Annotated in this window: 42 protein-coding genes, 9 tRNA genes, 1 rRNA gene and 2 pseudogenes (1 of these 54 running past the window's edge); 21 read left to right on the top strand and 33 right to left on the bottom strand. The window is 49.9% G+C overall.

What is annotated here, in order from left to right; all coding sequences use genetic code 11:
• The 3 genes from AC6R1A_RS17455 to AC6R1A_RS17465 form a co-directional block, all read right to left on the bottom strand.
• Positions 1–1,420: ribosomal RNA gene (locus AC6R1A_RS17455) — 16S ribosomal RNA — on the bottom strand; the annotation flags it as partial.
• Between the two features lie 507 nt (positions 1,421–1,927).
• Entirely contained in the window at positions 1,928–3,187 is a 1,260-nt protein-coding gene (locus AC6R1A_RS17460; RefSeq protein ID WP_500633030.1) for a cyclic di-GMP phosphodiesterase, read from the bottom strand.
• Positions 3,188–3,333: 146 nt separating this feature from the next.
• Positions 3,334–3,738: a VOC family protein gene (locus tag AC6R1A_RS17465; protein WP_334555126.1), complete on the bottom strand. Its 405-nt coding sequence runs from the start codon at positions 3,736–3,738 to the stop codon at positions 3,334–3,336.
• A 266-nt stretch (positions 3,739–4,004) separates the two neighbouring features.
• Here AC6R1A_RS17465 and ahpC point away from each other — a divergent pair, with 266 nt between their 5' ends.
• The 6 genes and pseudogenes from ahpC to AC6R1A_RS17495 all read left to right on the top strand — a co-directional run.
• Entirely contained in the window at positions 4,005–4,562 is a 558-nt protein-coding gene (gene ahpC / locus AC6R1A_RS17470) for an alkyl hydroperoxide reductase subunit C (protein WP_334555125.1), read from the top strand.
• Between the two features lie 154 nt (positions 4,563–4,716).
• Positions 4,717–6,285 carry an alkyl hydroperoxide reductase subunit F gene (ahpF, locus tag AC6R1A_RS17475; protein WP_500633031.1) on the top strand — a complete coding sequence of 523 codons (1,569 nt, stop codon included), beginning with the start codon at positions 4,717–4,719 and terminating at the stop codon, positions 6,283–6,285.
• Between the two features lie 1,183 nt (positions 6,286–7,468).
• On the top strand, positions 7,469–8,050 hold the full coding sequence (locus AC6R1A_RS17480; protein ID WP_500646213.1) for a methyl-accepting chemotaxis protein: 582 nt from the start codon (positions 7,469–7,471) through the stop codon (positions 8,048–8,050).
• Positions 8,050–8,469, top strand: coding sequence for a hypothetical protein (locus AC6R1A_RS17485; protein ID WP_500631236.1), 420 nt, complete (start codon positions 8,050–8,052; stop codon positions 8,467–8,469). The genes AC6R1A_RS17480 and AC6R1A_RS17485 overlap by 1 nt, the downstream gene beginning before the upstream one ends.
• A gap of 77 nt (positions 8,470–8,546) precedes the next feature.
• Positions 8,547–9,323, top strand: a pseudogene (locus AC6R1A_RS17490) (PAS domain-containing protein); the annotation flags it as partial.
• A 102-nt stretch (positions 9,324–9,425) separates the two neighbouring features.
• Positions 9,426–9,848, top strand: a pseudogene (locus AC6R1A_RS17495) (methyl-accepting chemotaxis protein); the annotation flags it as partial.
• A 127-nt stretch (positions 9,849–9,975) separates the two neighbouring features.
• On the opposite strand, the gene AC6R1A_RS17500 reads toward AC6R1A_RS17495, so the two are convergent.
• A tRNA-Leu gene (locus AC6R1A_RS17500) sits at positions 9,976–10,060 on the bottom strand.
• Between the two features lie 191 nt (positions 10,061–10,251).
• On the opposite strand from AC6R1A_RS17500, the gene AC6R1A_RS17505 reads away from it, so the two are divergent.
• A complete protein-coding gene (locus AC6R1A_RS17505; RefSeq protein WP_334555102.1) occupies positions 10,252–10,728 on the top strand; it encodes an RDD family protein in 477 nt (158 codons plus the stop codon).
• Positions 10,729–10,815: 87 nt separating this feature from the next.
• On the opposite strand, the gene luxS is transcribed toward AC6R1A_RS17505, so the two are convergent.
• From luxS to pncC, 22 genes are all read right to left on the bottom strand, one after another.
• Positions 10,816–11,334: an S-ribosylhomocysteine lyase gene (gene luxS, locus AC6R1A_RS17510; RefSeq protein WP_334555101.1), complete on the bottom strand. Its 519-nt coding sequence runs from the start codon at positions 11,332–11,334 to the stop codon at positions 10,816–10,818.
• 129 nt (positions 11,335–11,463) lie between these two features.
• Positions 11,464–13,041, bottom strand: coding sequence for a glutamate--cysteine ligase (gshA, locus tag AC6R1A_RS17515; protein ID WP_500633033.1), 1,578 nt, complete (start codon positions 13,039–13,041; stop codon positions 11,464–11,466).
• A 51-nt stretch (positions 13,042–13,092) separates the two neighbouring features.
• The gene (locus AC6R1A_RS17520) at positions 13,093–15,951 is read right to left on the bottom strand and encodes a M16 family metallopeptidase (RefSeq protein WP_500633034.1); all 2,859 of its coding nucleotides are present in this window, start codon (positions 15,949–15,951) and stop codon (positions 13,093–13,095) included.
• 8 nt (positions 15,952–15,959) lie between these two features.
• Positions 15,960–16,421, bottom strand: coding sequence for a YqaA family protein (locus AC6R1A_RS17525; protein ID WP_500633035.1), 462 nt, complete (start codon positions 16,419–16,421; stop codon positions 15,960–15,962).
• Positions 16,415–17,365, bottom strand: coding sequence for an NADP-dependent oxidoreductase (locus AC6R1A_RS17530; protein WP_500633036.1), 951 nt, complete (start codon positions 17,363–17,365; stop codon positions 16,415–16,417). Before AC6R1A_RS17530 ends, AC6R1A_RS17525 begins: the two co-directional genes overlap by 7 nt.
• Positions 17,366–17,482: 117 nt before the next feature.
• On the bottom strand, positions 17,483–18,613 hold the full coding sequence (locus AC6R1A_RS17535) for a sodium ion-translocating decarboxylase subunit beta (RefSeq protein WP_500631231.1): 1,131 nt from the start codon (positions 18,611–18,613) through the stop codon (positions 17,483–17,485).
• A gap of 9 nt (positions 18,614–18,622) precedes the next feature.
• Positions 18,623–20,398 (bottom strand): sodium-extruding oxaloacetate decarboxylase subunit alpha, encoded by a 1,776-nt coding sequence (gene oadA, locus AC6R1A_RS17540; protein WP_500633037.1) that lies wholly within the window; start codon positions 20,396–20,398, stop codon positions 18,623–18,625.
• 31 nt (positions 20,399–20,429) lie between these two features.
• Complete coding sequence (locus AC6R1A_RS17545; protein ID WP_334555094.1) at positions 20,430–20,687, bottom strand: oxaloacetate decarboxylase subunit gamma; 258 nt, start codon at positions 20,685–20,687, stop codon at positions 20,430–20,432.
• 452 nt (positions 20,688–21,139) lie between these two features.
• Positions 21,140–21,216 (bottom strand) — tRNA-Arg (locus tag AC6R1A_RS17550).
• A 71-nt stretch (positions 21,217–21,287) separates the two neighbouring features.
• Positions 21,288–21,364 (bottom strand) — tRNA-Arg (locus AC6R1A_RS17555).
• Positions 21,365–21,415: 51 nt separating this feature from the next.
• Positions 21,416–21,492 (bottom strand) — tRNA-Arg (locus AC6R1A_RS17560).
• A gap of 70 nt (positions 21,493–21,562) precedes the next feature.
• Positions 21,563–21,640: transfer RNA gene (locus tag AC6R1A_RS17565), tRNA-Arg, on the bottom strand.
• Between the two features lie 50 nt (positions 21,641–21,690).
• Positions 21,691–21,767: transfer RNA gene (locus tag AC6R1A_RS17570), tRNA-Arg, on the bottom strand.
• Between the two features lie 84 nt (positions 21,768–21,851).
• Positions 21,852–21,944, bottom strand: a tRNA-Ser gene (locus tag AC6R1A_RS17575).
• A gap of 24 nt (positions 21,945–21,968) precedes the next feature.
• A tRNA-Arg gene (locus AC6R1A_RS17580) sits at positions 21,969–22,045 on the bottom strand.
• Positions 22,046–22,110: 65 nt separating this feature from the next.
• Positions 22,111–22,203: transfer RNA gene (locus AC6R1A_RS17585), tRNA-Ser, on the bottom strand.
• Between the two features lie 181 nt (positions 22,204–22,384).
• Complete coding sequence (csrA, locus tag AC6R1A_RS17590) at positions 22,385–22,582, bottom strand: carbon storage regulator CsrA (RefSeq protein ID WP_009847619.1); 198 nt, start codon at positions 22,580–22,582, stop codon at positions 22,385–22,387.
• 92 nt (positions 22,583–22,674) lie between these two features.
• The gene (locus AC6R1A_RS17595; RefSeq protein WP_500633971.1) at positions 22,675–23,862 is read right to left on the bottom strand and encodes an aspartate kinase; all 1,188 of its coding nucleotides are present in this window, start codon (positions 23,860–23,862) and stop codon (positions 22,675–22,677) included.
• A gap of 193 nt (positions 23,863–24,055) precedes the next feature.
• The gene (gene alaS / locus AC6R1A_RS17600) at positions 24,056–26,638 is read right to left on the bottom strand and encodes an alanine--tRNA ligase (protein ID WP_500633970.1); all 2,583 of its coding nucleotides are present in this window, start codon (positions 26,636–26,638) and stop codon (positions 24,056–24,058) included.
• 133 nt (positions 26,639–26,771) lie between these two features.
• Positions 26,772–27,236, bottom strand: coding sequence for a recombination regulator RecX (gene recX / locus AC6R1A_RS17605; protein WP_500633969.1), 465 nt, complete (start codon positions 27,234–27,236; stop codon positions 26,772–26,774).
• 170 nt (positions 27,237–27,406) lie between these two features.
• Positions 27,407–28,453 carry a recombinase RecA gene (gene recA / locus AC6R1A_RS17610; protein WP_334568429.1) on the bottom strand — a complete coding sequence of 349 codons (1,047 nt, stop codon included), beginning with the start codon at positions 28,451–28,453 and terminating at the stop codon, positions 27,407–27,409.
• Between the two features lie 180 nt (positions 28,454–28,633).
• Positions 28,634–29,134, bottom strand: a complete 501-nt coding sequence (gene pncC, locus AC6R1A_RS17615) for a nicotinamide-nucleotide amidase (RefSeq protein WP_500633968.1) — start codon at positions 29,132–29,134, stop codon at positions 28,634–28,636.
• A 72-nt stretch (positions 29,135–29,206) separates the two neighbouring features.
• On the opposite strand from pncC, the gene mutS reads away from it, so the two are divergent.
• The gene (gene mutS, locus AC6R1A_RS17620; RefSeq protein WP_500633967.1) at positions 29,207–31,771 is read left to right on the top strand and encodes a DNA mismatch repair protein MutS; all 2,565 of its coding nucleotides are present in this window, start codon (positions 29,207–29,209) and stop codon (positions 31,769–31,771) included.
• 93 nt (positions 31,772–31,864) lie between these two features.
• Here the strand turns inward: mutS and lptG are convergent, their stop codons facing one another.
• Positions 31,865–32,935: an LPS export ABC transporter permease LptG gene (lptG, locus tag AC6R1A_RS17625; protein WP_500633966.1), complete on the bottom strand. Its 1,071-nt coding sequence runs from the start codon at positions 32,933–32,935 to the stop codon at positions 31,865–31,867.
• 3 nt (positions 32,936–32,938) lie between these two features.
• On the bottom strand, positions 32,939–34,045 hold the full coding sequence (gene lptF / locus AC6R1A_RS17630) for an LPS export ABC transporter permease LptF (protein WP_500627074.1): 1,107 nt from the start codon (positions 34,043–34,045) through the stop codon (positions 32,939–32,941).
• 191 nt (positions 34,046–34,236) lie between these two features.
• Between lptF and pepA the strand changes: the two genes are divergently transcribed.
• The 4 genes from pepA (at position 34,237) to AC6R1A_RS17650 (ending at position 40,177) form a co-directional block, all read left to right on the top strand.
• A complete protein-coding gene (pepA, locus tag AC6R1A_RS17635; protein ID WP_334555072.1) occupies positions 34,237–35,745 on the top strand; it encodes a leucyl aminopeptidase in 1,509 nt (502 codons plus the stop codon).
• A 60-nt stretch (positions 35,746–35,805) separates the two neighbouring features.
• Positions 35,806–36,255 (top strand): DNA polymerase III subunit chi, encoded by a 450-nt coding sequence (locus AC6R1A_RS17640; protein ID WP_500633965.1) that lies wholly within the window; start codon positions 35,806–35,808, stop codon positions 36,253–36,255.
• A 171-nt stretch (positions 36,256–36,426) separates the two neighbouring features.
• Entirely contained in the window at positions 36,427–39,300 is a 2,874-nt protein-coding gene (locus tag AC6R1A_RS17645; protein WP_500633964.1) for a valine--tRNA ligase, read from the top strand.
• A 163-nt stretch (positions 39,301–39,463) separates the two neighbouring features.
• Complete coding sequence (locus tag AC6R1A_RS17650; protein WP_500633972.1) at positions 39,464–40,177, top strand: substrate-binding periplasmic protein; 714 nt, start codon at positions 39,464–39,466, stop codon at positions 40,175–40,177.
• 1 nt (position 40,178) lies between these two features.
• Here AC6R1A_RS17650 and AC6R1A_RS17655 read toward each other — a convergent pair whose 3' ends face one another.
• Positions 40,179–41,138, bottom strand: a complete 960-nt coding sequence (locus tag AC6R1A_RS17655; protein WP_500633963.1) for a D-2-hydroxyacid dehydrogenase — start codon at positions 41,136–41,138, stop codon at positions 40,179–40,181.
• 35 nt (positions 41,139–41,173) lie between these two features.
• The gene (locus tag AC6R1A_RS17660; protein ID WP_500633962.1) at positions 41,174–41,911 is read right to left on the bottom strand and encodes an RluA family pseudouridine synthase; all 738 of its coding nucleotides are present in this window, start codon (positions 41,909–41,911) and stop codon (positions 41,174–41,176) included.
• A gap of 216 nt (positions 41,912–42,127) precedes the next feature.
• Here AC6R1A_RS17660 and AC6R1A_RS17665 point away from each other — a divergent pair, with 216 nt between their 5' ends.
• Positions 42,128–43,399: an NRAMP family divalent metal transporter gene (locus AC6R1A_RS17665; RefSeq protein ID WP_500633961.1), complete on the top strand. Its 1,272-nt coding sequence runs from the start codon at positions 42,128–42,130 to the stop codon at positions 43,397–43,399.
• Positions 43,400–43,486: 87 nt separating this feature from the next.
• Here the strand turns inward: AC6R1A_RS17665 and rapA are convergent, their stop codons facing one another.
• Positions 43,487–46,396 carry an RNA polymerase-associated protein RapA gene (rapA, locus tag AC6R1A_RS17670; RefSeq protein WP_500633960.1) on the bottom strand — a complete coding sequence of 970 codons (2,910 nt, stop codon included), beginning with the start codon at positions 46,394–46,396 and terminating at the stop codon, positions 43,487–43,489.
• A 663-nt stretch (positions 46,397–47,059) separates the two neighbouring features.
• Between rapA and AC6R1A_RS17675 the strand changes: the two genes are divergently transcribed.
• From AC6R1A_RS17675 to AC6R1A_RS17695, 5 genes are all read left to right on the top strand, one after another.
• Positions 47,060–48,436: a PhoH family protein gene (locus AC6R1A_RS17675; protein ID WP_500627080.1), complete on the top strand. Its 1,377-nt coding sequence runs from the start codon at positions 47,060–47,062 to the stop codon at positions 48,434–48,436.
• Positions 48,437–48,601: 165 nt separating this feature from the next.
• Positions 48,602–49,606: an ornithine carbamoyltransferase gene (locus AC6R1A_RS17680; RefSeq protein ID WP_500633959.1), complete on the top strand. Its 1,005-nt coding sequence runs from the start codon at positions 48,602–48,604 to the stop codon at positions 49,604–49,606.
• A 289-nt stretch (positions 49,607–49,895) separates the two neighbouring features.
• Positions 49,896–50,825, top strand: coding sequence for an aspartate carbamoyltransferase (pyrB, locus tag AC6R1A_RS17685; RefSeq protein WP_487901764.1), 930 nt, complete (start codon positions 49,896–49,898; stop codon positions 50,823–50,825).
• An 18-nt stretch (positions 50,826–50,843) separates the two neighbouring features.
• On the top strand, positions 50,844–51,305 hold the full coding sequence (gene pyrI, locus AC6R1A_RS17690) for an aspartate carbamoyltransferase regulatory subunit (protein ID WP_500633958.1): 462 nt from the start codon (positions 50,844–50,846) through the stop codon (positions 51,303–51,305).
• Positions 51,306–51,508: 203 nt separating this feature from the next.
• Positions 51,509–51,898 (top strand): RidA family protein, encoded by a 390-nt coding sequence (locus AC6R1A_RS17695; protein ID WP_500627084.1) that lies wholly within the window; start codon positions 51,509–51,511, stop codon positions 51,896–51,898.
• Between the two features lie 171 nt (positions 51,899–52,069).
• Here the strand turns inward: AC6R1A_RS17695 and AC6R1A_RS17700 are convergent, their stop codons facing one another.
• Both AC6R1A_RS17700 and mdh read right to left on the bottom strand, forming a co-directional pair.
• Positions 52,070–52,246, bottom strand: coding sequence for a hypothetical protein (locus AC6R1A_RS17700; protein WP_487901766.1), 177 nt, complete (start codon positions 52,244–52,246; stop codon positions 52,070–52,072).
• Positions 52,247–52,362: 116 nt separating this feature from the next.
• Entirely contained in the window at positions 52,363–53,295 is a 933-nt protein-coding gene (gene mdh, locus AC6R1A_RS17705) for a malate dehydrogenase (protein ID WP_334555058.1), read from the bottom strand.
• 331 nt (positions 53,296–53,626) lie between these two features.
• Between mdh and argR the strand changes: the two genes are divergently transcribed.
• From argR to AC6R1A_RS17720, 3 genes are all read left to right on the top strand, one after another.
• Complete coding sequence (gene argR / locus AC6R1A_RS17710; protein ID WP_334555057.1) at positions 53,627–54,097, top strand: transcriptional regulator ArgR; 471 nt, start codon at positions 53,627–53,629, stop codon at positions 54,095–54,097.
• 335 nt (positions 54,098–54,432) lie between these two features.
• Complete coding sequence (locus tag AC6R1A_RS17715; protein ID WP_334555056.1) at positions 54,433–55,401, top strand: TAXI family TRAP transporter solute-binding subunit; 969 nt, start codon at positions 54,433–54,435, stop codon at positions 55,399–55,401.
• Positions 55,402–55,736: 335 nt separating this feature from the next.
• Positions 55,737–57,671, top strand: partial view of a TRAP transporter permease gene (locus tag AC6R1A_RS17720; RefSeq protein WP_500633957.1) — the 5' portion only. The gene runs 645 nt beyond the window's last position; 1,935 of the gene's 2,580 nt are visible here — the first part of the coding sequence; the start codon lies at positions 55,737–55,739; its stop codon lies off the right edge, out of view.

The raw sequence follows: 57,671 nt of genomic DNA on the forward strand, positions 1-57,671 counted from the left end.
TGTGACGGGCGGTGTGTACAAGGCCCGGGAACGTATTCACCGTGGCATTCTGATCCACGATTACTAGCGATTCCGACTTCATGGAGTCGAGTTGCAGACTCCAATCCGGACTACGACGCACTTTTTGGGATTCGCTTACTCTCGCAAGTTCGCCGCCCTCTGTATGCGCCATTGTAGCACGTGTGTAGCCCTACTCGTAAGGGCCATGATGACTTGACGTCGTCCCCACCTTCCTCCGGTTTATCACCGGCAGTCTCCCTGGAGTTCCCACCCGAAGTGCTGGCAAACAAGGATAAGGGTTGCGCTCGTTGCGGGACTTAACCCAACATTTCACAACACGAGCTGACGACAGCCATGCAGCACCTGTCTTACAGTTCCCGAAGGCACCAAAGCATCTCTGCTAAGTTCTGTAGATGTCAAGAGTAGGTAAGGTTCTTCGCGTTGCATCGAATTAAACCACATGCTCCACCGCTTGTGCGGGCCCCCGTCAATTCATTTGAGTTTTAATCTTGCGACCGTACTCCCCAGGCGGTCTACTTAACGCGTTAGCTCCGAAAGCCACGGCTCAAGGCCACAACCTCCAAGTAGACATCGTTTACGGCGTGGACTACCAGGGTATCTAATCCTGTTTGCTCCCCACGCTTTCGCATCTGAGTGTCAGTATCTGTCCAGGGGGCCGCCTTCGCCACTGGTATTCCTTCAGATATCTACGCATTTCACCGCTACACCTGAAATTCTACCCCCCTCTACAGTACTCTAGTCTGCCAGTTTCAAATGCAATTCCGAGGTTGAGCCCCGGGCTTTCACATCTGACTTAACAAACCACCTGCATGCGCTTTACGCCCAGTAATTCCGATTAACGCTCGCACCCTCCGTATTACCGCGGCTGCTGGCACGGAGTTAGCCGGTGCTTCTTCTGCAGCTAACGTCAAACAAGCACGCTATTAACGTACCTGCCTTCCTCACTGCTGAAAGTACTTTACAACCCGAAGGCCTTCTTCATACACGCGGCATGGCTGCATCAGGCTTGCGCCCATTGTGCAATATTCCCCACTGCTGCCTCCCGTAGGAGTCTGGACCGTGTCTCAGTTCCAGTGTGGCTGATCATCCTCTCAGACCAGCTAGGGATCGTCGCCTTGGTGAGCCCTTACCTCACCAACTAGCTAATCCCACCTGGGCATATCCTGACGCGAGAGGCCCGAAGGTCCCCCTCTTTGGCTCGAAAGCATTATGCGGTATTAGCCATCGTTTCCAATGGTTATCCCCCACATCAGGGCAATTTCCCAGGCATTACTCACCCGTCCGCCGCTCGACGCCCTTAACGTTCCCCGAAGGTTCAGTTAAGTCGTTTCCGCTCGACTTGCATGTGTTAGGCCTGCCGCCAGCGTTCAATCTGAGCCATGATCAAACTCTTCAATTTAAAGTTTTGTTGGCTCAATGAATACTGAACATTACATAAAGTAATGTTTGAATTGACTGTGCTGAGTCCGAAGACTCAATGTTCACTTCGTATCATTGAAACCTAATTTGAAACCGCTCTTTATTAAGAGAAATTTCTAATTGGATTATCATTAACGAGTGCCCACACAGATTGATAGGTTTATTTTGTTAAAGAGCTGTGCTTTTCAAGAAACTTCCTCTCAAAGCGGAGGTGCATTCTAGCGAGTTAATTTGAAGAGTCAAACACTTTTCAAATTTATTTTCTCAAGAAACTTTTACCTCTCTTAACACTGCTGAAGCCTTGTGGCGTCTGCCGTGTCAATGGAAGCGCATTATAGGGAGCAACAGAAATAGCGCAAGCGAAAAAAGCCTTTTTTTTATCAAAAAACGCCTGACCGACTACTTTTCGAGCAGGCGCTATTTTATACCTAGTTTACGCGCACACTATCCTAAGCATATACACAAATGCCTGTGGATAACTCAACCTCTAACTGTCTGAATCAAAGAAGTATGAAATGCGTGAGCGTGGGTTTAAGTACTCTTTTACTTTATCTGGCAGCTTAGCAGGCAAAATTGCATTCACTATTTTCAGTTCTTTCTCCGCTAAATCGAGAATCGGGGCTTGAGTCCTTGGCACAGAAGGGTCGTACATCAGCACATTCGGGTAGAGAATATTGCGCGCGTTGACTGAAATGACCAAACCAACCATGTTGTTGGACAGTTGGACAACGGTACCGGGTGGGTAGACGCCCATAAACTTGATTAAAATGCCGAGGTTTTCGTTGCTATAGAGATGCTTGCAGTTTTTATAAAGGTGAGACAGCGCAACATAAGGGATCTTTTGTTCTGCTTCTATATTGCAGTGACAGAGATTGTCATACGCATTCGCCACCGACACTATTTGCGTCATCATATCTATCTCTTCTTCTTTTAACCCTTGAGGGTATCCAGAACCATCATTCAGTTCATGATGTTGAGTAATGACCGTTTTAGCATTTTCCGGAAAGCTCTCTATTTTATCGGCCAAGTCAAAACCATACTTGGTGTGCAGTTTGAGGTAGTTTTTCTCTGGCTCCGTCAAGGCCGTCTTTTTGCGGACTATTGCCGTTGGGATTTTAACTTTTCCCATATCATGGAATAGCGCAGCAAACGCCACTTCTTTTATCTTGTCTGCATTGAGCTTTTTAGCCTTGGCAATCATCATCGCGATAACCGCAACATTGAGGGAGTGAAAATAGATGTCCTCAAATTCACTCTTACCGTTCATCAGGTGCAACGTCACGTTGTCATCGCTAAGCAATTTGTCGACCACATCGCTGACTAACTCCGATGCCTCATCAATGGCTTGTTCTGGTCGGCTGCGAATTTTATTCATCACCGCTCGCATCTTTGACAACGATCGTTCGAACTCTTTTTCACACTGGATCACTCGGCGTCGATAGGCATTGAGCTTTTCTATTTGCTCTTGTTTCTGCTGCCAGAGTTTTTCTGCCTCACTATCAACGCCGGAGTGGTCATTGTCGGCCTCTTCTTCGGGTTGCGCTTTCTGCGGTGGCAGTGGTTCAACATCACTTTGCGCTGGATTGATATAGACGTGCTTAATTCCCAAGTGACGAATGAGTCGCACTTGCTCTTCGTCTTTTATCTTGAAGCTATTCAATAAGAAAGGGTGCTCATTCCATTTGAGCGGCAGTCGAATGTGCAATCCGGGTTGGAGACGATCAACGGTAATTTTGATGCTAGCCACGACGTTTATACAACTGAATCATTTTGATAACCCAATAATCTTAGATGAATTAGGTGGCGATTTCATCACAAAAAGCCACCCTACCTGACCAACTCATCAATAGACGTGAGCAACGGATTACTGACGCGACATGACACCTCAGCAGATTAGACTAGATTGCAGTGCAGCATCCAACGGATGCCAAACTGATCTTCCACTTTACCAAAGCGTGCTCCCCAAAATGTGTCGGCCAAAGGCATCATCACGCGACCTTGCGTCGCGAGCTTATCGAACAGCCTCGCTTGTAAGTCGAGATCGTCAAGCACAATGGATAAGGCGATGGTGTTTCCGCTCAGCTCTTTCGCCACCACACCATCAGAGAGCATCAATTTATTGCCCATGATGTCAATTTCTGCGTGCATGATCCAATGAGGCTCCGCCCCCTCAATGACCTGTGGTGAATCTTTGAAATATTGCACTGATGTGACATCTGCCTCAAAACTGTCACGATAAAAATGGAGCGCCTCGGCACATCTTCCAGCGAAAAAAAGATACGGTGTGATTTGATACATTGTCTGACTTCCTGTTGTTTTCTTTAAAAGATAGCTGACAATTCACTAACTCGCGGATAAAGCGAAGAAAAATTCCACCGCTCTTATCTTGCGCACAAAGCGCCGACTCGAACCACACTGCGTTAGACGAGGCCTTGTTCATTTTTAATAGGATTCCCCTATCAATAAGATAGCTACAAGCAATTTTATTTAGTCTATGGGGGATGAGAATATACTTTCCGAAAGCAAGAACTGCTCACCCAAAACATTCTGAGGAAAGTAAAGATATGATTAACACTAAGATCAAACCATTCAAAGCGACCGCATTCAAACAAGGTGAATTTGTTGAAGTCACAGAGCAAGACGTTCTGGGTAAATGGGCGGTATTCTTCTTCTACCCAGCAGACTTCACCTTCGTATGTCCAACTGAACTTGGTGACCTAGCAGACCACTACGAAGAGCTTCAAAAGCGCGGCGTAGAAGTTTACTCAGTCTCTACTGATACACACTTTACTCATAAAGCATGGCACGATAGCTCAGACACTATTGGCAAAATCAACTACTACATGCTTGGCGACCAAACTGGCAACATCACCAACAACTTCGGTGTTATGCGTGAAGGTCAAGGTCTTGCAGACCGCGCAACATTCCTGATCGACCCAGAAGGTACGATTCAAGCGATGGAAATCACTGCTGAAGGTATCGGCCGTGACGCAGAAGACCTACTTCGCAAAGTAAAAGCCGCTCAGTACGTCGCTGCTCACCCAGGCGAAGTTTGCCCAGCGAAATGGAAAGAAGGTGAAGAAACACTGGCACCATCTCTAGACCTAGTTGGCAAAATCTAATCTCACTGAGATTGTTGTTCCTCCCCTATTAGGAACCTAATTAAGAGAGCATTCTGGGTCTGATACCTGACGACCTTCTACCCGGTTTGCTCTCTTCCCAACCTGTTTTTATCCAGAGTAACCACTCTTTTGTTTATTTAAGGTAAGTACCACCATGCTAGACCAAGCGATTCAACAACAACTCAAACAATACCTCGCCAATGTAAAAGAAGAGGTTCGTCTAGTGGTTAGCCTAGATGAAAGCAAAGCCGCCAATGACATCCTCGCCTTGGCCAATCAAATCGCTGAGATGAGCGATCTGATCAGTGTTGAACGAGATGATAATGCCAGCGCACGCAAACCTGTGATGGCTGTGACCAACCCGGCCAAAGGTACGTCATTGCGCTTTGCCGGCTTGCCAATGGGACATGAATTCACGTCTCTCGTTTTGGCGCTGCTGCACTCTGGCGGTCACCCAATCAAGCTTGAGCCTGAGGTGATTGAGCAAATCGCCGCATTAGACAAAGATCTTGATGTCGAAATTTTTATTTCACTCTCGTGTCAAAACTGTCCAGACGTGGTTCAAGCGTTCAACATGATGGCGGCGATCAACCCGAAAGTGAACGCGACCATGATCGATGGCGCACTCTTCCAAGATGAAGTGAAACAACGTGACATCATGGCCGTACCGAGTGTCTTCGTTAACGGCGAGCTATTCGGTCAAGGCCGCATGTCTCTGACTGAAATTCTTAACAAAGTGGATGATGGCGCAAGCGAGAAAGCCGCGAAAGCTCTGAGCGAAAAAGACCCATACGATGTCTTAGTTGTCGGTGGTGGCCCTGGTGGTAGTGCTGCGGCTCTTTATGCGGCGCGTAAAGGGATTCGCACTGGTGTTGTCGCTAAACGCTTTGGCGGTCAAGTTATGGACACCATGGCGATCGAAAACTTCATTTCAGTGAAACGTACTGAAGGTCCAAAACTGGCGACTGATCTTGCTGAGCACTTAAAAGAGTACGATGTGGACGTCGTAACAGAACAGCAAGCAGAAAAGCTGATGGGCGCAGCGCACACAGAAGATGGTCTGATTCATATCCAACTTGAGAGTGGCGCAACTCTGAAGAGTAAGAGTGTCATTCTAAGCCCAGGTGCACGTTGGCGTGAAATGAACGTTCCGGGTGAGCAAGACTACCGCAACAAAGGCGTTGCCTACTGCCCACACTGTGACGGCCCACTGTTCAAAGGTAAGAAGACTGCCGTTATCGGTGGTGGTAACTCAGGTATTGAAGCCGCTATCGACCTTGCCGGTATTGTTGAGCATGTGACAGTGTTGGAGTTTGCGGATGTCCTTCGCGCCGACCAAGTCTTGATCAACAAGGCGAACTCGATGCCTAACATCGACATTATTACCATGGCACAAACCACAGAAGTGATGGGTGATGGGAAACGTGTCACGAGCTTGAAGTACAAAGATCGCAACACAGATGAGATCAAAGAGATTGAGCTGTCTGGTATCTTCGTGCAAATCGGCCTCGTACCGAACACAGAATGGCTGAAAGATTCAGAGGTTGCCCTGTCAAATCGTGGCGAAATCGAAGTCGGTAGCCGTGGTGAAACAAGCCTAGAAGGTGTATTTGCGGCGGGGGATGCCACAACTGTACCGTACAAACAGATCATCATTGCGATGGGAGAAGGCGCAAAAGCAAGCCTTGGCGCATTTGACTACTTGATTCGCAAACAAGGATAAATCCCCTTCTCGAACATCATTGGCACCGCGTGAAATTTTCACCTCAGAGGAAATTTATCGGGACGCAGTGATCGAACTTTGTGACGAGAAGTATAACAACAAAGGAAGCCCAAAAGACTTAGCCAGCAGCTGCCAACCTGCTGGTTTTTTTTGTCTACAATTTTTTATCAGCAAAACAGAATTTATCAGCAAAACGGCTTTTAACAGTAATACGGATTGTTGGTACAACCACTGAGCATGAGTGGTGTACATATACTCCTAACATGCACATCGTTTATTTTGCTAAGAGTAGATTGGTATGATTAAGCTAGAGCGTGAGTTGTCGTTCTCTCAAAAAACGTACATTATCGGCCTGCCTATGATGGCACTTTCGTTTATCTATTTTGCTCGCTATGGGTATGCGACGCCCGACCTGATTGCCACTCTGGTCTTGTCTGCCTTAGTCGTCATTCTCAATCGCCCCACCACTCGCTATGCCCTGCCGTACGTGCTGTACGGGTTTGTTGCTTTGCATATTCATCAAGCCTATGGCGACATCATGCTTCATTTTGAAGTCTTCATCATGTTGGCGTTGATGACGCTCTACAATAACTGGCTGATGGTATTACACGCACTGGTTGCCGCCGCTCTGCATCACGTTGTCTTCTTTTGGATGCAGTCGTCTGGCGTACCGGTATACATTTTCCCACCGAACAGCAGCTACACCTTAGTTATTGAGCACTGCCTGTATGCTATTTTCCAAGCTAGCGTATCCATGTACGCCTGTCTTGTACTGGATAAAAACCTGCAACGCTTGAAATACGTCAGCCGCACCGTCGATCATGTTGTACAAGGTTCGACGTTCAACTTAAATGTGGAACTGCAAGAGCGGGATGAGTTTTTCACTCGCTTTAACCAAATCATTCTACAGTTACAAGACACCGCGAGAATCCAACGCGAATCCGTTGCGGAGCTTTCTCATGTATCCGAGGATTTTGCGGCTAACACCACACGAATTGATCGTGAGATCTCTCGCAATAGTAACAATATTAAGCAAGTCGCGAGCGCGGTGAGCAATCTCGGTGATTCGTTCTCCCATGTCTCACAAACAACCCAAGCTTGCCATCAAAGTGCCCAGCATGCCGCGGAGCTTAGTGATGCATCGCTTTCTCAATCGGCCGAATGTCAACATCGCTTATCCCGCATGACTGATATTGTTGACCAAACACGCAGCAACGTCAGCCAAGTCGTACAAGACGCCAACAGCATTCACCAGATTCTCGAAGCGATCACGAGCATCTCTGAGCAGACAAACTTGCTCGCTCTCAACGCTTCCATCGAAGCGGCAAGAGCCGGCGAAGCCGGGAGAGGCTTCGCTGTGGTGGCAGACGAAGTCCGCCAGCTAGCGAATCGCACCAGCGCAAGCGTTGAGGAGATTGGTGTGTCTCTAGGTCAATTAGAGAAAGCAGTCAAACTCTCCACGGGCAACATCAGTGACATGACGGAACTATCGACGCAAGTCTCTAGTGCCGTGGACAATATCATCCAATCGACCGGACAAATCTCGCACAATATCAGCCAAGTGAGTCTCCAGATGTCGCAAGTCGCCGATTCAGTCGATGAGCAACACCGCTCATTAGACCGTCTACAAAGCAGTATGTCGGAAGTGGATAACGCCAGTGCTGTGATTGCCGAGCAATCGCAGGCGCAAAGCGCCTCGATTTCAGAGCTAACCCAAGCCACTAGCAAATTGGCGAGCCTAAGCCAGCGATTCCAGCTCTCTTAATGGCCTACCGCTACTTTTTGATCCCGCTGCTGTTTGCAGCGGGTTATTTCGCGCCGACCTGGTTCAAGTTTGAACCGAAAATGGAGTTCGCCGCGGCGCCTCAAGGGCTCACATTGGTCGACTGCCCAGTGAATGACGGAAAATGCCAAGTCGATGGGTATCACGTGACGATAAAAAGCGGCCAGTTTTCACCGCTAGAGAGAACCGAGTTTGAGCTCACTTATGAGGATGATCCTCCACTCGCTGACGTACTCGTTACCTCTGATGATCAACAATTTGGCACCTTAATTGGCCAACCGACACTCGATACGAGCCACTCCTACTCCGTGCTGATCCCCTACTGCACCAATAGCGCTATGCAAATCATCATCATTGACCCCTCGCGCTCGGTTGGCTTACGCCTCTCATCGCTGTTATAACCATTGTACAAACGCATCGAGTTACCTACACTAAACTCAATACAGTGCATAATAAAAACAGTGGTTAGGAGACAAGGATGTTTAATTTCGCTCGCGCCAAAAATGACAAGATTACTCAGTTAGAAAATCAACTTAGCAGCGCTAATCAATTTAAGGAGTCGGTGAAAGAATCGGTTCCTTATATCGAATTCACACCCGATGGGCACATCCGTTTTGCCAACGCTCAGTTTCTCTCTGTTACCGGTTATAGCTTGGAAGAAGTGCAAGGCAAACATCACCGCTTCCTTTGTTTCCCGGAGGACGTTGAGACAGCTGAATACAAACAACTTTGGAAAGATCTCAATCGCGGCATCCCTAAAACGGGCCGATTTATTCGCAAAAACAAGCAAGATCTCGCATTTTGGGTCGAGGCCACCTATTTTCCGGTCCGCGATCAAGATGGGAAAGTAGAGTATGTCGCCAAAGTGGCCTCTGACGTGAGTGATGCTCAGCGAGAGCGTGAGCGCAATCGAGCACTGTTAGACGCCCTGGATAAATCGTTAGCCGTCATCGACTTTGAACCCGACGGCACCATCATTACCGCCAATAAAAACTTCCTCGCGCACATGGGCTACTCATTGGCCGAAATCAAAGGTCAGCACCATCGTATGTTTTGCTTGCCAGAGTTTTATCAGTCCAACCCCAATTTTTGGGCAGAGTTGTCGACTGGTGCCATCAAAACCGGTCTGTTCCAACGGATTGATAAGCATGGTCAACGTATGTGGTTAGAAGCGACTTATAACCCGATTTTCAACCATGAAGGCAAAGTGGTTAAAATCATCAAACTCGCGAGCGATATTACCGATCGTGTCGAAAAAGCCGAGCGAGTCAAAGAAGCCGCCACCACCTCATTCGAGATAGCCCAGCAAACCGTCAACTCCGCGTGTGAAGGGAAAGAGAGCATTGCGCAGCTTCTGACCAACTCTCAAGAGATCAACCGCTCCGTCGCCGAAATGAATGAGTTGGTGACCGCCTTGAATGGTCAGTCGAAAAGCGTTGAAACCATCGTTTCAACCATCAGCGCCATTGCCGAGCAAACCAACCTGCTCGCATTGAACGCTGCAATTGAGGCGGCGAGGGCCGGAGAACAAGGCCGCGGCTTTGCCGTTGTGGCCGATGAAGTGCGGAATCTCGCAGCCAGGACCTCAGAATCCACCTCAGAGATTGCCGACGTTATTGGTGAGAACAGTAAGATCACGCAAAAGCTCGATGGCAAAATCCAAGCCGTTACCGAAAAAACGTCCCACGGTGAATCTCAAACTGAGCAGATCTCACAAGTGATCGACAGAATCATCGATGACGCAGAAAAAGTATCTCGAACGGTGGAAAACCTGTCTTAACCCTCTATCGTGATACTGCTAAGCGTCGTTCAAACAAAGCCTCGTTTAAACACGGGGCTTTTTTGAATATGGCGAATGCTAGAAACAACAAAGCCCCGACTTTCGTCGAGGCTTTGTTGTTTAAATATGGTACCGGTGGGCGGACTTGAACCGCCACGCCCGAAGGCAACGGATTTTGAATCCGTCGTGTATACCAATTTCACCACACCGGCATCTTGGGGATGACTCCCTGTTGATGTCTGGCATTATACGTAAGCTTTGCCATCGCGCAAGTGCAAAAAGCTGATTTGCTTATTGTTTGCTGATAAATTCGCCACAAAGTCGTAAGCTGTGCGCAAGCTCTCTTTTCATCACCAGTTTGACACTATATTCTGGCGCCAGTTTTTTAAGGGTAAGTCGTTTTATGTCTAGCAATAGCACCTTGCCACCAGCGGGACTTTTTCGCCGCTTAGGGGCACTTTTTTATGATGGATTGATCATCATTGCCATCGAAATGATGGCGGCCGGTATCGTTATCGCCATTTTACATGCGCTAATGGCGCTCGGCGTATTTCATGTTGGCCAATACCAAGACGTCAGTGATTTCCTTACGCAGCATCCGGTATGGAGCCCTCTCTACACCTTCTATCTCGCGGCGGTGTGGGTCTACTTCTTTGTCTACTTTTGGACAAAAGCGGGCCAAACATTGGGCATGCGTGCCTGGAAACTGCAACTGCAAAATGAGCAAGGTGGTCGAATCACGGTGACGCAAGCGCTGATTCGCATTGGCACATCCGGTTTCGGCCTGGCCAATCTTAGTGTGCCTATCGATCCCAAAAAGCGTGGCTTTCACGATATATGGGCTAAAACGCGCGTCGTGGTATTGCCCAAAGCGCAATAACAATCTGATAGGTAATAAAAAAGGAAAGCGATGTGCTTTCCTTTTTTGGTTTCTGTCCCAGCCTAAATCAGCTGGTCTATTCGGTGCTTAGTCAACACTGAGCTCTTTCAGCATCGAATCTGGTAGCGCCAACTCATCGTTCTTATTGACCGAAATGCCCGCGTCAATAATCGCTGTTGCAATCGCTTTGGCTTCATCCAGTGAATGCATCGCTGCCGTACCGCATTGGTATTCGTTGAGCTCTGGAATCTTGTTCTGGCTTTCCACTTTCAGCACATCTTGCATTGCCGCGAGCCATGCGTCAGCAACTTGAGACTCGGTCGGTGTGCCAATTAGGCTCATGTAGAAGCCTGTACGACAACCCATCGGTGAAATATCGATGATTTCCACGCTCTCACCGTTAAGGTGGTTACGCATGAAACCAGCGTATAGATGCTCAAGGGTGTGGATGCCTTTTTCTGACAAGATGTCTTTGTTTGGGGCGGTAAAACGCAAATCAAACACTGTGATAGTATCCCCTTTCGGCGTGGTCATCGTTTTTGCCACGCGAACGGCTGGGGCATTCATACGAGTGTGATCTACGGTAAAGCTATCTAGTAACGGCATGGTCCGTCTCCATTGGTTCCAAGCTCTTGGGAGCTGTTCTATTCTTTTTTTCGCCCGGCGATAACAGCTAGGCAGATAGTCAAAGCCTAGCAAATCGACGATGAATGAGCGAGCCTATTGTGGCACGGATTACGCCTGCTGCGGCGTTTTTAAGTACGCGAAGTAGTCTTCTAAAAACGCATCAAATGACAGGCTGTCTTTCGCTTCAATGTCAGCTTGTGCCTCCACTGAGCGCGCGACTTCTTGTTCCATCAGAGACTCACTGTAGGTACGGTATTGATGAGCTTGATGGCGCGCTTTGTACTGACGACCAAACTCTCGGCCCACACTCCCTAAACCGCCTAGGCGTTTGGTGTCTGCCAGTAGTTGCCCTGAAATGGTCAGCTCTGGGTTATCAATCCACTCAAGCAGTGTCTTCGCCACATCTTGGTACGCCTGACCACCGGCTGCCTCATCCATGACTTTGGCGATCGCCGTCAATTCAGAAAATACACGCTTAGCCCAGGTTTGCAACGTTAAGACTTCACCTTTGCAGCCAATCTGCAACTCAAGACCCGGCTTGCGACCTTCGACAATCACTTTGTTCCAGTTCTCTCGCCAGCACGCTTGCTCACAAAAATCCATCGGCTCAGAGTCACTTAATGCAGCCCATGCTAAGAAGAGGTCGAGGAAGCGAACCTGATCTTCGGTAATACCCACCGAACTGTATGGGTTCACGTCCAGTGAGCGCACCTCAATGTACTCAACTCCGCCTCGGCGCAACGCTTCAGACGGTTTCTCACCGCTTTTGGTCACTCGTTTCGGACGGATAGGCGCATAAAGCTCATTTTCAATCTGTAAAACGTTGCTATTGAGTTGACGGTACTCACCATCCACTTTCACGCCTATCTTGGCAAACTTGTCTGAAGGCGTGCGAATCGCTTCATTAAGCCCTGCTAAATACTCATCAATGCTATTGAATCCGATCTTGAGGACGCTTTGCGCGCTATTGGTGTAACCCAAATCACTCAAGCGCAGTGAGGTAGCGTTCGGCAGATAGAGGGTTTCACCAATGTTTTCAAACGGCAGTTTTGTCTCTCGGCCACGAATAAACGAAGAGCAGAGCGCCGGTGAAGCGCCAAAGAAATAAGGAATCAGCCACCCAAAGCGGTAGTAATTGCGAATTAAGCCGAAGTACGCCTCAGATTTGCTCTCTTGACGCGCATTCTCATCTTGCTCTCCATAGAGGGCATCCCAGAAACTGTCTGGGAAAGAGAAGTTAAAATGCACACCAGAGATAATTTGCATCAAACTGCCGTAGCGACGCTTCAACCCTTGGCGATACAGCGTTTTCATCTTGCCCGAGTTCGAGTCGCCATATTGAGCAAGGTTGATCAACTCTTCATGCTCTACGTAGCAAGGCATCGACAGTGGCCACAGTTTCTCTTCCCCCAGTTTGGTTTGGGTGAAATGGTGGATGTCTTCAAGCTGCGCCATCAACTGATCGATGTCGTGCGACACCGGAGTGATGAACTCGAGCAGCGATTCAGAGAAATCCGTCGTGATCCATTGGTTGGTCAACGCCGATCCTAACCCTTGAGGGTGCGGAGTGGTCGCCAAACGCCCGTCTTGATAGCGCAAAGTCTCTCGCTCGACGCCACGGCTAAAGTGTTGGAATACTTCTGGGTTACGAGCGACTCGCTCTAATCGCGCAGCAAAATCTGTCAAAATGAAGTTCACTTATGTTTAATCGTTTCTACGTTCTCAGTTATGTGTACTCTAACGGATGATTTCAAGCTCTTCTATCGGAATCTGTAAACTTTCTAGCTGGGGTTTTAACGATTTCGCATCGCCCACCACGATGATTTGATACTGGCTGGGATCAAACCACTTCGCCGCGAGTGCGTTTAACGTCTCCTTGCTGACCGTTGCCACAATCTGATTTCGTTGCTGTAAATAGTCTTCATCCAATCCGAACGCCAATATACTGCCTAGCAGTTGCGCTTTTTGCGCCGGAGTTTCGTAGTTGAGTGCATCTTGTTGACCGACGGCAAGACGCAAAAATTTCATCTCCTCATCGCTCATTCCCTGCTGGGCAAACTGTTCAAGCTCGTTACTCATCTCCACCAGTGCAGGCTGTGTGGCATCTGCTCTAACTTGAGCGGAAAAGACCAAGGCCCCCACTTCGCGGTTGGAGGCCAAATAGCCACTGGCACCATAGGTATAGCCTTTGTCTTCCCTTAGGTTTTGATTCAGACGGCTATTGAAATTGCCAGCCAAGTTAAAGTTGGCCAGTTGCGTAAGATAAACCTCTCCGGTTGCGTCAAATGGTAAGCCTTGTCGCACCATACGAATAATCGCTTGTGGCGCTCCCGGCTTATCCACTAGGTAGAGCTTTTGCTGGGCAAGGGGCTCAACCGACTGAGGTCGTAGCAATGGCGCCGCCTCGCCTTGCCACTCTTTCAAAAACGCGAGCTGTTTGACGATCTGCCTGCGGATGATGTCCCCCACAACCACTACTTGTGCACCTTGCGGCGTGTAGTGCTGCTGATAAAACGCCTTCACATCGTCTAGGCTAATCGCCTCGACCGAGGCTTGGGTGCCGTCGCTCGAACGTTCATAGACACTACCAGAAAACAGAACTTGTCGCGTGGCTTGTGACGCCAGCCAAGTCGGTTTCTGATGTTGATACACCAGCCCTTCTAATGTCTGCTTTTTAATCCGCTCGAAGTCGTCAGCATCAAAAGCGGGCTTGAACAGCACTTCTTCGACAATCGCTAACGTTGGCGTGAGGTTTTTCTCCAAGGTGGAGATCGACAGCGAGGTGGTGTAATTGCCCGCTCTCACCGAAAGCGTACTGCCCAACGCATCCAGTTTGGCTTGCAGCTCTTCCACACTCGACTCAGTGGTGCCCTCTTCGAGTAACGACGCCGTTAAGTTAGCCAGCCCCTCTTTACCTTGCAGGACATAACGCTCCCCAGCCGGGAAACTTATCTCCAGCTGAACCGTCGGCGTTTCTGAGCTCACGGTACCAATCAGCTCAGCGCCATTATCAAAATAGACGCGGTACAGCTCAGGCATCGTTGCTTCGACACCCTTGGCGACCTCTGGCATCACCGAGCGGTCAAAATCATCCTCTGCACGTCGATACGCCAGCTGGCTCTCATCCACTTTTTGGTATTCCGGCAACTGGCGTTTAGGGGTGACAAACGTCGCCGGCGCGGCTGCAAGCTCCGCTTTCCCACGCGGAATTACACTTAATGTCACTTTGTGTTGGTCTTTGATAAAACGCTGATACGCAGCTTGCACGGACTCTGGCGTCACGTTACGGATCTGCTCTAGCTGAGTCTGCATTCTATCTGGTTGACCAAAGAAGGTTTGATTGGATGCCAACTGCGAGACTTTACCGCGCACACTTTGCAAGGCAAAGACGGCGTCAGCTTCCGCCATACCGGTAATCTGGTCAAGGCGCGCTTGAGTGGCCCCTGTTTGCTCGAACTCCTCAAGGGTGTCCATCAGCGCTTGGTAGAGCGGCGTCAACTGCCCTTTGTCACCGGATGGCCCCATGGCATAAACGTAGAAGGTACAGGCAAGTTCAGCGCAATCTTGGAAGGCGCCCGCATCCACAGCCATCTCTGTCTTGACTAAGTTTTGATAGAGCAAGCTATTGGCGCCACTGCCCAAAATATTCGCCAATGCATTGAGCGAGGCCTGATTTTGCTCGCCATTGTAAGTGGTTGGCCACCCCACCAACACCATAGGTTGAGAAATGCGATCCTCTAGCGTGACATAGCGATCTTCATTGAGCTGAGCCGGCTGTTTCGGCGCTTTCTCTACCTCTGGTCCTGCCGGAATTGAAGCAAAATACTGGTGAACCCATTCAAGCGTTTGATCCACGTCGATATCGCCACCGATCGTCAGCACAGCATTATTCGGTCCATACCAGCGTAAAAAGAAAGCTTTAAGATCGTTGACATCCACACGGTCTAAATCCTCGACATAACCGATCGTTTGCCACGAATAGGGATGGCCTTCTGGGTACATGGCTTCCGCCATCTTTTCCCACATCAAGCCATACGGGCGATTATCGAAATTCTGCGCTCGCTCGTTTTTCACCGTATCACGTTGGACTTCAAACTTACGTTGTGAGACCGCATCAAGCAAAAATCCCATACGATCGGACTCAAGCCACAACATTTTTTCTAGCTGATTTGAAGGGACTGTTTCAAAGTAGTTGGTTCGGTCACGGTTGGTCGTACCGTTTAACGTCCCCCCCGCTTCAGTGATAATTTTAAAGTGTTGCTGATCGCCAACATGTTCGCTGCCTTGGAACATCATGTGTTCAAAAAAGTGGGCAAAGCCGGATTTACCGACTTCTTCCCGCGCAGAGCCTACATGGTAAGTGACGTCCACATGGACAAGAGGATCTGAATCATCCGGAGAGAGGATGACCGTCAACCCGTTGTCGAGGCGATATTTGGCATAAGGGATCATCGCAACGCCAGGCTGAGGCTTTACCTCTTCGATCAGAGAAACGCCCGGAGGGAGAGAAGAAAACAGCGATACTGAAGGAATCGTGCTGCTCGCGCAGCCATACAAAGCAAGGAGAGAAAGGGCACCAAGCCAGAGTTTTCTCATGACATCTCCTAGAAAAGTCCAAAATAAAGCGCAGCTAACGCGCTGTAACGTAATGCCTTACCCAGCAAAATAAGCCAGCAACATGGCCAAAAACGCATTCTCAGCCACCCAGCGGCTAAACAGAGAGGATCGCCAATAATCGGCAGCCAACTGAGCAGCAATGACCAATAGCCGTACTTTTGCAGCCAAGCTACGGCTTTATGACCGTGTTTTTCATCTTGAGTTCGATTTGGTAACCAGAGCCCGAGCCAATAATTGGTGAGCCCGCCCAAGGTGTTACCTAGGCTGGCAACGACGATCACCATCATAGTGGAGAATTGATTGAGACTGAGGGTGGCAACGAGCCCCGCCTCGGAGCCGCCCGGCAGCAGAGTCGCACTGAGAAACCCTGTGACGAAGAGTACCCACAGAGCCGAATCAGAAAACCACAATGCGACCGACTGAAATGCGTGATTAAACGCGTCTAACATTGCATATCAAGCAAGACTTTCCCGCGCGTTCTGCCCGTCTCGATTTGTCGATGTGCATCAGCGACATTGTCCATTGGGTAGACGTGCTGGATTTCCGTTTTAAGTAAGCCAACGCTGACCATATAGACGAGGGCATCTAACTGTTCAGGATTTGGGTCGACCAGCATCCCGGTCGCCTCAAAACCCAGCATCTTGGCTTTTTCGCAAATCATCTCAGCACTGATGGTCGGAACCGTGACGACGGTCGCGCCATCTTTTAGGCATTTTAGCGCATCTAATGCGGCGTCACCGCCCACTAGGTCAATCAAGACATCTACGTCTTCAACGCGCTCAGAGACCGGGGCAAACTGATAGTTGACCGCATGTGCGCCCAATGTCGCCAGGTAATCCAAATTGGCTTCCGAACAGGTGGTAAACACTTCCGCTTTCGCCGCGAGCGCCACTTGGACAGCGATGTGCCCCACCCCGCCAGCCCCCGCAAGAATAAGCACGCGTTGCCCTTCTTTGACGCCGGCTTTATCCAGCGCCTGAACAGCGGTTTGCCCAGCCAAAGGCAGAGCGGCAGCCGCCTCCAACGTGATGGCATCAGGCACTAAGGTCAGTAGCGTCTCTGGTACGGCGACATACTGGCTGTAGCCTCCACCTTGCAAAGGAAAGCCAATAAATCCCGCCACTTTATCGCCAACAGCAAAACGCTGCGCGTCATCGCCCGCTGCTACTATCTCTCCCGCGATATCGTAGCCGGGCACCCAAGGGAGGTTGTCTTTGTTTTGCGCGGCAGCCCAACCGAGCCCTGCACGGGTTTTTACGTCGATAGGGTTAACCCCAGCGAATGCCACTTTAACCAACACTTCGCCGGCTTGAGGATGAGGCACCGCTGAAGATTGAATCGCTAAGACATCCGGTTCGCCAAATTTCGTGATTACGATTTGTTTGTTTTCCATGTGTACTTTCCCTATCGATAAAAAAAGGGATGCGAAAGCATCCCTTTGAATATATACCAATTCTTAGTGAGAAGTTAACCGAACTGTCGCAATTTCGCCTTGCGTCACTCGCTCGACCTACTGAACCAGTGCCAGCAATATACCGGCGGCCACGGCCGAACCGAGCACTCCGGCCACGTTCGGGCCCATCGCATGCATCAGCAAGAAGTTTTGTGGGTTTGCTTGCAAGCCGACTTTATTCACCACGCGCGCAGCCATAGGTACCGCCGATACACCAGCAGCACCAATCAATGGGTTGATGTCCTCTTTTGACAGCTTATTGAGTAGCTTCGCCATCAAGACACCGCCTGCGGTACCGATACTGAAGGCAACCGCACCCAGCGCTAAGATCCCCAGTGTTTCGATGTTAAGAAACTCTTGTGCTTGAAGCTTGGAGCCGACACCCAGCCCAAGGAAAATGGTCACTATATTGATCAATTCATTTTGCGCCGTTTTCGATAAACGCTCCACCACACCAGCTTCACGCATCAAGTTACCTAGACAGAACATACCCACCAACGGCGTCGCCGCTGGCAGAAAGAGGATCGTCATCAACAAGACCGCCAATGGGAACAGGATCTTCTCTGCTTTACCCACATGACGCAGTTGCGCCATTTGGATCTTGCGCTCCTCAGGCGTAGTCAGCGCTTTCATAATCGGTGGCTGAATGATCGGCACTAACGCCATGTAGCTGTAGGCTGCCACGGCAATCGCGCCGAGCAGATCGGGCGACAATTTGCTGGCAAGGAAAATCGCCGTTGGGCCATCTGCACCACCAATAATGGCGATCGAGGCCGCATCAGGCATACTAAATTCCATACCCGGCACATAGTTAAGCAAGATCGCACCAAACAAGGTGGCGAAGATACCAAACTGCGCCGCAGCACCTAGCCACAAGGTTTTAGGGTTCGCGATCAAAGCACCGAAGTCCGTCATCGCGCCCACACCCATAAAGATCAACAGCGGGAAAATACCCGATTCGATCCCCACGTAGTAGACGTAATAGAGCAAACCGCCCTCTTCGGTAAAACCCGCATTCGGAATATTCGCTAAGATCGCACCAAAGCCGATCGGCAGCAGCAGCAATGGCTCAAAACCTTTGCGGATAGCCAAAAACAGCAGCACACAGCCGACCAAGATCATGCAAATCTGGCCAAATTCGAAGTGAGCGATCCCTGTCTCTGACCACAGAGTCATTAAACCTTCCATGTTACTCCCTTACGCCAAGCTTAATAACGGGGCGCCTACCGTCACGGCATCACCTTCTTTGACATGCAGATCTTGGACGATGCCAGCACGCGCCGCGCGGACTTCAGTTTCCATCTTCATGGCTTCTAAGATGAGTAGGACATCACCTTCTGCCACTTCAGCGCCGCTTTGTACATTTACTTTGAAAATGTTACCCGCCAGTGGTGCGGGTACTGTTTCGGCATTGCTTTCTGCCGCAGGTGCAGGAGCCGACGACACCGATTTCGCTGGTGTGACGGAGCTGAGCTGACCTTGAGGGCCCACCTCAACATCGTACACTTGGCCATCGACCTTAACGCTGTAGGTTTCAATTCCGCCTTGTGCGGCAACGCTAGGGGCTGCAACGACAGGCTCTTCTTTACCCGGCGCAGGCTCAAACGCATCTGGATTAAGACGGTTTTTAAGGAACTTCAGCCCCACTTGTGGGAAGAGTGCGTACGTCAACACGTCATCAACGGTGTCTTGCGCCAACGCGATACCTTCCGCCTTCGCTTTTGTCAGCAGATCGTCAGTGAGGGTGTCCATCTCATCAACCAAAAGATCCGCAGGGCGGCAAGTGATCGCTTCCGCGCCATCCAGCACTTTCGCTTGAAGTTCTGCATTAAGCTCTGCGGGCGCTGCGCCATACTCGCCTTTGAGTATGCCTGCGGTTTCTTTGGTAATGCTCTTGTAACGCTCGCCAGTAAGCACGTTGATCACCGCTTGGGTACCAACGATCTGTGAGGTTGGGGTGACGAGAGGAATGTAGCCAAGATCTTGACGAACACGTGGGATCTCTTCCAGCACTTCATCAAGACGATCCGCGGCGCCCTGCTCTTTAAGCTGGCTCTCCATGTTGGTCAACATGCCGCCAGGTACTTGAGCAATCAAGATACGAGAATCGACGCCTTTCAACTGACCTTCAAATTTCGCGTACTTCTTACGAACCTCGCGGAAATACGCCGCAATAGGTTCAAGCTGATCCAACTTGAGGTTTGTGTCGCGCTCTGTCCCTTCTAGCATTGCCACCACAGTTTCTGTTGGCGTATGGCCATAGGTACAGCTCATCGAGGAGATCGCCGTATCGAGAATATCCACGCCCGCCTCTACCGCTTTCACTGCCGTGGCCGTAGATAGGCCAGTCGTCGCGTGACAATGGAGAGCCAATGGAATGTCCGTTGAGGCTTTAATACGCGTGATCAGCTCTTCGGCTTCGTAAGGCTTAAGCAAGCCAGACATATCTTTAATACAGAGAGAATGACAGCCCAAGTCTTCTAAGCGCTTGGCCAGATCCACCCAAGTATCGGCGTTGTGCACAGGACTGGTGGTGTAAGAGAGCGTACCTTGAGCGTGCGCACCCACATCGACGGTCGCTTTGACCGCTTTCTCGAAGTTTCTCACATCGTTCATGGCGTCGAAAATACGGAACACATCCATACCATTGGCATGGGCACGCTCGACGAATTTCTCCACCACATCATCCGCGTAGTGGCGATAGCCCAATAAATTTTGTCCACGCAGTAACATCTGCATCGGCGTGTTTGGCATCGCTTGTTTCAATGCGCGAAGACGCTCCCAAGGATCCTCTCCTAAGAAACGGATACAGGCATCAAAGGTGGCACCGCCCCATGTTTCTAAAGACCAATATCCGACTTTATCGAGCTCAGCTGCGATAGGTAACATATCTTCAAGGCGCATACGGGTCGCAAACAGCGATTGATGGGCGTCACGAAGTACCACGTCGGTTAACGCTAGTGGTTTAGACATGCTCATTAACTCCTTTTAATCCAGTCCAATACTAATTTGCCGTCTTGGTGCGATATTGATGCACCGCAGCGGAGATCGCCGCTACAACAGTCGGGCTCACCGTAGAAGAGCTGGGTTGAACTTTATTATTTTTAAGTGGGGTGGCGATCGGCTCTGGCACCTCTTCGGGGACCAGTTTCGACATCAGCCGAACGAGATAGACAAGAATAGTGAGGAACAGAAACACAACCGTCATCCCTGTTAACATCAGGGCGGCCGCGTCTACTAGCAGGCTTCCAACATTTTCCATTTTTGCATCCTTTCTTTGTCATCCTGACAAGGAGATAGGCCTCAATGTGGACGTCATTATCCTAAGGGTCGAATAAAAAGTCCTGATGGCCTAATAAAACCAGCGCAAAGCTGGCCCATCATTGTTCAGGATAAACCGTTTAATCCCGACAAGAGGTTTAGGATTATCTCGATTGGCTAAACTTTGTCAATTTTGATTCCTGCACTCTTGAGGATAATGCACATTTCTAAGGACGAACACGTCTTACAAATCACATAAATCTGCAATTTCACCGTATCCGAGCACAAATAACTGCTGATTTTATGACGTTATTGCAAATTTGGAGCAATTACTGGGATAGACTTAATGTTTCACGAAAAACTTCATAAAAAACATCAAGTTGTAAATGGAAGGTTGGAATAATATTACGAAGATGTTAAAAAGCCCCGCTATCGCTAGCGGGGCTTATAATATGGCGCGCTCGGAAGGATTCGAACCTTCGACCGCCTGGTTCGTAGCCAGGTACTCTATCCAGCTGAGCTACGAGCGCGCAATCTTCTCATTACGAAAAATTTGTGACTATTGGGACACCAATAGTGGTCGGGCTATTGCCCTAAAGAGTGGCGCGTCCTGGAGGATTCGAACCTCCGACCGCCTGGTTCGTAGCCAGGTACTCTATCCAGCTGAGCTAAGGACGCGTCGGTTTCACTGACTTTGGCCTATTCGCCATCATCAATCAAACGTTATAGTGGCGCGCTCGGAAGGATTCGAACCTTCGACCGCCTGGTTCGTAGCCAGGTACTCTATCCAGCTGAGCTACGAGCGCGCAATCTTCTCATTACGAGAAATTTGTGACTATTGGGACACCAATAGTGGTCGGGCTATGCCCTAAAGAGTGGCGCGTCCTGGAGGATTCGAACCTTCCGACCGCCTGGTTCGTAGCCAGGTACTCTATCCAGCTGAGCTAAGGACGCGTCGGTTTTACTGATTTTGGTCTATTGCCATCATCAATCAAACGTAATAGTGGCGCGCTCGGAAGGATTCGAACCTTCGACCGCCTGGTTCGTAGCCAGGTACTCTATCCAGCTGAGCTACGAGCGCGCAATATTCTCATTACGAGAAGGTTGTGAAGTATATCACACAAATTTTCGTCTAAAACAAAAAAATTGACCATAGGCCAATTAATGGCGGTGAGGGAGGGATTCGAACCCTCGATACGGCTACAAACCGTATACTCCCTTAGCAGGGGAGCGCCTTCAGCCTCTCGGCCACCTCACCGTTTTATTCCCTGGTAAGGAAATATGGCGCGCTCGGAAGGATTCGAACCTTCGACCGCCTGGTTCGTAGCCAGGTACTCTATCCAGCTGAGCTACGAGCGCGCAATGTTTTCCGCTGTTCTTCCAAAGAACGCTTTAAACGAATGCTCTAACGAGCAGTGCAAGAATGGCGGTGAGGGAGGGATTCGAACCCTCGATACGGCTACAAACCGTATACTCCCTTAGCAGGGGAGCGCCTTCAGCCTCTCGGCCACCTCACCGTCTTGCGGAGGCACATATTACGATTTACCAAAAATATGTCAAACACTTTCTTGGCAAAAACGTCATTTTATACTTCAACCGTTGGGTATTTAATCAAAGCGATGTTAATTCGCTCTTTTCATTCACTTTGTCACAATTGGCGATACAAAAAAGGCTGACAATCGTCAGCCTTTTCACAGGTTAGTAGTTACCTGGTGCAACGTTACCGTTGCCTTTTTCCGCTTGAATTCGCATGTAGATTTCTTCGCGGTGAACGGATACTTCTTTCGGAGCATTGACGCCGATACGTACCTGGTTACCTTTTACACCCAGTACGGTTACTGTTACTTCGTCACCGATCATTAGAGTTTCGCCCACTCGGCGAGTTAAAATTAGCATTCTGTGCTCCTTGAGTAATCTCTGATTTATCTTGCTACTGGGTTATTATCCAACAAAAGGGTTATTTACGTAAACTCTATTGTTGTGACTAATCAACCCCAAAAGGCATGTTTTTCTAAGCAGTCGATCGCCTTTGCAGAAGTGATGTAATGCTCATGCAGTACATTAGCCGCTTTATCAACAGACTCAGGTTCAACCACCAAAGTTAACGATTGCGGGTTAATCGATACATGAATCACGTCAATGGCAACTTCTGACAATAACGCACACGACTGTTCTACCAATCCTTCGACATGCAAACCTACTGCGGTGAGTAAGCTAACAGACCCACTATTGCGGATTTTGTCTTTGAAAACCAGTTCCAGTTTAGAGTATGCGTCCTCTTTTAACACCACGTCGACCCATTCTGCATACTCGATCACATTCCAGATATGAATACCTAACATTAAACACTGTTTCTTCAGGCTCTCAAGTGACTCTTTTTCAATGCTGATCAGACGCATATCTCGCTGCAGCGCAATACCACAAACCGCATCTTGGCACTCTTCCCCTTTGACTAAGCTGCCAGGGTTAGTGTCAAAGGTGGATAACACACGCAAAGGCACATTGTGTTGCCATGCGTACTGTACAGAGGGCAAGTGCAATACCTTCGCCCCTTTACGTGCCATCTCTTCCATGGATGGGAAGTCGATCACTTCTAGCTTTTTCGCGTTGGCCACAACACGAGGGTCACAGGTATATATGCCATCCACATCGGTAAAGATTTGGCACTCATCGGCTTGCAAAGCGCCCGCTAGAGTCACTGCGCTGGTGTCCGAACCGCCGCGTCCCAGTGTGGTGATGTCCCCTTTTTCATTGATCCCCTGAAAACCAGCCACGACCACAATATGGTCTTCCGCCAGCAGTTCATCGATAAGTTGGGTATCAATCTGTTTAATCGTCGCATCATTGTGAACATTATCCGTCACAATGCCTGCTTGTGCTCCGGTAAGTGAACGGGCCGGATAGCCAAGTTTATTGAGCATCATCGCCAATAAAGCCATCGATACTTGTTCACCAGCAGAGAGCAAAACATCAAGTTCTCTCGCCGTCGGTACGCTGTCTACCTGCTTCGCCAAATCCATCAATCGATTGGTTTCACCAGACATCGCAGACACCACGACAACCACTTGATTACCATCATTTTTCGCGTTAATGATGTGTTTGGCTACCGTATGAATTCTCTCAATAGAACCCACTGAGGTTCCACCAAACTTTTGCACGATAAGGGGCTTTTTCACCAGTCTTCACCTTCCCAAGACTATGTCTCATTAGGACTGCATTCAATGCGTTGAATATTGTTTGCAGTAGTTAAAACAAAAACCAAGCGGCTTATAGGCTTGATTCATCAGGCCCAATTAAACCACTTGGCTTACAAAAATAAATTACGCCCAATCAAACTAATGATTGAGCGTGATAATTACTCTCGCGATTTTAGAGGCGCTCTTCCAGCCACCCTTGAACGGATTCAAGCGCTTTCGGTAGTGCCGACACATCCGTACCACCAGCTTGAGCCATATCAGGGCGACCGCCGCCTTTACCACCGACTTGTTGCGCGACCATGTTGACCAACTCACCCGCTTTTACTTTGCCGATGAGATCTTTGGTCACGCCTGCGATAAGGCCGACTTTGTCATCGTTGATGTTCGCCAGCATGATGATGCCGCTGCCCATCTGATTTTTGACATCGTCTACCATAACGCGAAGATTTTTGTTGTCCGCACCTTCTAGTGCTGCAATCAGGACTTTAGTACCGGCAATATCCTGTACTTTACCCATGATGTTGGCACTCTCGGCTGCAGCCATCTTGTCTTTGAGCTTCTGGATCTCTTTTTCCAAAGATTTGGCTTTCTGCGCAGATTCCGCCAGCTTCTCTTCGTACTTCGCCGCTTGAGCTTCAATCGCATCTAACGCTGCTTCACCCGTTACCGCTTCAATACGACGGATACCCGCTGCAATACCACCTTCTGACGTGATCTTAAAGAGACCAATATCACCCGTATTGGCCGCGTGGATACCACCACACAGTTCGGTCGAGAAGTCACCCATCGATAGTACACGCACTTCATCGTCGTATTTTTCGCCGAACAGAGCCATTGCCCCTTTCTTCTTCGCCGACTCGATGTCCATGATATTGGTTTCAATCGTATGGTTGCGACGAACCTGGGCATTGACCAAGCGCTCCACTTCTTTCAGTTCAGCCGCGGTTACCGCTTCTAAGTGAGAGAAGTCAAAACGAAGGTTTTCAGGCTTAACCAGTGAGCCTTTTTGCGTGACGTGCTCACCAAGGACTTGGCGCAGCGCTGCGTGAAGCAAGTGCGTGGCTGAGTGGTTGAGAGAGATAGCCGCACGACGCTCAGCGTCAACCAGCGCTTCAACTTGTTCGCCTTTTGCCAGTACACCTTCAGCCAAAACGCCGTGGTGCGCAATCGCATTACCCAACTTCTGAGTATCTTCGACTTTGAATAGGCCTGATTCTGTTTTCAGAACACCCGCATCGCCACATTGACCACCAGATTCTGCATAGAAAGGCGTTTCACCCAGGATGATGATCGCTTTGTCACCTGCCGATAGAGATTCTGCCACTTCACCTTCAACGAAGATTTCAGCCACATGACTCTTACCTTGAGTGCCGGTGTAACCGCAAAATTCGGTTTCCGCTTCCGTTTTAATGGTTGCGTTGTAATCCGTATCGAATTGGCCGGCTTCACGTGCACGCTGACGCTGCTCTTCCATCGCTTTTTCGAAACCCGCTTCGTCGATGGTGAAATCACGCTCACGAGCCACGTCGTTAGTTAAGTCAGCCGGGAAGCCGTATGTGTCATAAAGCTTAAATACGGTCTCGCCATCAAGCTCTTTACCTTCAAGTGCATCCAGTGCTTCATTGAGGATAACCATGCCACGCTCGAGTGTACGGCCAAAGTTTTCTTCCTCAATGCGAAGTACTTTCTCAACAACCGCTTGTTGCTTCTTAAGTTCGTCAGCGGCGCTGCCCATCACTTCAGCCAAAACACCGACAAGCTTGTAGAAGAAGACGCCTTTGGCACCTAGTTTATTACCGTGACGCACAGCACGACGAATAATACGACGCAAAACGTAACCACGGCCTTCGTTTGAAGGCATCACACCATCTGCGATTAGGAATGAACAAGAGCGAATGTGGTCAGCAATCACGCGTAGCGATTGGTTTGAAAGGTCTTCGCAACCGACCACTTCTGCCGCCGCTTTGATGAGCTTTTGGAATACATCGATTTCGTAGTTTGAATGAACGCCCTGCATGATGGCAGAAATACGCTCAATACCCATGCCCGTGTCAACAGCTGGCTTAGGTAGTGGCTCCATCGTACCGTCAGCATGCCGGTTGAACTGCATGAATACGTTGTTCCAGATCTCGATGAAACGGTCGCCATCTTCTTCAGGCGTACCCGGACGGCCACCCCAAATGTGCTCACCGTGATCGTAGAAGATTTCGGTACAAGGACCGCATGGGCCCGTATCACCCATGGTCCAGAAGTTGTCTGACTCGTATTGCTTACCGCCCTCTTTGTCACCAATGCGTACGATACGATCGGCGGGAACACCTACTTTTTTGTTCCAGATTTCAAATGCTTCGTCATCGGTCTCGTAGACAGTGACTAAAAGACGATCTTTTGGCAATTGCAATGTTTCGGTCAGAAACTCCCAAGCGAACGCAATGGCATCTTCTTTGAAGTAATCACCAAAACTGAAGTTACCGAGCATTTCGAAGAAGGTGTGGTGACGAGCCGTGAAGCCGACGTTCTCTAGGTCATTGTGTTTACCACCCGCACGTACACAACGCTGAGCCGTAGTTGCTCGCGTGTAGGCACGTTTTTCTGCGCCCAAGAAGCAATCTTTGAATTGGTTCATGCCTGCGTTAGTAAATAGCAGGGTTGGGTCGTTATGCGGTACTAACGATGAACTTTCTACGATTTGGTGTCCTTTGCTTTCAAAGAACTTGAGGAACGCGTTACGAACCTCATCAGTGCTCATGTACATGCAGCTCTTCCTGAAAATAGTCGAGTTAGAATTTTGCCGTATTGTAGATCATGCAGTCAGCTACGACTAGTTTTCTTGAAAAAATGCCGCCGTTGACGCTACTTCACGCTTAGATTGATGAAAGCGTGTTGAATTAAGAGTCACAATGGTCGTTTAAGGCGTAACTGATTTGTTCAAAGCTGTATCCACGATACTGTAGGAAACGCACTTGTTTAGCGTACGCTTTTTGATCTTGTGCTTTGATGCCTTTGAATTTTTTCTCTGCCGCAAGCTTGGCAAGCTCAAACCAGTCTTGAGGTTCTTCCTCAAGGGCTTGATTGACTGTCGACTCAGCCACTCTTTTTTGTTGCAGCTCTTGGCGAATTCGACGCTCACCATGGCCTTTGTAAACCTGTTGGCGAACCTGGCTCTTGGCATAACGCAGGTCATCGAGATAGCGGTGCTCTAGGCAAAAATTCACCGCCTCTTGAATGTCGGCGTCCTCATAGCCTTTGAGGCTTAACTTCTGTTGCAGCTCATACACGCCGTGATCTCGGCGGCTAAGCAATTGCATCGCAGCTTCTTTACTGGACAGTGTCGGAGGTTGACGTTGATACATAATCGCACAGTGATCCATGACAAGTGAGAGGATGATTCAGTGACTCTCGAATTCAGTAACTCTCGAGAAGGTACCGCCTACTTTTCATATCGAGAATGTAGCGAACATTGAGAGTACAAGAAACGACAAAGCCCCGCATAAGCAGGGCTTTGATGAATGACGCTAAAAGCTTATAGCTCTTCTTGCTCTGGCGCTTGGCCAAATTCTGGCTCTTCAGCTGGGATTTCAGCCGGAGAAAGCAGAAGGTCACGCAGCTTTTTATCCAGTGTTTTCGCCGCTTCAGGGTTCTCACGCAGGAACTTACACGCGTTCGCTTTACCCTGACCGATCTTGTCACCGTTGTAGCTGTACCATGCACCGGCTTTTTCTACCATCTTGTGTTTCACGCCAAGGTCAATAAGCTCGCCTTCACGGTTGAAACCTTGACCGTACATAATTTGCGTTTCAGCTTGCTTAAACGGTGCGGCAATCTTGTTCTTAACCACTTTGATGCGCGTCTCGTTACCGACCACTTCATCGCCTTCTTTGATAGAACCCGTACGACGGATATCAAGACGGACAGAAGCGTAGAATTTTAGCGCGTTACCACCCGTGGTGGTTTCAGGGTTACCAAACATCACACCGATCTTCATACGAATCTGGTTGATGAAGATACACATACAGTTAGATTGCTTAAGGTTACCCGTCAACTTACGCATTGCTTGTGAAAGCATACGCGCTTGAAGACCCATGTGGCTGTCGCCCATTTCGCCTTCGATTTCAGCCTTTGGTGTCAAGGCAGCAACGGAGTCAATAACCATCACGTCAATCGCACCAGAACGTGCGAGCGCGTCACAAATTTCAAGCGCTTGCTCGCCTGTGTCTGGCTGAGACACTAATAACGCATCGATATCCACACCCAGTTTTTTCGCGTAGACAGGGTCAAGCGCGTGCTCAGCATCGATAAAGGCACACGTTTTACCTTCACGTTGCGCAGCGGCAATCAGTTCAAGCGTTAAGGTTGTTTTACCTGATGATTCAGGGCCGTAAATCTCAACGATACGACCCATTGGTAGGCCACCAGCACCCAGTGCAATATCAAGAGAAAGAGAACCAGTAGAAATCGTTTCCACATCCATTGCGCGGTTGTCACCAAGGCGCATGATTGAACCTTTACCGAATTGCTTTTCAATCTGGCCTAGCGCAGCGGCGAGCGCTTTCTGTTTGTTATCGTCCATTACTTTCTCCAAAACTTTCACCTGAAATTAGGTAAAAATGAATACTTTCTTCAAATCGGGGGTGGCCCGAACACTCTATAAACGCCATTATACTGTTGATTCATACAGTGTCTATAGCTGATCAGCGTTTTTTTGAAATTCAATCGTATATTACTGATAAGTAAGACTTAACTGTTTTAGCTACGACGTTTTCGCTCGCTGTTGCAACTCTTTATACAGTACTTCTAAAGCGGTTTCGACCGCAGCGGAGCGAACTGCGTCACGGTTCCCATTAAAATGGAACGTCTCGATTTTTTGCCATGAGTGACGGTCACACCAGGCAAAACAGACCGTGCCTACCGGCTTCTCTTGCGTTCCGCCGCCTGGACCCGCGATGCCGCTAATCGCTATCGCGATGTCGGCCCGTGAATGAGCCAATGCTCCCTGCGCCATTTCGCGCACCGTCGGTTCGCTCACCGCGCCATATTGTTCCAAAGTAACAGCACTCACGCCCAGCATCTCAATTTTCGCTTCGTTGCTGTAGGTGACAAACGCTCGATCGAACCACGCTGAGCTGCCAGCGATGTCTGTGATCGCTGTCGCGACACCGCCACCGGTACAGGACTCTGCGGTCGTCAGCACCAAGCCATGTTGAGCCAAGGCTTCCCCAACTTGGTGAGATAAATTTTGTTTGCTTTGCATCCTTTGCACCTTTTACCCATTTGGTGATTCACGTATCCTAAGCCGCAATAACCACAAACGAAAGATGTAACCGTGAAAGCAGAACAAAAACATACCCCAATGATGCAGCAGTATCTCAAGTTAAAGGCAGAGAACCCTGACATTCTGCTCTTTTACCGCATGGGGGATTTTTATGAACTGTTTTACGATGACGCAAAACGCGCCTCGCAATTGTTAGACATTTCCCTCACTAAGCGTGGCGCTTCTGCCGGTGAACCCATCCCGATGGCGGGCGTGCCTTTCCACGCAGTCGAAGGCTATCTCGCCAAGTTGGTTCAACTCGGTGAATCCGTCGCAATTTGTGAGCAGATCGGCGATCCAGCCACCAGCAAAGGCCCTGTGGAGCGTAAGGTAGTGCGCATCGTGACACCCGGCACAGTGACCGATGAAGCCCTACTCTCTGAACGGATCGATAACTTGATTGCCGCGATCTATCATCACGACGGTCGATTCGGCTACGCGACGCTCGATGTAACTTCCGGTCGCTTTCAGTTGATGGAGCCGCAAAGCGAAGAAGCGATGGCGGCAGAGCTGCAGCGCACTTCGCCAAGAGAGCTTTTGTTCCCTGAAGATTTTGAGCCCGTGCATCTGATGTCTTCGCGCAGTGGTAATCGCCGCCGACCAATCTGGGAATTCGAGCTCGATACGGCCAAGCAGCAGCTTAACCAACAATTTGGCACGCGAGATTTGGTCGGCTTTGGTGTTGAGCATGCCAAACTGGGTCTCTGTGCCGCTGGCTGTTTGGTCCAGTACGTCAAAGATACGCAACGCACCGCCCTGCCTCATATTCGCTCGTTGACGTTTGATCGCCAAGATCATTCGGTGATCTTAGACGCGGCGACAAGACGCAATTTGGAAATCACACAAAACCTCGCAGGCGGCACCGACAACACGTTGGCTTCCGTACTCGATCACACCGCAACGCCAATGGGCAGTCGAATGCTCAAACGTTGGTTGCACCAACCGATGCGCGATATCGACACGCTCAATCAGCGTCTCGACGCCATCACAGAACTTAAGCAGAACACGCTCTTTGCTGAGTTAGCGCCCGTACTCAAACAAGTGGGCGACATTGAACGCATTCTTGCACGTTTAGCGCTACGCAGTGCTCGACCTCGCGATATGGCAAGACTGCGCTTTGCCATGCAACAGTTGCCAGAGCTCGCTGATGTGATGAAAAGCGCTGAACACCCGTACCTTAAAAAGCTCGCCCAGTATGCCGCGCCGATGAATGAGGTCTGCGAGCTGCTTGAGCGCGCCGTTAAAGAGAATCCGCCCGTCGTCATTCGTGACGGAGGAGTGATTGCACAAGGCTACGACGCAGAGCTCGATGAATGGCGTAAATTGGCCGATGGCGCCACCGAATACCTGGACCAACTTGAGCAAGAAGAGCGCGAACGTCACGGCATTGATACATTGAAAGTCGGCTACAACAATGTGCACGGCTTCTTTATTCAGGTCAGCCGTGGCCAAAGCCACCTTGTGCCGCCTCATTATGTTCGCCGCCAAACGTTAAAAAATGCCGAGCGCTATATCATTCCTGAGCTAAAAGAGCATGAAGACAAGGTCTTAAACTCCAAGTCAAAAGCACTGGCGCTCGAAAAGCAGTTATGGGAAGGCCTGTTTGATCTGCTGCTGCCTCATTTAGAGCAGATGCAAAACCTGGCCTCAGCATTGTCACAAATCGATGTGTTGCAAAACCTAGCAGAGCGCGCCGATAGCCTCGACTACTGCCGCCCGATACTCAATGGTGAGATTGGTGTTCATATCCAAGGCGGTCGCCATCCAGTGGTGGAGCAGGTAATGGATGAGCCGTTTATTGCCAACCCCACAGAACTGACGCCACAACGTAAGATGTTGATCATTACCGGGCCTAACATGGGCGGTAAATCGACCTACATGCGCCAAACCGCCCTTATCGCTTTGATGGCGCATATCGGCTCCTATGTGCCCGCTGAATCGGCAACCATAGGCTCGATTGATCGTATATTTACCCGTATTGGCGCCTCCGACGATCTGGCCTCTGGGCGCTCAACCTTTATGGTCGAAATGACAGAAACCGCCAACATCTTGCACAACGCCACGGAGCGCAGCTTAGTGTTAATGGATGAAATTGGCCGTGGCACCAGTACCTACGATGGCTTGTCGCTTGCTTGGGCAAGCGCTGAATGGCTTGCCAAAGAGCTTGGAGCGATGACTCTGTTCGCCACCCACTATTTTGAATTAACAGAGCTGCCCAACCAGATCGCAACCTTAGCCAACGTACACCTTGATGCGGTGGAGCACGGCGATAGCATTGCCTTTATGCACGCGGTGCAAGAAGGGGCGGCAAGTAAATCCTACGGTCTCGCCGTTGCCGGGTTAGCTGGCGTACCAAAAAGTGTCATCAAACAAGCACGAGCTAAATTGCAGCAGTTGGAATCAATCTCGTTAACCGATGCGCCAGCACCTGCGCGAGCTGGCGTTGATGTGGCTAACCAGCTCAGCTTGATCCCCGAGCCAAGTGAAGTGGAACAGATGCTGGCCAATATTGACCCTGATGATTTAACGCCTCGACAAGCATTAGAAGCGCTGTACCGTTTAAAGAAATACCTCTAAAGCTCAGTACACTATCAAGCCTACAGACAACAAGGCCTCCCGAATTTGGGAGGCCTTGTTGTTAACATGCTAGTGAAAGATCACGCCCCGTGGCTACAACTTGCGGCGTAACAGCAACAGCGCAATGGTCAAGAACACCACGCTCGGCATCACCGCACCAAAAACAGGCGGAATGCTGTACACCAAGCTGAGCGGGCCAAAGAATTCACTCGAGATGTAAAAGGTGAAGCCGGCCACCACACCCGATAAAATGCGTGCGCCCATGGTGACACTGCGCAGCGGACCAAAGATAAACGACAGCGCCATCAACATCATCACGGCAATGGAGAAAGGCTGCGTGACTTTACGCCACAGCGCCAATTCATAGCGTGAAGAGTCCTGCTCTGAGGCTTTTAAGTAGGTCACGTAATCGTACAAGCCACCCAGTGATAACTCTTCAGGTTTCACCGTTACCACGGCGAGCTTGTCGGGGGCGAGTGACGTCGTCCAACGATACTCGGGCAGCGCCGTTTTATTGATCTCGACGTCGTCCATCATTTCCGTCACTTGGACCTCTTTCATGAGCCAAGTGTTGTCGGACTGGTAATCCACTTTGTTGGCGTACACGACGGTTTGCAGCTTTTTATCGCTGTCAAATCGCCACATGTTCATGCCATAAATCGTGTCGTCTTCGACTTTACCCATAAAAATAAAATCGTTGGCATCACGCGCCCAAACGCCGGTACGCACAGACATAATCGCGCCGCCAGAGGTGGCAAACGCTCGTAAGTCACGTGCCATTTTTTGCGCTTGCGGCGCCCCCCATTGTCCGAGCAACGTCACCAGCACCATTAACGGCACTGCGGTTTTGAGTACCGACAAACCGATATCTAACTTCGAATAACCCGACGCCTGCATCACCACAAGCTCGGAGCTTGAAGCCAACATACCAAGCCCTATCAAAGCGCCAAGCAATGCCGCCATTGGGAAAAACATCTCGACGTCACGCGGAATACTGAGGACGACAAAAAACAGCGCTTGCAACAAGTCATAGGTGCCACTGCCGACCTTACGCAACTGCTCGACATATTTGATAATGGCCGACAAGCCAACAAACGTAGCCAACACCAGAGACGTCGTGGCAATAATGGTTCTACCTATGTAGAGATCAAGAATCTTAAACACGACTTACGCTGCCTTCTTTTTTCTTTGTCTGAGTCTATCTTTAAAGCGACGAACCGCAATACTGTCCATCGAGTTGATACCCACTGCGGTCAGCAACAATGCCGCGTTAATTGGCCACATGCCGATCATCGTAGGAATAGAGCCATCTTCAAGAGCCGACTTCGTCGCACTGATGGCTAAGAAGTAAGCCAAGTAAATCAATATCGCCGGCCCCATTTTCGCGAAGCGCCCTTGACGAGGGTTAACCGCCGATAACGGCACCACCAGCATGGTAAGCAAAGGGATGCAGACCACTAACGAGAGGCGCCATTGTAACTCCGCTTGTGCGCGTCGGTCAGGGTTGGACAACAGCTCCATCGTCGGAATTGCTTCCCAGTCACGCCCTTTCGCTTTTACATCGCGCTGACCAATCAGTCCCTCGTACTGATCAAACTCAGTGATCATATAATCCACACGCGTTGGCACCCCTTCATAGCGTGTACCGTCATACATGCGAATAACCTGACGCCCATCGCTCAGCTCTTTTACTTCACCAGATTGAGAGAAAGAGACGCTCGGTAAAATGGAGTCTCTCGGGCGCATTTGTGCGACAAAAACGTGTTTGAGTTTTTTACCGTCTATATCATCAATAAACACAACAGATGATCCATCCGGCGTACCTTGGAAGTGGCCTTTTTTGAGGAGGTCAACGCTATTTTCCGCTTCGACTTCTTCTTGCAATTGAATCAGCTTTTCTTGGCTGTAAGGCGCAAAAACAAACGCGTTGGCGGCGGCAATTAACCCGGTGATCACCGCCAAGTACAAAGCGGCGCGAATGAGGAATTTGTTGCCAATCCCCGTCGCGTTCATCACGGTAATTTCACTTTCTGCGTAGAGACGGCCAAAGGTGAGAAGAATGCCTAAAAATAGACTGAGCGGCAGCATCAAAAGCCCCATTGATGGCATGCTTAAGCCGACATAGTGCATAACCAAACTTGCGGGGATATCACCATCGGATGCATCGGCGAGCACTTTGATCAGTTTTTGGCTGAGAAACACCAAAAACAGGATAAAAAATATCGCTAATTGGCTCTTGAGTGTCTCGCGGATCAAATATCTAACAATAATCACGCTGAAATTACCTATACAAAACTTGTTTTTTTAATTGAATCACTATAATTTCCCGATGAACCTTTTGTTTTTAAATTTTTTGACTAATTGTTAACGCGCTTATTTAAAGATAGTTCCGGTGTAGGAATCAACAAGTAAGACGCCATTATCTAACATTTAGTTCGATTTGTCTTCAGGATGTAGGAGTACGCATGGAGTTCAGTGTAAAGAGTGGCAGCCCAGAGAAACAACGTAGCGCATGTATCGTTGTCGGGGTGTTTGAGCCACGTCGCCTTTCTCCAGTTGCTGAGCAGCTAGATAAAATCAGCGATGGCTATATCAGTTCACTACTTCGCCGTGGTGATCTAGAAGGAAAACCTGGGCAGATGCTACTTCTGCATCAAGTACCTGGTGTGTTGTCTGAGCGTGTTCTGCTTGTCGGTTGCGGCAAAGAGCGCGAGTTGGGTGAACGTCAGTACAAAGAGATTATCCAGAAAACCATCAACACCTTGAACGAAACGGGCTCTATGGAAGCGGTGTGCTTCTTGACTGAGCTGCATGTGAAAGGTCGTGATACCTACTGGAAAGTGCGCCAAGCGGTCGAAGCGACCAAAGATGGCCTCTACACCTTTGATCAGTTTAAAAGCGTCAAGCCTGAAACTCGTCGCCCACTGCGCAAGTTGGTGTTCAACGTACCGACGCGTCGTGAGTTGAACTTGGGTGAAAAAGCGATCGCGCACGGCTTGGCCATCTCGTCGGGCGTCAAAGCGTGTAAAGACCTTGGCAACATGCCACCCAACATTGCGAACCCAGCTTATCTCGCCTCTCAAGCGCGCCGCTTAGCGGACGACTACGAGACGATTACGACGAAAGTGATCGGCGAAGAAGAGATGGAAAAACTGGGGATGAACTCTTACCTAGCGGTAGGCCGCGGTTCGAAAAACGAATCGATGATGTCAATCATGGAGTACAAGGGTAACCCAGACGCACAAGCCAAGCCTATCGTATTAGTCGGCAAAGGTCTGACGTTCGATTCAGGCGGCATTTCACTCAAGCCTGGCGAAGGCATGGATGAGATGAAATACGACATGTGTGGCGCTGCCTCCGTGTTTGGCACCATGAAAGCGCTCGCGAAACTGAACCTGCCTATCAACGTGATTGGTGTGCTGGCCGGCTGTGAAAACATGCCAGGCAGCAACGCTTACCGTCCGGGTGATATCCTAACCACAATGTCAGGTCAAACGGTCGAAGTATTGAATACCGATGCCGAAGGCCGCTTGGTTCTGTGTGATGCACTGACCTACGTTGAGCGCTTTGAACCAGAATGTGTCGTGGATGTCGCTACCCTCACTGGTGCGTGTGTGATTGCACTGGGTCACCACATCAGTGGCGTGATCTCAAACCACAACCCGTTGTCTCACGAGCTTATTAACGCTTCTGAGCAAGCGAGCGATCGTGCATGGCGCTTACCGATGGCCGATGAGTACCATGAACAGCTGAAAAGCCCATTCGCCGATATGGCGAACATTGGTGGTCGTCCTGGTGGCACCATTACTGCCGGCTGTTTCTTGTCGAAATTTGCTAAGAAGTACAACTGGGCTCACATCGATATCGCGGGCACTGCTTGGAAATCTGGCGCAGCGAAAGGCTCAACAGGCCGACCAGTCTCTATGCTTGTCCAGTTCCTGCTCAATCGCAGCGGTCAAGATACTGAGGAGTAATCCTCAACCACATCGAAGGGCCGCAAGGCCCTTTTTTGTATACAGGCATCAGTATATATCATGGCTAACGCGACCTTTTATCTGATTCAATCGGATTCTCCCCAAGCCACCCCTGAGGGGTTGGATGCGTATGCGGTCTTTTTGGCGCAGCACTTTGCCAAACAAGGGGCAAAAGTGTACGTCAACTGCCAACACAAAGCCCACGCGGAAGCCCTTGCTGAGCGGTTTTGGCAAGTGGAACCTGAGCAGTACATCGGCCATAACTTGGTTGGAGAAGGCCCCAAGTATGGCACGCAGATTGAGATCGGCCATCAGCAGGTCCGCCCTTCTTGGCATCGCCAGTTGGTGATAAATTTGGCTGAAAATGAGACAACCTTTGCGCATCCGTTTACAGAGGTGGTAGACTTCGTCCCTTGCGACGAAAAAGCCAAGCAGCAAGCGCGAGAACGGTATAAAATTTACCGTCAATCGGGCTTTCAAATGCAAACGTTCGCACTCGAACACCACTGACCGTCAATCCTTATAGTTAAGCTCTCTTTTCAGAGAGCTCACTTATAAAGATTGACCTAGATTTACCATTAACCAGAATCAAACCTCCAAGGGGTAGAACGTAGGCTGGCCCTAATCATTAGGTGAATGCACGCCGCCTAAGTTCCATCATCACGAGGCAAAATGAGCGCTATGGAAAAGACATACAACCCAACTTCAATTGAACAAGCTCTATACCAGGCTTGGGAAGAAAAAGGCTACTTTAAGCCGCACGGCGACACGACGAAAGAATCATACAGCATCATGATCCCGCCACCGAACGTCACCGGTAGCCTTCACATGGGCCACGCATTCCAAGACACCATCATGGATACCTTGATCCGTGCCGAACGCATGAAGGGCAAGAACACCCTTTGGCAAGTCGGTACTGACCACGCGGGTATCGCCACACAGATGGTGGTTGAGCGTAAGATCGCAGCAGAAGAAGGCAAAACCAAGCACGATTACGGTCGTGATGCGTTCATCGACAAAATCTGGGAATGGAAAGGCGAATCAGGTGGCACCATCACTAAACAGCTGCGTCGCCTAGGTGCTTCTGTCGACTGGGACCGTGAACGTTTCACTATGGATGACGGCCTATCAAACGCCGTTCAAGAAGTATTCGTGCGCCTCTACGAAGATGACCTCATCTACCGTGGTAAGCGTCTGGTTAACTGGGATCCTAAACTGCATACCGCAATTTCTGATCTTGAAGTGGAAAACAAAGATAAAAAAGGCCACATGTGGCACTTCCGCTACCCACTAGCGGATGGGGTGAAAACGGCAGACGGCAAAGACTACATCGTTGTCGCTACCACTCGTCCAGAGACGATACTGGGTGATACGGGCGTTGCGGTGAACCCAGAAGATCCTCGCTACAAAGACTTGATCGGTAAAGAGATCCTTCTTCCTATCGTTGACCGCCGCATCCCTATCGTCGGTGATGAGCACGCGGACATGGAGAAAGGCACAGGCTGTGTGAAAATCACCCCTGCGCACGACTTCAACGACTACGAAGTGGGTAAGCGCCACCAGCTACCGATGATCAACATCCTCACCTTTGATGCCAACATCCGTGACGCAGCCGAAGTGTTTAACACGAATGGCGAAGCGAGCGATGCATACTCAACAGAGATCCCGGCTAAATACCAAGGGTTGGAGCGTTTTGCCGCGCGTAAAGCCATCGTAGCGGAATTTGAAGAGATTGGCCTGCTAGACGAAATCAAAGACCACGACCTCACCGTGCCATACGGCGACCGTGGCGGCGTGGTCATCGAACCGATGCTGACCGACCAATGGTATGTGCGTACTGCTCCTCTTGCAGAAACCGCAACTAAAGCAGTGGAAGACGGCGAAATCCAATTCGTACCTAAGCAATACGAAAACATGTACTTCTCTTGGATGCGTGACATTCAAGACTGGTGTATCTCTCGTCAGCTATGGTGGGGGCACCGTATCCCTGCATGGTACGACAACGACGGCAATGTCTACGTTGGTCGCACTGAAGACGAAGTGCGTGAGAAGAACGGCCTAGCACCGGTTGTGGTACTGCACCAAGATGACGACGTACTGGATACCTGGTTCTCTTCTGCCTTGTGGACGTTTGGCACACAAGGCTGGCCTGAAAACACAGATGATCTGAAAACATTCCACCCTTCAGATGTGCTGGTCACCGGTTTCGACATCATCTTCTTCTGGGTTGCTCGCATGATCATGATGACTATGCACTTCTGTAAAGATGAAAACGGCAAGCCACAAGTGCCATTCAAGACGGTTTACGTAACGGGTCTCATCCGTGATGAAAACGGCGACAAGATGTCGAAGTCTAAGGGTAACGTGCTTGACCCAATCGACATGATTGACGGCATCGACCTTGAGTCTCTAGTTGAGAAGCGCACCGGTAACATGATGCAGCCTCAACTTGCCGCGAAGATCGAGAAGAACACGCGTAAGACGTTTGAAAACGGTATCGAACCCTACGGTACGGATGCACTGCGCTTCACGCTTGCTGCTATGGCTTCAACGGGTCGTGACATCAACTGGGATATGAAGCGTCTGGAAGGTTACCGTAACTTCTGTAACAAGCTATGGAACGCGAGCCGTTACGTGCTGATGAATACAGAAGAGCAGGATTGTGGCTTCCATTCATCTAACGAACAGGCAGGTGAGATCGAGTACTCACTCGCAGACAAGTGGATCGAGTCTCAGTTTGAGCTAGCAGCGAAAGAGTTCAATAGTCACATTGATAACTTCCGTCTGGATATGGCAGCAAACACGATTTACGAATTCATCTGGAACCAATTCTGTGACTGGTATCTAGAGCTCACTAAGCCAGTGCTTTGGAAAGGTAACGAAGCTCAGCAACGTGGTACTCGCCGCACGCTGATCACCGTTCTAGAGAAAACACTTCGTCTAGCACACCCAGTGATCCCATACATCACAGAAACTATCTGGCAGAGCGTTAAACCACTGGTTGATGGTGTTGAAGGTGAGACGATCATGCTTCAAGCGTTGCCTCAGTTCGACGAAGCGAACTTCAACCAAGCAGCACTGGATGACATCGAGTGGGTGAAGTCATTCATCACTAGCATCCGTAACCTACGTGCGGAGTACGACATCAACCCAGGTAAGCCGCTTGAAGTGATGCTAAAAGCCGCAAACGCGGAAGACGCAGCTCGTCTAGAAGCGAACAAGCAAGTTCTTGTTTCTCTGGCGAAGCTTGAGTCTGTACGTGTACTGGAAGCGGGTGAAGAAACGCCAGCATGCGCAACGGCACTTGTCGCTAAGTCGGAGCTAATGATCCCAATGGCGGGTCTCATCGACAAAGACGCCGAGCTTGCTCGTCTCGATGGTGAAATCAAAAAGACACAAGGCGAAATCAAACGCATTGAAGGCAAGCTAGGTAACGAAGGCTTCGTGGCTAAAGCACCAGAAGCAGTGGTGGCCAAAGAGCGTGAGAAGCTAGAAGGCTACAAAGAAACGCTCGTGAAGCTTGAAGAGCAAAAAACGACGATTGCCGCACTGTAAGTGCACAAATCAAGTCTGGGAGGCTGGTCATGATGACCAGCCTTTTTTATGTCTTGCTCTTTATCGACTGAGAACTAAAGTTAAAGTAAAAGCGACAAAGGAGTGACTTGTGCGCGCGCTCGCAGTATCCCTTTCTAGTGCCCTATTCGCATTGTGGTTCGCCGTGAGTGTTTACGCCACGGCTGAAACCAATAATGGTGAAGTGAATAATGATGAAGACAATAAGATTGTCAAAATTGCCGCAGGTGAGTGGCCACCTTTTATTGGCCAAGAGTTAGAAGAATTCGGTTTTGTCGGAAAGACCATTGAGCAGGCGTTTGCGACACAAGGCTATCAAGTCGAATTCCACTTCTTTCCTTGGAAACGGGCCTACAAAGAAGCGAGTGAAGGCGAATTTGTCGCCACCGCGATCTGGATGTTTGCCCAAGAGAGAACCGAACATTTTTATTTCAGCGAACCAGTGGCACAGGAGGAATTTGTTTTCTTTCATCGCAAAAGTGATGACTTTTCTTGGCAGCGTTTAGAAGATTTAGAGGGTAAACACCTTGGCGGTGGGCTGGGCTACAGCTATGGTGAAGAACTGGATGCACTGATCGAGGATGGGCATGTCACCATACATCGGGTCGCCGACCCTACCAAAGCGTTTCAATTTCTCAAATATCGCCGGGTTGAGCTCGTGCCAGAAGAGAAACACATCGGTCTATCTACGCTCAACAAACTCCCCTATGAAACCCAGGCTCTGATCAGTTTTCACCCTAAGCCATTTTTGACTAATAGTAATTATTTGATGTTCTCCAAAGCGCACCCCGATGGAGAAAAGCTGCTGCGTGTATTCAATCAAGGCTTGAGTCAATTAAAGGCCAGCAGCAGCGAGTAAATCACACCACGCGATTTTGCTCTCGACCGTCAAGAAATGCGTCGATGTTATCAATAAGAATGTCGGCGAGTTTCTGAATCGCGGAGTCGCTACCCCAAGCAACGTGTGGTGTAAGCAGCAAGTTTGGGAGCGAAATATTCGCCAACAAAGGGTTACTCTCATCGGCTGGCTCACTCGTGAACACATCGACCCCCGCCGCCCCTATCTGACCAGACGTCAACGCCGACACCAATGCCTGTTCATCAACCAATCCCCCTCGCCCAGTATTGATCAATATCGCGCTCGATTTCATCATGCCCAGCTCTGGCTCACCGATGAGGTGAAAGGTCTCATCACTCAGTGGACAGTGCAAACTCACCACATCCGCTTGAGAAAGCGCCGCCTCAAACGGGACATAGCCCTCACGGCACTGATCTTCACCCTTACGCTCAGCAAAGATCACGTGCATACCGACCGCACTGGCCAGTTGCGCGGTAGCGCGTCCTAATGCCCCGCCGCCCACAATCGCAAGGGTTGCCCCCGCTACATCCCTTATCGGGTGGGTAAAAAAGCAGAACTGCTTGTTGCGCTGCCACTCCCCTTGGGCAATGTCGTGATGGTAGGCACTGAGGTGACGACTCAAGCTAAAGATCATACCCAGCACGTGCTCAGGTACCGATTGGGTGGCGTAACCTTGAACGTTGGTCACAGCAATGCCCAAGCGGCGACACGCTTCAATATCAAGGTTATTGTATCCTGTCGCCGAGACGGCGATGAGTTTGAGTGAAGGAAGCTGCGTAAGCACCGCTTCATCGAGTACCACCTTATTGGTGATCGCGACAGTGGCGCCTTGCAGGCGCTCAACTACTTGTTCTGGTGCGGTGAAGTCGTAAGCTTGCCAAACGTGCGGATGGCGAGGGGTTGGCAAGGTGATTTGACTTGGAATGGTGGCTCGGTCAAGAAAAACAAGGTTGGGCAGCATAAGGTCTCCTTCAACTGCCCACTCTGTGTCACCGATTATGGTTTGGGCAGTGTTTTATAATCGGGTAATTTTCGCACAGGATCGAAATAATCAAACAGCATCTCTTGCGCCTCGGGATAGAAGTCACAAGGAACAAAAATACTTTTCAGACAATGACTGCGTGGATGATAAAAGCTCAACTCCGCCGCGTGAAGGGCTAAGCGCTCCGAACAGAGCAGCGCCTCACCGCTGGAGTAGAACTCATCACCGACAATCGGGTGGCCGAGCGCTTGCATATGAACGCGCAGTTGATGAGACCGCCCCGTCACCGGCAACAAGCGCACGATGGTGGTTTTCTCTTCTCGTTTCTCCACTTGGTATAAGGTTTTTGACGGTTTACCTGTCTCTAAACACACTTTCTGCCGCGGGCGATTTGGCCAGTCACAAATCAGCGGCAGATCAATGACGCCCTCTTGCTCACTCACCTCTCCCCATACTCGTGCATAGTACACTTTGTGTGTGAGACGAAACTGAAACTGCTTCTTTAACGCACTTTCTGCGCGTTTGTTTTTTGCTAATACCATTAAGCCGGAAGTAGACATATCTAAGCGATGCACCACTTGAATATCCGGGTGCGTCTCTTGCAGTCGTGACCACATGCTGTCGCGATGAGCAGGATCGCGCCCAGGCACAGACAGCAGTCCTGACGGTTTATTGACCGCAAGGATATGTTCATCTTCAAAAACAACCTCCACCCAGGGTTCCCTTGGTGGGGTGTACTCCAGCATGGCCATAAACACTCTCAACTACAATGAATTCCGGCGAAGTATACCCGAAGCCACTCGCAAGGGCACCAGTCTGGCATTTTTTGTCGATTATTAACGCTTGAAAAGAAAGTCTCACTCAAAGTGTAAAAAATATATGACAGACAAAACAAATGTGTTATTCCTTAACAACCTTGACAGGTAATAAATACAATAAAACACAACATTTCACCCATAGGCAGTAGTATGGAAAGTATCACTTCAGCGCCCCCGAAGGCGCGTTTCTCGTTAGCCCACCTTATTCGCTCGTTAGGCCCAGGCATTATGATGGCCGCCGCTGCAGTCGGAGGCTCTCACTTAGTCGCCTCCACCAAAGCGGGCGCCATTTATGGCTGGCAGTTGGCGGCGCTCATTTTGCTCGTCAACGTATTCAAATACCCGTTTTTTCGCGCCGGTGTGCAATACACTATGGGCACCGGCACCAGTTTAGTCGAAGGCTACTCAAAACTTGGCAAACCATACTTGTGGCTGTTTGTCGGCTTAAGTGCGGTCTCCGCTGTGGTCAACACCGCTGCACTGCTGATGTTTAGCGCTAGCTTGCTCGCCTATTTCGTACCCTTTGATCTCTCGATGTCCGTGCTCAGTATCCTTATACTGAGCACCTGTTTAGCGATTTTATTTGCAGGCCAATACAAGGCGTTGGATGCGTTATCGAAAACCATCATGGCGGTTCTAACCATTGCCACACTGCTCGCGGTGTGCATCGCATTGGGTAAACCTGCCGAGCCCGTCGTGGGCTTCGAATCCCCCTCGCCTTGGACATTAGCCGCAATCGGATTTCTCGTTGTGACCATGGGTTGGATGCCTGCACCGATTGAAATTTCCAGTATCACCTCAATGTGGCTAAAAAGTCAGTGTAAGCAGCAAACGGTGACGCCGCGCTCTGCGCTGTTTGATTTCAACGTGGGCTACATAGGGACAGCGCTGCTGGCGATTGTCTTTCTTTCCTTGGGCGCTTTGGTGCTGCATGGGACAGGCGTGGAGCTTTCAAGCTCTGGTGTCGGCTTCTCGCATCAGTTGGTTGGGCTCTATGCAACGACCATTGGTGAGTGGTCACGCTACTTGATTGCTGTGATTGCGTTCTTCTGTATTTTTGGAAGTACGATCACCGTGATTGACGGTTATGCGCGTGTGTTGTCTGAATCTCAACGTTTAGTGCAAAAGCAACCAGACATGAAGAACGGCGTGACGTTGACTTGGATGGTGATCATCTCTGCAGCAGCGCTTGCCATTATCTTGTTTTGGGCCAAAGCGCTACTGCCAATGCTCAATTTTGCGATGATCCTTGCCTTTGTCACGACTCCATTTTTCGGTTTACTCAACTACATTCTAGTGACCAAAACCGATCTGCCTAAGCCGCTCGCAATGACATCCTCTCTAAAGTGGCTCTCCATCGCCGGTCTGATTTATCTGTTCGGCTTTTTGGCGGTCTTTATTTGGTGGAAATGGCTTCTTTAGTCATCGGTTTCGTCATCTTTATTAACGATCAAAAAGGCCCTCAACGTTGAGGGCCTTGTACTAATGCGTTGCTCGCGTTGCGATCACTTAGTTGTGCGCGACGACAATCATACGCAGTGAGTCGAGTTGGTATTGCGCTTGGCGGATGTAACCGGTCAGCGCGGTAATCTGCTCATCAATCGCTTCAATCTCTTCATCACGAATGTTCGGGTTCACCGCTTTCAGGGCCTGCAAACGCTCAAGCTCGCCATTTAGACTCGATTGCATCTCTTTTTGCGCTTGCTCGCGTACGGCTTCCACTTTTTCGACCACCAGCTTGTCACCTGCGGCAATCAGCTGATGCACCTGCGCCTGTACCGAAGAGACCAGTTTAGCCGCAATATGGCGGCCGACCGGGCTGAGCTGACGGTTGAAACTGTCAAACTCCACTTGCGCCGATAAATCATTGCCTTTGCCATCAAGCATGATGCGAATCGGCGTGGTCGGTAAGAAACGGCTGATGCCGGTACGTTTGGGCGCTTGCGCATCCACTTTGTAGATCAGTTCAAGCAGCAGCGTCCCTACGGGCAGAGCCTTGTTTTTCAGCAGTGACACCGCACTGGTCCCCACGCCCTCACTCATCAGCAGATCAATACCGCCTTGAATCATCGGGTGTTCCCAGCTGATAAAGTGCATGTCCTCACGAGACAGCGCCGTATCACGGTCAAAGGTGATGGTTGCGCCTTCGTATGGCAGCCCTGGGTAACTGGGCACCATCATGTGCTCAGAAGGGGTGACCACGAGCGCATTTTCGCCTTTGTCGTCTTGGTTAAGACCAATGGTATCAAACAGGCTCAAGGCGAACGTGACAAGATTCGTATCGCCATCGGTCGCGGCAATCGTATCGACAATCGCTTGCGCTTTCTCACCGCCGTGCGAGTGCATTTCAAGCAGACGGTCACGCCCTTGCTCCAGCTCCGCTTTGAGCGCTTTGTTCATTGCCGCAGATTGAGCAATCACATCATCCAACTCACTAGTATCTCCACTGGCCAGCATAGTAATCAGCGCATCCGACACCTTGTCGTACACCATGCGACCGGTTGGACAGGTTTGGGCAAACGCATTCAAACCTTCATTAAACCAACGCGCCAAAATCGCTTGCGAGGTGCCTCCAAGGTAAGGGACATGAATATCGATATCGCGCTGCTGACCAATACGGTCTAAGCGACCGATGCGTTGCTCAAGTAAGTCTGGGTTGAACGGCAGATCAAACATCACCAGTTGGTTCGCAAACTGGAAGTTGCGCCCTTCAGAGCCAATTTCGCTACAGATGAGAACCTGCGCGCCTCCCTCTTCTTGGGCAAAGTATGCCGCCGCTTTGTCGCGTTCTAAAATCGACATACCTTCATGAAATACCGTGGCACGAATGCCTTCACGCTCGCGCAGCGCTTGTTCCAGTTGCAGCGCTGTACTGGCGCGAGAGGCGATCACCAACACCTTTTCACTGCGTTTTTGCGTGATCTTCTCAAGTAACCAATCAACGCGACTATCAAACTGCCACCAGCTTGATTCGTCACCTTCAAACTCTTGGAACAGCTCTTCAGGGTAGAGATTTTTCAGCGCACGCGCTTCTGGGCTCATCTTGCCGCCAATCATGCCAGAGACCCGCATCGCCGTGGTGTATTGGCTCGGAATCGGCATCGGCACCAAATGCACATTACGCACTGGGAAGCCTTTGATCGCTGCACGCGTGTTACGAAACAGCACGCGCCCCGTACCATGACGATCCATCAAATTATCAATCAACTCTTGACGTGCGGCGGCAATCGCCTGGTCGTCACTGTTGCTCTCGATAATACGAAACAGTGGCTCAACATCTTGCTCAGATAAGAGCTCGGTGATCTGGTTTTTCGCCTCATCCGCCAAGGATTCGCCAGAGAACAGAGCGCTGACCGAATCGGCCACCGGGGCGTATTGCTGCTCTTCTTTGACAAACTCGTCATAGTCAAAGAAGCGATCCGAGTCGAGCAATCTCAAGCGTGCAAAATGGCTTTCACGACCTAGCTGTTCAGGTGTCGCGGTGAGCAGGAGTACACCAGGTGTACGCGCAGCCAAGCCTTCAATCACCTGATATTCACGGCTCGGTTGCTCTGGGCTCCACTCTAAATGGTGCGCTTCATCGACCACTAAGAGATCCCAATCGGCGTCAAGCGCTTGCTCGAAGCGCTTACGGCTCTTGCGTAGAAAATCGAGTGAACACAGCACATATTGCTGGGTATCGAATGGATTATCGGCTTCCGCGAACGCTTCAATGCAACGCTCTTCATCAAAGATAGAGAAATGCAGATTGAATCGACGCATCATCTCCACCAACCATTGATGCTGAAGCGTTTCTGGCACCACGATCAAAATGCGTTCCGCTCGACCCGCCAGCACTTGCTGGTGGATGATCATGCCCGCTTCAATGGTTTTACCTAGGCCCACTTCATCGGCCAACAACACGCGCGGCGCGTGACGACGCCCCACTTCATGGGCGATGTAAAGCTGATGAGGGATCAAGCCTGCACGCATACCACATAAGCCGCGCATTGGGCTCTTGTGCTGCTCATATTGGTTCATCAGTGCACGATAACGGAGCACAAAGTTGTCCATGCGATCGATTTGACCGGCAAACAGCTTATCTTGAGGCTTGTTAAAACGAATCTGGTTGCTGAGCATGATTTCACGCAGCTCGACGTCTTTATCGTCGTTGTCTTCACGCGTACCGATGTAGGTCAGCAGCGACTGCTCCTCAACCACTTGCTCAATGCGCAATGACCACCCTTGTTGGCTATCCACAACATCCCCTGGGTTAAACGTCACACGAGTCACCGGCGCATCATTGCGCGCGTACACGCGATTCTCTTCGGATGCGGCAAACATCAATGTGACCGTTCTAGCATCCAGTGCGACTACAGTACCTAAACCTAAATCACTCTCTGTATCGCTGATCCAACGCTGGCCCAAAGCAAATGTCATCTATCGACTACCTCTTTCAATCGGTCTGTTGTGAGTCGGGGTGCGGCTTATTGATGATAGTGTAGACAATGATTCCCATCATCCCAACCAACAATCAAGATCTGCCCCCAATGCGCCGCTAGAACAGGACTCAAGCCTTTTCCAGCCACACATAAAAAAGGTCGCTAATGGTACTCGAAGCTGTGATATTGGTCACGCACAAACACCTCAATTCTCAACAAATTTTTTGCCACTCTCTGGCTGACATCAAAGTGTAAAAAAGAAGTGGCATTTCTAAAGTGGAAGAGATGGAAACTGACTTATACTTTAAGGGCAGGTGCATCTCTGACAATGGGTTAGCACCTTGGTACTTTCTTGGCTTTACCCCTAACTCGGCACAAGAAATGCAGCCCATTGAGAGAGCGGTACAGTGAACCAAACGGTCAGCACGAAAAACGCTGACTCACTACGTTGATGATCCACTCGGGTTTGTAGCGACGCCTTGTTAGGCGGCATGTTGAATGGACAGGGCAACGCCTAAGCCATGTCAGCTTCCTGCTCACAGAAGGTGTCACTGCAAAATGACTGCAAGTTACCTCACACAATGAGGATACACCTGACATGGCGCACACGCCGTGCTGCGTATGACAGGTAAGCAAGCCGCGCTGCGGCAAGGAGACGCTTATGGGTGATACGGAACGGAAACTCTTCGTTTTAGACACCAACATCCTTCTTCATGAACCTCACGCAATCTACTCATTCCAAGAGCACGATGTCGTCATACCGATGACGGTCCTCGAGGAGCTCGATAAAATCAAAGACAGCAAACGCGATGTGGCTCGCGACGCCCGTGTCGCCATTCGCGCGCTCGAAGCACTGTTTAAAGACGCCACGCCCGATGAAATATCAGAAGGGATCCCCATCAACCGCGATAAAGAAAGCACAGGTCACATCGCCATTTTGGCGGATTTCGAACTGCAAGAAACCGTCAAAGCCTTCGCAGACAAAGCCGGTGATAACCGCATTCTCAACGCCGTACTCTACTTACAAAACAAGCGTGCGCCGCGAGAAGTGATCCTCATTACCAAAGACATCAACATGCGTTTACGCGCCAAAGGGGCGGGAGTACGTTTTGTTGAGGACTATCGCACCGACCAACTGATCGATGATGTCCAATACCTCACCAAAGGTTACCAACAGATCGAAGGGGAGTTTTGGAGCAAGGTCGATGAAGTCGACAGCCAAACCATTCACGGCCGCACTTACCACACATTGCCGCGCGAGCCGTTTGAACCCACTTACATTAATCAATATGTCTTGGACGATTCGAGCGACTTTGCCGGTCGAGTCGAGGACATCACCAGCGACAAGATCACCATTAAAGATCTCAGCCGGGAGCGATTAATGCACCGTAAAGCGTGGGACATCACTCCAAAAAACATTTACCAAGGCATGGCCCTTGATGCGCTACTCGATCCCAATATCGATTTGGTCATACTGACGGGTTCTGCGGGCAGCGGGAAAACCTTGTTGGCGCTGGCCTGTGCGCTTGAGCAGACGATCGAAAAAGGCATGTTTGATAAAATCATCGTCACCCGAAACACGCCCGATATTGGCGAGTCAATCGGCTTCTTGCCCGGCAGCGAAGAAGAGAAGATGATGCCTTGGCTCGCGGCGGTCACCGATACCTTGGAAGCGCTGCACAAACATGATCACTGTACGGAGGGATCGCTCAAGTACATTTGCGACAAAGCCAACATCCAGTTCAAGTCGATCAACTTCATGCGCGGGCGCTCCATTCAGAATGCGTTCGTGCTGCTGGATGAGTGCCAAAACCTCACGGCGTCTCAAATCAAAACCATCATCACCCGTTGTGGCGAAGGGACGAAAATTGTCTGCTCCGGTAACTTAGCGCAGATTGACTCCCACTACCTCACGCCGGTGACCTCGGGGCTTACCTACATGGTCGAGCGATTTAAAAACTTTGAAGGCAGCGCCAATATTCACCTCAACGGAGTGGTGCGCAGTCGCTTGGCAGAATTTGCAGAAGAGAACTTATAACCTCACTAAGCAGTCCTGTCACTCACAACCACATTAAGCATTAATAGTCACAAAAAGCGGGATATTATCTATATTCCGCTTTATTTTTAAAATAATTATTCACAAACAACCATCAGGTATGTTTAACTATTGGCAAATAATGAATACCGATTCAAGGACTGGTGTATGGCTTTTAATCTTCGTAATCGTAACTTTCTCAAGCTGCTTGATTTTACCCCCAAAGAGATCCAATTTTTGCTCGACCTTTCTGCGGATTTAAAGAAAGCGAAATATGCCGGGACGGAGCAAAAGAAGCTCGTGGGTAAAAACATTGCCCTTATCTTTGAAAAGTCATCGACACGAACTCGCTGCGCGTTTGAAGTCGCCGCGTTTGATCAAGGCGCGCAAGTCTCTTACATCGGCCCATCGGGTTCACAGATTGGCCATAAAGAGTCAATGAAAGACACCGCGCGCGTACTGGGTCGCATGTACGATGGCATTGAATATCGCGGTTTTGGTCAAGCGATCGTCGAAGAGCTGGGCCAATACGCAGGCGTACCGGTTTGGAATGGTTTGACCGATGAGTTTCACCCGACGCAAATTTTGGCCGACTTCCTTACCATGCTCGAACATGGACGAGGAAAACAGTTACACCAAATGCGCTTTGCTTACCTCGGTGATGCACGCAACAACATGGGCAACTCTTTGATGGTTGGCGCTGCCAAAATGGGCATGGACATTCGCCTAGTCGCACCGAAAGATTTTTGGCCCGAGGCTGAGTTGGTGGACACTTGTCAAACCATCGCTGCGCAAACAGGGGCAAGCATCACATTGACCGAAGATGTGGCGCAAGGCGTGGAAGGTTGTGATTTCCTTTACACCGACGTTTGGGTGTCGATGGGTGAAGCGCCTGAAGCGTGGGATGAACGCGTGGCCAAAATGACCCCGTATCAAGTCAATGCGGCAACGCTTGAAAAGACCGGCAACCCGCATGTCAAATTCATGCACTGCCTGCCCGCTTTTCACAACGATGAGACCAACATTGGCAAACAAGTGGCCGAGAAATATGGCATGAACGGCCTCGAAGTGACCGAGGAAGTGTTTGAATCTGAGCACTCGATCGTCTTCGATGAGGCAGAAAACCGAATGCACACCATTAAGGCTGTGATGGTCGCCACATTGGGCAGCTAGGATCGAACACAGATCGACACAAAAAACCGCGATGCAATCGCTTGCTCTGCGCAAAGTTCGGCGTATAATGCTCGGCAATTTGTCTGGAGATAGTGAAATATGTCACGTCGTTGGTGTGTTACAAAGCGTGTTACTGCACATAAGCAAACTGGCTTATTGATGCGACGTTTCTCTATCTTCATTGATTTGTAAAGCCTCCCGTTATGGGGGGCTTTTTTATGCCTAACACTTATTCTTTATACCTAACGCATATTATTCATGCCTAACGCATATAACTGGGAAGATGATTATGACAAACTCGCTTTACAACAAGCACATTATCTCCATTCCTGAGCTTTCACGTGAAGAGCTGGAATTGATTGTCAAAACCGCAGGTCAACTCAAAGCTGAGCCAAACCCAGATTTAATCAAAAATAAAGTGGTCGCGAGCTGCTTCTTTGAACCCTCGACACGTACTCGACTCTCATTTGAGACTGCGATTCAACGTATTGGTGGCGACGTGATTGGCTTTGACAATGGCGGCAACACCTCTCTGGCGAAAAAAGGCGAAACCCTAGCTGACTCCGTGCAGGTCATCTCCTCTTATGTGGATGCGTTTGTGATGCGCCACCCTCAAGAGGGCGCGGCGCGTCTAGCGTCAGAGTTTTCTAAAGGTGTACCTGTGATCAATGCAGGCGATGGTGCCAACCAGCACCCGACGCAAACCTTGCTCGATCTCTTCTCGATTGCCGAAACCCAAGGCCGTTTAGACAACCTCAACGTTGCCTTCGTCGGTGATCTTAAATATGGCCGCACGGTACACTCGCTGACTCAAGCGCTGGCGAAATTTGATAACGTTCGCTTCTTCTTTATCGCACCTGAAGCGTTAGCGATGCCTGATTACATCTGCGAAGAGCTCGAAGAAGCCGGTATTCGATTTAGCCTTCATACCGATATGGAAAGTGTCATCCCTGAGCTGGATGTGCTGTACATGACACGCGTGCAAAAAGAGCGCTTTGATGAGTCTGAATACGCCCACATCAAATCGGCCTACATCTTAACGGCAGCCATGCTTGAAGGCGCACGTGACAACTTGAAAGTGCTTCACCCGCTGCCACGCGTCGACGAGATCACCGTGGATGTCGATAAAACACCCCACGCGTACTACTTCGAGCAAGCTGAAAACGGCGTCTATGCTCGTGAAGCGCTACTCGCCCTTGTCCTTAATCCAGACCTTTAATCGCAGGAGACTCCCATCATGGCAAAAGAAAAACAGTTGCAAGTTGAAGCCATCAAAAACGGCACCGTGATTGACCACATTCCCGCGAAAATGGGCATCAAGGTTCTGAAGCTATTTTCAATGGATAAGTCAAACCAACGCGTGACCGTTGGGTTGAACCTCCCTTCCTCCGCACTGGGCCATAAAGATCTGCTCAAGATTGAAAACGTCTTTATCAGTGAAGAGCAAGCCAACAAACTGGCGCTGTACGCCCCTCATGCAACCGTCAATCAGATTGAAGATTACCGCGTAGTGAAAAAGCTCGCTCTTGAGCTTCCACGTCAAGTCAACAATGTGTTTGCCTGCCCGAACAGCAACTGCATTACCCACAATGAACCGGTAGAAAGCAGTTTCGCGGTAATTGAGAAAAAAGACGAGTTTCGCCTTAAGTGTAAGTACTGTGAGAAAGTGTTCTCACGCGAAGTGGTCACTGAGCGCTAAGCTCACTCAAAGCTTAGTCATTTCATCCCCGCCGCTGCGGGGATGTTTCTTTACCCTTCATTTTTTCTTTACTCTTCATTTTTCTTTACCCATCAAGGGATTCACGGCACACTGCTCTATTAAGCGAACGCCTCACTCGTCGAGCACTCGGCCCTGTAAGCGTTACTATCTCATCAGCTAAACACTCATTCAGGAAGAGAGACATGACCAAAGTACTTCATACAGAATCAGCACCAGCAGCGATTGGCCCATACGTACAAGGCGTTGACCTTGGCAACATGGTTCTGACCTCGGGCCAAATACCAGTCAATCCTGCAACCGGTGAGGTCGCAGAAGATATTGCCGCTCAAGCACGCCAATCACTAGAAAACGTCAAAGCCGTAGTAGAAGCATCAGGCTTGACGGTATCAGACATCGTGAAGATGACGGTGTTTGTCAAAGATTTGAACGATTTTGGTACGGTGAACGAAGTGTACGGTCAGTTTTTTGATGAGCACAACGTCGCCAACTACCCTGCACGCTCTTGTGTAGAAGTGGCACGTCTACCCAAAGATGTCGGGATTGAAATCGAAGCGATTGCGGTGCGCAAATAACGGCAATGTTCAGGTTGCCTTAGGGGACTCTAACCTGGGGAACTCTAAACAAAAAGCGAGCCTAGCCCGGCTCGCTTTTTCGCTTTTATTAGCCGCAGATGTTGCTCGGCAAGAGGGTTGATTAGCAAGATTAAGTAAGGGAGAAGATGGGCCCTTCCCCAAGCGCGTCATTCATTCGCCGTACGACTCTCGCACATTGGCAAGCTCACTCACCAGCGCCGCGAACTGAAAGCCTGACTTTGGATCTTGGATTAAGGCGATGTTAGTCTGTCTGTCGACCACCAAAACTTCGCCTCGCCCCTCAGCGCATTCGACCATCATACCTTTTGTAACTTGACACACGTCCATTGGGTGACTCCTCTTTTTTGCCTGTTTACGAGAAGTGCCATCGTCAGGATCACCGTCAGACGCGACAAATAAAAACGGCCTCACAAGGAGGCCGCTCAAATCAGAGTGGTTGGTCGTTATTTCACGAACTCAACACCGGTTTGGATATCACCGTTTAGTGTCTCTAGCATGCCGTCAAGCGCGTCTTTCTCAAACGCACTGAGCGCACCGTAGCTAAGCACTTCTTCAACACCCTCTTTACCCAGTTTCACTGGTTGAGCAAAGAATGGGGCGTGCTCACCATCACCTTCAACGTACGCGTACTCGATGACTTCTTCACCTTGCAGTGCTTTCACCAACGCAAGGCCGAAACGACACGCAGCTTGGCCCATAGAGAGCGTTGCGCTACCGCCACCCGCTTTCGCTTCAACCACTTCTGTGCCTGCGTTTTGAATGCGTTTGGTGAGAGCGGCCACTTCTTCGGCGCTAAATTCCACACCTTCTACTTGAGACAGTAGCGGAAGAATCGTCACGCCAGAGTGTCCACCGATCACCGGTACACGCACTTGACCTGGATCTTTGTCTTTCAATTCAGCCACGAAGGTTTCAGAGCGAATCACGTCCAGTGTCGTTACACCAAACAGACGACGCTTGTCGTACACGCCCGCTTTTTTAAGCACTTCAGCTGCGATAGGCACTGTCGTATTCACTGGGTTAGTGATGATGCCCACTAAGGCTTTCGGACAGACCACCGCGATCTTTTCTGCCAACGACTTAACGATACCTGCATTGACGTTAAACAAATCGGCGCGATCCATACCTGGCTTACGAGCCACACCTGCAGAAATAAGAACAACATCGGCACCTTCAAGTGCAGGTGTTGGATCTTCACCGGCGTAACCTTTGATAGACACAGGCGTTGGGATGTGGCTTAGATCCGCAGCTACACCCGGCGTCACTGGCGCAATGTCATACAAAGCCAGATCGCAGCCTGCAGGAAGGCGGTTTTTCAGTAAAAGGGCTAGGGCTTGACCGATGCCACCAGCGGCACCAATAACAGCTACTTTCATTGTAGTTCTCCTTGAGATGGATCTCTTATATGTATCTTGTAGGGTATTCTGTACTCAGGTGTGTCCAAGCTAAACCAATCACATCCTGATTACAATCAATTAACGTCAGCTTTGCGACCTTGCGCAATCCACTATTAACGTGCTACAAATTTCACGCGCATTATCCCCTGTTCTACCTTGTATGACAAAGGGTTAAGCCCTCTTTTGTCTTTGGCGTTTTTCGCCAGTTTACAGTGATACGCTAGACAGAATTTCAGCTTTTCCATAGCTATAACTGCATAGCTATGCGAGAATATTCACTTCCTGTATAGACACTACTGGTGGAAGAAACATGCGCCATTCAGAAAAACAAGATAGCTTAGTGAGAGCGTTCAAAGCCCTATTGAAAGAAGAGCGATTTGGCTCGCAAGGTGACATCGTTGATGCACTGAAAAATGAAGGGTTTGACAACATCAACCAATCAAAAGTCTCACGGATGCTGACTAAGTTTGGCGCAGTGCGTACTCGCAACGCCAAAATGGAGATGGTCTACTGCTTGCCCGCCGAACTGGGTGTCCCTACCGTTTCAAGCTCACTGCGTGAGTTAGTGCTCGATATCGATCACAACGAGGCCTTAGTCGTGATTCACACAGGTCCAGGCGCGGCGCAGCTGATTGCCCGTTTGTTGGACTCTTTAGGCAAAGCAGAAGGTATTTTGGGCGTTGTCGCCGGTGATGACACCATCTTTATTACCCCAACGCTGAGCATCACGACCAAGCAACTGTTCAAATCAGTGTGCGAATTGTTCGAGTACACTGGCTAACGTTTCATATTATTGACGCTTTTGATGATCGCGCTGACGCTCATTCAGCGTGATCTGTATCACATCCTGATTAAAATCCAACAACCCCGACAAAGTAACCGTAAGCAATTGATTTACTGAAAAAATAATCACAGAACAATCCCTATACATTCTCCTCACAATCAGCCCAAATCGCTACATTAGTTAACATACGTGTAATTATGTGCCAATTTTTTGGTATTATTCAGCCACTTTTTCAACATACGGATTGAAAAAGATGCCGTTTCCAGTAAGAGGAAACGCCCAAAGCAACTACACTTGCTAAGGGGCTAATAATGAATAAGGAAGGGAAATTCATGGCATTGAACAAACTTATTAAAGTCGGTGCGATTGCAGCTGCTGTAATGGGTGCTGGCGCCGTTAACGCACAAGAGTTCATCACAATTGGTACAGGTTCGGTTACGGGTGTTTACTACCCGACGGGCGGCGCTATTTGTAAACTGGTGAACAAAGGCCGTAAAGAACACAATATTCGTTGTTCTGTAGAATCAACCGGTGGTTCGATCTACAACGTCAACACCATCCGTGCTGGTGAGCTGGATTTTGGTATCGTTCAGTCTGACTGGCAATATCACGGTTACAACGGTACAAGTAAGTTTGCTGAACAAGGCCCGTACAAAGATTTACGCGCTATGTTCTCTCTACACACCGAACCATTCAACATCATCGCACGCAGCGATGCGGGCATCGACAACGTGTCTGACCTAAAAGGTAAGCGCGTAAACATCGGTAACCCGGGTTCTGGCGACCGTGCAACCATGGGTGTGGTCATGGAAGCCATGGGTTGGACCAACGACGACTTCAAATTGGCGTCTGAGCTAAAAGGCTCTGAGCGTTCTCAAGCGCTGTGTGACAACAAAATTGACGCGTTCGTTTACGTTGTGGGTCATCCAAATGGATCGATCAAAGAAGCGACCACATCATGTGATGCGAAGCTAGTGTCTGCAACGGGCGAGAAAATCGATGCCATCGTCGCAAACAACCCTTACTACGCATACAGCACAGTACCTGCCGGCATGTACCGCGGCACTGAAAACGACGTAAACAGCTTTGGTGTGGCAGCGACTATGGTGACCACAGCCAACGTGTCTGACGACGTCGCGTACAACGTAGCGAAAGCGGTATTTGAAGATTTCGATACCTTCAAGCGCCTACACCCTGCGTTTGCAAACCTGAAGAAAGAAGACATGGTGAAAGCTGGTCTTTCTATCCCTCTTCACCCAGGTGCAGAGAAATACTACAAAGAAGTTGGCCTACTGAAATAAGCCACTTTGTACAAACCCGGGACATGGCGCTCGGGTTTGTAGCGCCCGTATAAGGGCCGCTCCCAATGTCTCTTTTAGGGTTTCACATTTTTGAAACCCTTCTTCGTTTTATAGTAATAACCCAACGGTACTGAGAATGCAGACCTCGCCGCGCATGGCACGTCGACGATGCAATCAAGGTCACTCTTCCCCACACAATGCCAATACGCTGGGCGGCGCGTGGGCAGGAATAAAGCAATATGGCTTCTTTTCGCTACACTGAAAGAGGCCAATAAAGATTCTGACTGCGACTGACGTCGTGACCGAATGAATCATTTATAACAAGGATAAAGACCATGTCGAAGACAACCACTCCGTCTCCTGATGTGCAAGAAATGGTTGCCCAAGCCGATACTGGCGCGCGTGCCCCTAGTGGCATCGCCGGACGTATCTTATGGTTTGTGCCGCTTTGTTGGTCACTCTTCCAACTTTGGTATGCCTCACCTTTGCCGTTTATTTTCAATTTTGGCGTACTGAACGACACCGAAGCTCGTTCCATTCACCTCATGTTTGCGGTTTTTCTTGCCTTTACTGCCTATCCGGCCATGAAAAACTCTCCGCGCGATACCATTCCCGTGGTGGACTGGTTATTGGCGCTGGCAGGTAGCTTTTCTGCTGCCTACATCTACTTGTTCTACACCGAGCTCGCGGGTCGCTCTGGCGCTCCGACCACCTTAGATATTGTGGTTGCGGTCACTGGGATGATTTTGCTCCTTGAAGCGACACGCCGAGCACTTGGGCCACCATTGATGGCGGTAGCCGCGGTATTTTTACTCTATACCTTCGGCGGTCCTTACATGCCAGACGTTATCGCTCACAAAGGGGCGAGCCTCAATAAAGCCATGTCCCACCTTTGGCTCACCACCGAAGGCGTATTTGGTGTGGCACTGGGCGTCTCGACCTCGTTTGTTTTCCTTTTCGTCCTCTTTGGGGCCATGCTTGAGCGCGCTGGGGCAGGCGCTTACTTTATTAAAGTGGCCTTCTCGCTACTTGGTCACATGCGTGGTGGCCCAGCAAAAGCCGCCGTTGTCGCTTCTGGCCTATCAGGCTTAGTATCGGGCTCTTCGATTGCCAACGTAGTGACCACAGGAACCTTTACCATCCCACTGATGAAACGTGTTGGCTTCCCTGGCACCAAAGCGGGGGCCGTGGAAGTGGCTGCCTCGACCAATGGTCAGTTGACGCCACCAATTATGGGTGCGGCGGCATTCTTGATGGTGGAGTACGTCGGGATCTCTTATGTCGAAGTGATCAAAGCAGCGCTGCTACCGGCGCTGATCTCCTACATTGCGCTGATTTACATCGTTCACTTAGAAGCGTGTAAAGCGGGCATGACAGGCCTACCTCGTCGTCACAATCCGACCTTAGTTCAAAGCCTGCTGTCGTTTACCGGTACCATTTTGGGTCTATGTATCATTAGTGCCTTGGTATACTACGGCGTGGGTTGGACCAAAGATGTCTTTGGTGCTGCGGCGACGCCGATTGTCACTGTCGCCCTACTGGTCGCCTACGTGGCTTTGGTTAAGATCTCCGCCAAGTACGCGCACGAAGGCGCCATCGAGATTGATGCTGAACTGACCGAAGTGCCCGATCCCGGCCCAACGGTGAAATCTGGCCTGCATTACCTGCTACCCATTGTGGTCCTAGTGTGGTGTTTGACGGTGGAGCGCTTCTCTCCAGGTCTGTCCGCGTTCTGGGCGACCGTGTTTATGATCTTTATCTTGATCACCCAACGTCCATTAATGGCGTTGATGGCGAAACAGAGCAATCTGCTTCAGCCGGCAAAAGAAGGCTTCGTCGATTTGGCTGAGAGTCTCGTCTCTGGTGCGCGCAACATGATTGGTATCGGCGTCGCCACGGCGGCAGCGGGTACGGTCGTCGGTGTGGTCACCTTAACCGGTATTGGCCTCGTCATGACAGACTTTGTCGAGTTCATCTCCGGCGGTAACATCATCTTGATGCTACTGTTTACTGCCTTGATCAGTTTGATCTTGGGCATGGGTCTTCCGACGACGGCAAACTACATTGTGGTCTCTACCCTGATGGCTCCCGTTATCGTTACCTTGGGCGCGCAGCACGGCTTGATCATCCCACTCATCGCAGTGCACTTGTTTGTGTTCTACTTCGGCATCTTAGCCGACGATACGCCACCGGTCGGTTTGGCGGCGTTCGCAGCGGCAGCCATTGCCAAATCGGATCCTATCCGTACTGGTATTCAAGGCTTTACCTAC

Source organism: Vibrio sp. R10-SG3-ISO3 (assembly GCF_059834225.1).

Bases quoted from the DNA above. Each gene is read 5' to 3' on its own strand.
- mdh (WP_334555058.1), bottom strand. From the start codon at position 53,295: ATGAAAGTAGCTGTTATTGGTGCCGCTGGTGGCATCGGTCAAGCCCTA.
- AC6R1A_RS17505 (WP_334555102.1), top strand. From the start codon at position 10,252: ATGTCTAGCAATAGCACCTTGCCACCAGCGGGACTTTTTCGCCGCTTA.
- argR (WP_334555057.1), top strand. From the start codon at position 53,627: ATGCGCCATTCAGAAAAACAAGATAGCTTAGTGAGAGCGTTCAAAGCC.
- AC6R1A_RS17660 (WP_500633962.1), bottom strand. From the start codon at position 41,911: ATGGCCATGCTGGAGTACACCCCACCAAGGGAACCCTGGGTGGAGGTT.
- pncC (WP_500633968.1), bottom strand. From the start codon at position 29,134: ATGCAAAGCAAACAAAATTTATCTCACCAAGTTGGGGAAGCCTTGGCT.
- AC6R1A_RS17645 (WP_500633964.1), top strand. From the start codon at position 36,427: ATGGAAAAGACATACAACCCAACTTCAATTGAACAAGCTCTATACCAG.
- AC6R1A_RS17480 (WP_500646213.1), top strand. From the start codon at position 7,469: ATGACTGATATTGTTGACCAAACACGCAGCAACGTCAGCCAAGTCGTA.
- recA (WP_334568429.1), bottom strand. From the start codon at position 28,453: ATGGACGATAACAAACAGAAAGCGCTCGCCGCTGCGCTAGGCCAGATT.
- AC6R1A_RS17525 (WP_500633035.1), bottom strand. From the start codon at position 16,421: ATGTTAGACGCGTTTAATCACGCATTTCAGTCGGTCGCATTGTGGTTT.
- AC6R1A_RS17465 (WP_334555126.1), bottom strand. From the start codon at position 3,738: ATGTATCAAATCACACCGTATCTTTTTTTCGCTGGAAGATGTGCCGAG.
- AC6R1A_RS17530 (WP_500633036.1), bottom strand. From the start codon at position 17,365: ATGGAAAACAAACAAATCGTAATCACGAAATTTGGCGAACCGGATGTC.
- AC6R1A_RS17680 (WP_500633959.1), top strand. From the start codon at position 48,602: ATGGCTTTTAATCTTCGTAATCGTAACTTTCTCAAGCTGCTTGATTTT.
- AC6R1A_RS17695 (WP_500627084.1), top strand. From the start codon at position 51,509: ATGACCAAAGTACTTCATACAGAATCAGCACCAGCAGCGATTGGCCCA.
- AC6R1A_RS17485 (WP_500631236.1), top strand. From the start codon at position 8,050: ATGGCCTACCGCTACTTTTTGATCCCGCTGCTGTTTGCAGCGGGTTAT.
- AC6R1A_RS17545 (WP_334555094.1), bottom strand. From the start codon at position 20,687: ATGGAAAATGTTGGAAGCCTGCTAGTAGACGCGGCCGCCCTGATGTTA.
- rapA (WP_500633960.1), bottom strand. From the start codon at position 46,396: ATGACATTTGCTTTGGGCCAGCGTTGGATCAGCGATACAGAGAGTGAT.
- AC6R1A_RS17675 (WP_500627080.1), top strand. From the start codon at position 47,060: ATGGGTGATACGGAACGGAAACTCTTCGTTTTAGACACCAACATCCTT.
- pyrB (WP_487901764.1), top strand. From the start codon at position 49,896: ATGACAAACTCGCTTTACAACAAGCACATTATCTCCATTCCTGAGCTT.
- ahpF (WP_500633031.1), top strand. From the start codon at position 4,717: ATGCTAGACCAAGCGATTCAACAACAACTCAAACAATACCTCGCCAAT.
- recX (WP_500633969.1), bottom strand. From the start codon at position 27,236: ATGTATCAACGTCAACCTCCGACACTGTCCAGTAAAGAAGCTGCGATG.
- pepA (WP_334555072.1), top strand. From the start codon at position 34,237: ATGGAGTTCAGTGTAAAGAGTGGCAGCCCAGAGAAACAACGTAGCGCA.
- ahpC (WP_334555125.1), top strand. From the start codon at position 4,005: ATGATTAACACTAAGATCAAACCATTCAAAGCGACCGCATTCAAACAA.
- AC6R1A_RS17535 (WP_500631231.1), bottom strand. From the start codon at position 18,613: ATGGAAGGTTTAATGACTCTGTGGTCAGAGACAGGGATCGCTCACTTC.
- AC6R1A_RS17520 (WP_500633034.1), bottom strand. From the start codon at position 15,951: ATGAGAAAACTCTGGCTTGGTGCCCTTTCTCTCCTTGCTTTGTATGGC.
- pyrI (WP_500633958.1), top strand. From the start codon at position 50,844: ATGGCAAAAGAAAAACAGTTGCAAGTTGAAGCCATCAAAAACGGCACC.
- AC6R1A_RS17655 (WP_500633963.1), bottom strand. From the start codon at position 41,138: ATGCTGCCCAACCTTGTTTTTCTTGACCGAGCCACCATTCCAAGTCAA.
- oadA (WP_500633037.1), bottom strand. From the start codon at position 20,398: ATGTCTAAACCACTAGCGTTAACCGACGTGGTACTTCGTGACGCCCAT.
- AC6R1A_RS17700 (WP_487901766.1), bottom strand. From the start codon at position 52,246: ATGGACGTGTGTCAAGTTACAAAAGGTATGATGGTCGAATGCGCTGAG.
- AC6R1A_RS17665 (WP_500633961.1), top strand. From the start codon at position 42,128: ATGGAAAGTATCACTTCAGCGCCCCCGAAGGCGCGTTTCTCGTTAGCC.
- AC6R1A_RS17640 (WP_500633965.1), top strand. From the start codon at position 35,806: ATGGCTAACGCGACCTTTTATCTGATTCAATCGGATTCTCCCCAAGCC.
- luxS (WP_334555101.1), bottom strand. From the start codon at position 11,334: ATGCCGTTACTAGATAGCTTTACCGTAGATCACACTCGTATGAATGCC.
- csrA (WP_009847619.1), bottom strand. From the start codon at position 22,582: ATGCTAATTTTAACTCGCCGAGTGGGCGAAACTCTAATGATCGGTGAC.
- AC6R1A_RS17715 (WP_334555056.1), top strand. From the start codon at position 54,433: ATGGCATTGAACAAACTTATTAAAGTCGGTGCGATTGCAGCTGCTGTA.
- alaS (WP_500633970.1), bottom strand. From the start codon at position 26,638: ATGTACATGAGCACTGATGAGGTTCGTAACGCGTTCCTCAAGTTCTTT.